The organism is Scytonema hofmannii PCC 7110, from assembly GCF_000346485.2.
Classification (GTDB): domain Bacteria; phylum Cyanobacteriota; class Cyanobacteriia; order Cyanobacteriales; family Nostocaceae; genus Scytonema; species Scytonema hofmannii.
Window position 1 is genome coordinate 6,106,479 of record NZ_KQ976354.1, and the last position, 57,671, is coordinate 6,164,149.

General features: G+C 41.4%; 52 protein-coding genes and 4 pseudogenes (1 of these 56 only partly in view). 25 read left to right on the top strand and 31 right to left on the bottom strand.

Annotation, left to right across the window (positions count from 1 at the left end):
* The 7 genes and pseudogenes from WA1_RS25420 to nuoB all read right to left on the bottom strand — a co-directional run.
* A partial coding sequence (locus tag WA1_RS25420) for a pentapeptide repeat-containing protein (RefSeq protein ID WP_066613018.1) occupies positions 1-1,137 on the bottom strand: 1,137 nt, incomplete at its 3' end.
* A 149-nt stretch (positions 1,138-1,286) separates the two neighbouring features.
* Complete coding sequence (locus WA1_RS25425; protein ID WP_066613019.1) at positions 1,287-2,567, bottom strand: glycosyltransferase family 4 protein; 1,281 nt, start codon at positions 2,565-2,567, stop codon at positions 1,287-1,289.
* A gap of 192 nt (positions 2,568-2,759) precedes the next feature.
* Entirely contained in the window at positions 2,760-3,905 is a 1,146-nt protein-coding gene (locus WA1_RS25430) for a calcium-binding protein (RefSeq protein ID WP_026134294.1), read from the bottom strand.
* 290 nt (positions 3,906-4,195) lie between these two features.
* Entirely contained in the window at positions 4,196-5,284 is a 1,089-nt protein-coding gene (locus WA1_RS25435; RefSeq protein WP_033334383.1) for a calcium-binding protein, read from the bottom strand.
* Positions 5,285-6,709: 1,425 nt separating this feature from the next.
* Positions 6,710-6,946, bottom strand: a pseudogene (locus tag WA1_RS53225) (cytochrome P450); the annotation flags it as partial.
* A 68-nt stretch (positions 6,947-7,014) separates the two neighbouring features.
* Positions 7,015-7,617 carry a Coq4 family protein gene (locus WA1_RS25440; protein WP_017739701.1) on the bottom strand — a complete coding sequence of 201 codons (603 nt, stop codon included), beginning with the start codon at positions 7,615-7,617 and terminating at the stop codon, positions 7,015-7,017.
* Between the two features lie 147 nt (positions 7,618-7,764).
* Positions 7,765-8,460, bottom strand: coding sequence for an NADH-quinone oxidoreductase subunit NuoB (gene nuoB, locus WA1_RS25445; RefSeq protein WP_017739700.1), 696 nt, complete (start codon positions 8,458-8,460; stop codon positions 7,765-7,767).
* Positions 8,461-8,768: 308 nt separating this feature from the next.
* Here nuoB and WA1_RS55365 point away from each other — a divergent pair, with 308 nt between their 5' ends.
* The gene (locus WA1_RS55365) at positions 8,769-9,020 is read left to right on the top strand and encodes a hypothetical protein (RefSeq protein ID WP_148662766.1); all 252 of its coding nucleotides are present in this window, start codon (positions 8,769-8,771) and stop codon (positions 9,018-9,020) included.
* Positions 9,021-9,029: 9 nt separating this feature from the next.
* Here WA1_RS55365 and WA1_RS25450 read toward each other — a convergent pair whose 3' ends face one another.
* Positions 9,030-9,437, bottom strand: coding sequence for a GFA family protein (locus WA1_RS25450; protein ID WP_017739699.1), 408 nt, complete (start codon positions 9,435-9,437; stop codon positions 9,030-9,032).
* A gap of 408 nt (positions 9,438-9,845) precedes the next feature.
* Between WA1_RS25450 and WA1_RS25455 the strand changes: the two genes are divergently transcribed.
* Complete coding sequence (locus tag WA1_RS25455) at positions 9,846-13,619, top strand: WD40 repeat domain-containing protein (RefSeq protein ID WP_017739698.1); 3,774 nt, start codon at positions 9,846-9,848, stop codon at positions 13,617-13,619.
* A 104-nt stretch (positions 13,620-13,723) separates the two neighbouring features.
* On the opposite strand, the gene WA1_RS25460 is transcribed toward WA1_RS25455, so the two are convergent.
* Positions 13,724-13,990: a hypothetical protein gene (locus WA1_RS25460; RefSeq protein WP_026134292.1), complete on the bottom strand. Its 267-nt coding sequence runs from the start codon at positions 13,988-13,990 to the stop codon at positions 13,724-13,726.
* Positions 13,991-14,455: 465 nt separating this feature from the next.
* Between WA1_RS25460 and WA1_RS25465 the strand changes: the two genes are divergently transcribed.
* Positions 14,456-14,668 (top strand): hypothetical protein, encoded by a 213-nt coding sequence (locus tag WA1_RS25465; RefSeq protein WP_017739696.1) that lies wholly within the window; start codon positions 14,456-14,458, stop codon positions 14,666-14,668.
* 279 nt (positions 14,669-14,947) lie between these two features.
* Here WA1_RS25465 and WA1_RS25470 read toward each other — a convergent pair whose 3' ends face one another.
* The 3 genes from WA1_RS25470 to WA1_RS25480 form a co-directional block, all read right to left on the bottom strand.
* A complete protein-coding gene (locus WA1_RS25470) occupies positions 14,948-16,219 on the bottom strand; it encodes an EndoU domain-containing protein (RefSeq protein WP_017739695.1) in 1,272 nt (423 codons plus the stop codon).
* Positions 16,220-16,857: 638 nt separating this feature from the next.
* Complete coding sequence (locus WA1_RS25475) at positions 16,858-17,199, bottom strand: DUF5615 family PIN-like protein (RefSeq protein ID WP_017739694.1); 342 nt, start codon at positions 17,197-17,199, stop codon at positions 16,858-16,860.
* Between the two features lie 3 nt (positions 17,200-17,202).
* The gene (locus WA1_RS25480; protein ID WP_017739693.1) at positions 17,203-17,529 is read right to left on the bottom strand and encodes a DUF433 domain-containing protein; all 327 of its coding nucleotides are present in this window, start codon (positions 17,527-17,529) and stop codon (positions 17,203-17,205) included.
* A gap of 683 nt (positions 17,530-18,212) precedes the next feature.
* Here WA1_RS25480 and WA1_RS25485 point away from each other — a divergent pair.
* Positions 18,213-18,560, top strand: coding sequence for a hypothetical protein (locus WA1_RS25485; RefSeq protein WP_017739691.1), 348 nt, complete (start codon positions 18,213-18,215; stop codon positions 18,558-18,560).
* 216 nt (positions 18,561-18,776) lie between these two features.
* Here the strand turns inward: WA1_RS25485 and WA1_RS25490 are convergent, their stop codons facing one another.
* Together WA1_RS25490 and WA1_RS25495 are read right to left on the bottom strand one after the other, a co-directional pair.
* Positions 18,777-19,214 carry a DUF6036 family nucleotidyltransferase gene (locus tag WA1_RS25490; protein ID WP_026134291.1) on the bottom strand — a complete coding sequence of 146 codons (438 nt, stop codon included), beginning with the start codon at positions 19,212-19,214 and terminating at the stop codon, positions 18,777-18,779.
* Positions 19,168-19,350 (bottom strand): hypothetical protein, encoded by a 183-nt coding sequence (locus WA1_RS25495; RefSeq protein ID WP_017739689.1) that lies wholly within the window; start codon positions 19,348-19,350, stop codon positions 19,168-19,170. Before WA1_RS25495 ends, WA1_RS25490 begins: the two co-directional genes overlap by 47 nt.
* Positions 19,351-20,038: 688 nt before the next feature.
* Between WA1_RS25495 and WA1_RS25500 the strand changes: the two genes are divergently transcribed.
* Positions 20,039-20,449 carry a hypothetical protein gene (locus WA1_RS25500; RefSeq protein ID WP_017739687.1) on the top strand — a complete coding sequence of 137 codons (411 nt, stop codon included), beginning with the start codon at positions 20,039-20,041 and terminating at the stop codon, positions 20,447-20,449.
* Positions 20,450-20,862: 413 nt separating this feature from the next.
* On the opposite strand, the gene WA1_RS25505 is transcribed toward WA1_RS25500, so the two are convergent.
* Both WA1_RS25505 and WA1_RS25510 read right to left on the bottom strand, forming a co-directional pair.
* Positions 20,863-21,261: a hypothetical protein gene (locus WA1_RS25505; protein WP_272819225.1), complete on the bottom strand. Its 399-nt coding sequence runs from the start codon at positions 21,259-21,261 to the stop codon at positions 20,863-20,865.
* A 60-nt stretch (positions 21,262-21,321) separates the two neighbouring features.
* Positions 21,322-22,203, bottom strand: coding sequence for a cation diffusion facilitator family transporter (locus WA1_RS25510; protein WP_272819226.1), 882 nt, complete (start codon positions 22,201-22,203; stop codon positions 21,322-21,324).
* Between the two features lie 264 nt (positions 22,204-22,467).
* On the opposite strand from WA1_RS25510, the gene WA1_RS25515 reads away from it, so the two are divergent.
* Positions 22,468-23,514, top strand: a complete 1,047-nt coding sequence (locus WA1_RS25515; RefSeq protein WP_017739684.1) for a glycosyltransferase family 2 protein — start codon at positions 22,468-22,470, stop codon at positions 23,512-23,514.
* Between the two features lie 103 nt (positions 23,515-23,617).
* On the opposite strand, the gene WA1_RS58215 is transcribed toward WA1_RS25515, so the two are convergent.
* On the bottom strand, positions 23,618-23,782 hold the full coding sequence (locus WA1_RS58215; RefSeq protein ID WP_169886877.1) for a hypothetical protein: 165 nt from the start codon (positions 23,780-23,782) through the stop codon (positions 23,618-23,620).
* Between WA1_RS58215 and rpsB the strand changes: the two genes are divergently transcribed.
* From rpsB to WA1_RS25540, 6 genes are all read left to right on the top strand, one after another.
* Positions 23,707-24,504 carry a 30S ribosomal protein S2 gene (gene rpsB / locus WA1_RS25520; RefSeq protein WP_017739683.1) on the top strand — a complete coding sequence of 266 codons (798 nt, stop codon included), beginning with the start codon at positions 23,707-23,709 and terminating at the stop codon, positions 24,502-24,504. The genes WA1_RS58215 and rpsB overlap by 76 nt on opposite strands.
* A 121-nt stretch (positions 24,505-24,625) precedes the next feature.
* Positions 24,626-25,570 carry a translation elongation factor Ts gene (gene tsf, locus WA1_RS25525; protein ID WP_017739682.1) on the top strand — a complete coding sequence of 315 codons (945 nt, stop codon included), beginning with the start codon at positions 24,626-24,628 and terminating at the stop codon, positions 25,568-25,570.
* A gap of 217 nt (positions 25,571-25,787) precedes the next feature.
* Positions 25,788-26,816, top strand: a complete 1,029-nt coding sequence (locus tag WA1_RS58220) for a hypothetical protein (RefSeq protein WP_017739681.1) — start codon at positions 25,788-25,790, stop codon at positions 26,814-26,816.
* 66 nt (positions 26,817-26,882) lie between these two features.
* On the top strand, positions 26,883-29,597 hold the full coding sequence (gene recG / locus WA1_RS25535) for an ATP-dependent DNA helicase RecG (RefSeq protein ID WP_017739680.1): 2,715 nt from the start codon (positions 26,883-26,885) through the stop codon (positions 29,595-29,597).
* Positions 29,598-29,808: 211 nt separating this feature from the next.
* On the top strand, positions 29,809-29,970 hold the full coding sequence (locus tag WA1_RS58225) for a hypothetical protein (protein WP_017739679.1): 162 nt from the start codon (positions 29,809-29,811) through the stop codon (positions 29,968-29,970).
* Positions 29,971-30,131: 161 nt separating this feature from the next.
* Positions 30,132-30,935 carry a DUF4058 family protein gene (locus WA1_RS25540; protein WP_017739678.1) on the top strand — a complete coding sequence of 268 codons (804 nt, stop codon included), beginning with the start codon at positions 30,132-30,134 and terminating at the stop codon, positions 30,933-30,935.
* A 9-nt stretch (positions 30,936-30,944) separates the two neighbouring features.
* Here the strand turns inward: WA1_RS25540 and WA1_RS25545 are convergent, their stop codons facing one another.
* Positions 30,945-31,637, bottom strand: coding sequence for a hypothetical protein (locus WA1_RS25545; protein ID WP_017739677.1), 693 nt, complete (start codon positions 31,635-31,637; stop codon positions 30,945-30,947).
* A 149-nt stretch (positions 31,638-31,786) separates the two neighbouring features.
* Here WA1_RS25545 and WA1_RS25550 point away from each other — a divergent pair, with 149 nt between their 5' ends.
* From WA1_RS25550 to WA1_RS25575, 7 genes are all read left to right on the top strand, one after another.
* Complete coding sequence (locus WA1_RS25550; RefSeq protein WP_017739675.1) at positions 31,787-32,428, top strand: DUF4058 family protein; 642 nt, start codon at positions 31,787-31,789, stop codon at positions 32,426-32,428.
* A gap of 112 nt (positions 32,429-32,540) precedes the next feature.
* On the top strand, positions 32,541-37,904 hold the full coding sequence (locus tag WA1_RS25555) for a trifunctional serine/threonine-protein kinase/ATP-binding protein/sensor histidine kinase (RefSeq protein ID WP_017739674.1): 5,364 nt from the start codon (positions 32,541-32,543) through the stop codon (positions 37,902-37,904).
* Between the two features lie 287 nt (positions 37,905-38,191).
* A complete protein-coding gene (locus tag WA1_RS25560; RefSeq protein ID WP_017739673.1) occupies positions 38,192-39,430 on the top strand; it encodes a patatin-like phospholipase family protein in 1,239 nt (412 codons plus the stop codon).
* 258 nt (positions 39,431-39,688) lie between these two features.
* A complete protein-coding gene (locus WA1_RS60230; RefSeq protein ID WP_272819227.1) occupies positions 39,689-39,811 on the top strand; it encodes a hypothetical protein in 123 nt (40 codons plus the stop codon).
* A gap of 397 nt (positions 39,812-40,208) precedes the next feature.
* Positions 40,209-42,722, top strand: a complete 2,514-nt coding sequence (locus WA1_RS25565; RefSeq protein WP_066613021.1) for a serine protease — start codon at positions 40,209-40,211, stop codon at positions 42,720-42,722.
* Entirely contained in the window at positions 42,719-43,441 is a 723-nt protein-coding gene (locus WA1_RS25570; protein WP_017739669.1) for a flagellar hook assembly protein FlgD, read from the top strand. The genes WA1_RS25565 and WA1_RS25570 overlap by 4 nt, the downstream gene beginning before the upstream one ends.
* Positions 43,442-43,444: 3 nt before the next feature.
* Positions 43,445-44,725: a hypothetical protein gene (locus WA1_RS25575; protein WP_066613023.1), complete on the top strand. Its 1,281-nt coding sequence runs from the start codon at positions 43,445-43,447 to the stop codon at positions 44,723-44,725.
* Positions 44,726-45,119: 394 nt separating this feature from the next.
* On the opposite strand, the gene purU is transcribed toward WA1_RS25575, so the two are convergent.
* On the bottom strand, positions 45,120-45,974 hold the full coding sequence (gene purU / locus WA1_RS25585) for a formyltetrahydrofolate deformylase (protein WP_017739666.1): 855 nt from the start codon (positions 45,972-45,974) through the stop codon (positions 45,120-45,122).
* Between the two features lie 162 nt (positions 45,975-46,136).
* On the opposite strand from purU, the gene WA1_RS25590 reads away from it, so the two are divergent.
* Positions 46,137-46,409, top strand: a complete 273-nt coding sequence (locus WA1_RS25590; protein WP_017739665.1) for a hypothetical protein — start codon at positions 46,137-46,139, stop codon at positions 46,407-46,409.
* Positions 46,410-46,473: 64 nt separating this feature from the next.
* Here the strand turns inward: WA1_RS25590 and WA1_RS25595 are convergent, their stop codons facing one another.
* Together WA1_RS25595 and psaK (WA1_RS25600) are read right to left on the bottom strand one after the other, a co-directional pair.
* A complete protein-coding gene (locus WA1_RS25595; protein ID WP_017739664.1) occupies positions 46,474-47,667 on the bottom strand; it encodes a site-2 protease family protein in 1,194 nt (397 codons plus the stop codon).
* 301 nt (positions 47,668-47,968) lie between these two features.
* The gene (gene psaK / locus WA1_RS25600) at positions 47,969-48,247 is read right to left on the bottom strand and encodes a photosystem I reaction center subunit PsaK (protein WP_026134290.1); all 279 of its coding nucleotides are present in this window, start codon (positions 48,245-48,247) and stop codon (positions 47,969-47,971) included.
* Positions 48,248-48,322: 75 nt separating this feature from the next.
* Between psaK (WA1_RS25600) and WA1_RS55380 the strand changes: the two genes are divergently transcribed.
* Positions 48,323-48,547 (top strand): hypothetical protein, encoded by a 225-nt coding sequence (locus tag WA1_RS55380; RefSeq protein WP_148662769.1) that lies wholly within the window; start codon positions 48,323-48,325, stop codon positions 48,545-48,547.
* 27 nt (positions 48,548-48,574) lie between these two features.
* On the opposite strand, the gene psaK (WA1_RS25605) is transcribed toward WA1_RS55380, so the two are convergent.
* Complete coding sequence (psaK, locus tag WA1_RS25605) at positions 48,575-48,829, bottom strand: photosystem I reaction center subunit PsaK (RefSeq protein ID WP_017739662.1); 255 nt, start codon at positions 48,827-48,829, stop codon at positions 48,575-48,577.
* A gap of 12 nt (positions 48,830-48,841) precedes the next feature.
* Entirely contained in the window at positions 48,842-49,033 is a 192-nt protein-coding gene (locus WA1_RS57265) for a hypothetical protein (RefSeq protein ID WP_158516697.1), read from the bottom strand.
* 89 nt (positions 49,034-49,122) lie between these two features.
* On the opposite strand from WA1_RS57265, the gene WA1_RS25610 reads away from it, so the two are divergent.
* Positions 49,123-49,755, top strand: coding sequence for a phosphoribosylanthranilate isomerase (locus WA1_RS25610; RefSeq protein ID WP_017739661.1), 633 nt, complete (start codon positions 49,123-49,125; stop codon positions 49,753-49,755).
* Positions 49,756-49,823: 68 nt separating this feature from the next.
* On the opposite strand, the gene folE is transcribed toward WA1_RS25610, so the two are convergent.
* The 5 genes from folE to WA1_RS25635 all read right to left on the bottom strand — a co-directional run bounded on the left by folE (position 49,824) and on the right by WA1_RS25635 (position 54,692).
* Complete coding sequence (gene folE / locus WA1_RS25615; RefSeq protein ID WP_017739660.1) at positions 49,824-50,531, bottom strand: GTP cyclohydrolase I FolE; 708 nt, start codon at positions 50,529-50,531, stop codon at positions 49,824-49,826.
* 82 nt (positions 50,532-50,613) lie between these two features.
* Entirely contained in the window at positions 50,614-51,339 is a 726-nt protein-coding gene (locus WA1_RS25620) for an SDR family oxidoreductase (protein WP_017739659.1), read from the bottom strand.
* 388 nt (positions 51,340-51,727) lie between these two features.
* A complete protein-coding gene (locus WA1_RS25625; RefSeq protein ID WP_017739658.1) occupies positions 51,728-52,708 on the bottom strand; it encodes an acetyl-CoA carboxylase carboxyltransferase subunit alpha in 981 nt (326 codons plus the stop codon).
* 119 nt (positions 52,709-52,827) lie between these two features.
* Positions 52,828-53,847, bottom strand: coding sequence for a long-chain acyl-[acyl-carrier-protein] reductase (locus tag WA1_RS25630; protein ID WP_017739657.1), 1,020 nt, complete (start codon positions 53,845-53,847; stop codon positions 52,828-52,830).
* Between the two features lie 149 nt (positions 53,848-53,996).
* The gene (locus WA1_RS25635; protein ID WP_017739656.1) at positions 53,997-54,692 is read right to left on the bottom strand and encodes an aldehyde oxygenase (deformylating); all 696 of its coding nucleotides are present in this window, start codon (positions 54,690-54,692) and stop codon (positions 53,997-53,999) included.
* Between the two features lie 230 nt (positions 54,693-54,922).
* Between WA1_RS25635 and WA1_RS53230 the strand changes: the two are divergent.
* From WA1_RS53230 to WA1_RS60240, 3 genes and pseudogenes are all read left to right on the top strand, one after another.
* Positions 54,923-55,242: pseudogene (locus WA1_RS53230) on the top strand (ABC transporter permease family protein); the annotation flags it as partial.
* A 64-nt stretch (positions 55,243-55,306) separates the two neighbouring features.
* Positions 55,307-55,699: a transposase family protein gene (locus WA1_RS60235; protein WP_017739655.1), complete on the top strand. Its 393-nt coding sequence runs from the start codon at positions 55,307-55,309 to the stop codon at positions 55,697-55,699.
* A 278-nt stretch (positions 55,700-55,977) separates the two neighbouring features.
* Positions 55,978-56,094, top strand: a pseudogene (locus WA1_RS60240) (hypothetical protein); the annotation flags it as partial.
* A 116-nt stretch (positions 56,095-56,210) separates the two neighbouring features.
* On the opposite strand, the pseudogene WA1_RS60245 reads toward WA1_RS60240, so the two are convergent.
* The 3 genes and pseudogenes from WA1_RS60245 to WA1_RS25650 form a co-directional block, all read right to left on the bottom strand.
* Positions 56,211-56,972, bottom strand: a pseudogene (locus WA1_RS60245) (ABC transporter substrate-binding protein); the annotation flags it as partial.
* Between the two features lie 285 nt (positions 56,973-57,257).
* Positions 57,258-57,533 carry a hypothetical protein gene (locus tag WA1_RS25645; RefSeq protein ID WP_017739652.1) on the bottom strand — a complete coding sequence of 92 codons (276 nt, stop codon included), beginning with the start codon at positions 57,531-57,533 and terminating at the stop codon, positions 57,258-57,260.
* 17 nt (positions 57,534-57,550) lie between these two features.
* Positions 57,551-57,671 carry the 3' end of a hypothetical protein gene (locus tag WA1_RS25650; protein WP_158516698.1) on the bottom strand. Its footprint extends 209 nt past the window's final position, so the window shows 121 of its 330 coding nt (coding positions 210-330); the start codon falls outside the window, past its right edge — the gene reads right to left on this strand; it ends in the stop codon at positions 57,551-57,553.

A 57,671-nucleotide genomic window follows, 5' to 3' on the forward strand; every position in this document is an offset into this window, starting at 1 on the left:
AAAGAGAGTATCATTCCCGCCAGCACCGACCAGAGAGTCGCTGCCTATACCTCCATCAAGAAAATCATTGCCAGCACTACCACTGAGGGTATCATTCCCATCATTGCCAAAGAGGTTATCGTTGTTGTCTGTTCCATTGAGGGTGTTGTCATTGACATCTCCAAGGTACAAACCAATAGCATCAACGGCGATCGCACCCGTGAGATCCGCTCCTACAAAAGTGGCGTTTGTGAAGTCGCCTTTAGACAGATCGGCATTTCTCAGGTTGGCATTGGTAAAATTCGCACCAATAGCAGTTCCGTTGAAGAAGAGACCTTCGGCATGAGCTTGAGTAAAGTTAGCTCCACTCAAGTCGGTGTCGTCAAATTTGGCCCCACTGAGATTTGTAACTGTAATACTGCCATTAGTCGCGACAAAGGGACTAAAATCAGCACCCTTTAAAACAGCATCATCTGCAAGAAAGTTGCTTAAATTAGCGCCACGAAATCTGACATTACCCGGTTGGCTGGGATCGAGTGGAGCATCACTGAGAGAGACATTACTGAGATTAGCTAGGTCAAAAATAGAGTTTTGCAGGGTAATATCCGTAAGTTTTGCTAGTCGGAAGTCAGCACCTGTGGCATTGACATTTATGAAAAGAGTTGCTTCAAAGTTCGTCTCTTCGAGCGTGGCATTGACTAGTGTGGCACCCGTTAAGTCAGCGGCTTTGAGATTCGCTTTGTCTAGATTGGCTCCTGTAAAATTCGCCCCTCTAAGGTTGGGTCGTTCAGATTGTTCGCCACTGAGATTGGCTTCTTGCAAGTTAGCATTAGTTAGATCGGCATTTGACAGGTTAATGAATTTGGTGGTAATCAACGACAAATTAGCTTGTCTCAGGTTGGCTCCACTGAGATTAACATTCTCCAATTTTGCTTTGAAGAATGTCGCTGGTTGCGGAAAGTTATTGTTAGGGGCAAAAATGGCATGAGATGCATCCACGTTGAGCAGCTCCGCTTCTTCAAAGTTAGTACCTCTGAGCTGTGTTCTCACAAATTGAACGCCGTTCAACTTGGCTTTGAAAAACGTCGAGCCATTCAGGTTTTGGTTGCTAAAGTGATTTCCTACCAGAGTTTGTTCGCTATAGTTGAAAGCTGGCATATGCAATCCCTCTAAAAAATGTAAAAGTTCCCTAATTTGTCAAAAAACTGTAGGTGCAATCTGAAGCGAAAATGAGTCGCGCTTCTTACAGAAACTTGATTTGCGAATTTTGATAACAGTTACCTTAAGTGACTGCTTTCACTAAACTGTTAAGAGACGCGATCGCGTGAAATAAGACTTGTCGTCTTCGCTTTATCAGCCCAAGTCAGTACTTTGTTGCTCTCTTCTTGCTGCTGTATCCATTGCAGGTGCTGCGGTAACAATTGCGACAAGTCATAGTGCTCTAGAATTGTTTGCCGTGCTCGTTCGCGAATAGCTGCCATTTTTTCTGGATGCTGGAGTGCTTCTTCGATGCGAGCGCAGATTTCACGAGCTGAAAAAAAGTCAACTAACAAACCATTGACACCATCTCGGATGACCTCGGTGACGGGTGCAGTGTTGGAAGCTACTAGCAAGCAACCTGCTGATAAGACTTCTAGCATTGACCAAGACAAGACAAAGGGACGAGTGAGATAAACGTGTACAGAGGATGCTTGCAGAACTTGCAAGTATTCTGAATAAGGCAACCAACCTGTAAAATGAACTCTGTTGAGGTCGAGGTCATATTTTTCCAACATCGCCTGTTTGTATGTTTTGCCTTCTGGCAATGATTTCCCGTAGGCGACCCGGTTTTCTCCCACAATGACCACGTGACACTGGGGTCGCCGCTCCTGAAGTAAAGCCACCGCCTCCATAAACTGCGGAAAACCACGATACGGTTCCATACCCCTGGCGACATAAGTCACCAGTTCTTCTGCGTGGGACAGGTCTAAATTGATGCGCGGTAATACTAATTTTGCTCCTGGCTTGGGGCAAAAGAAATTTGTATCAATCCCATCATGACATACAGTAACTTTACTGTGATATTCTTTGGGAAATTGTTGCTTTTGCCAATTGGTAGGAGAAAGACCGCGATCGCAACTGTATAAATCCATTAAGATCGGCGCATTTTTCAGCCGAATGCGTGCTTCATCGTCAGCATTCAGGGGTTCATTGGGGTCAAAATCGGCATCGGTGCCATGAGCGTGGTAAAACCATTCAAAATAACAAAGTAATTGCGCTTTTGGGAAAATATCTTTAATTAACAGAGTTGGACCCCAACCGGAATGACCGTAGACAACATCCGGAACAAACCCACGAGAAGAAAGTTGTTCCGCCATGCGATAAACAGCCTGACCTTGAAGCACAGCATTTTCTAACGGTCTGACGTAGTGATGGGTTTCAGGTCGCGCTTCTCGTTTTGAGGTATAGATGACCTTATGAACACCAGGGATACTACCCTCACGACGGGTGGTGCCAAAAACCACTTGGTGTCGTTTGTCTTGAGCTAAAGCCGCAGCCACGTGACGAAACTGGGCTGGAAAATTGGGGTGCAGGAATAAAATTCGCATGATTGGTTGAGTGAAATGAACTCGGAAATATAAAGTTCAGAATTCCGAATTCTTTTTGTGATTTTAATCCCACTGTCCCTTTGGTAAGAGACAGCAGGAGAGACTAAGATGAAGACAGTGAATTTGTTCAGGGTAACTCAAGAGGCGTGTGGCTCAGAGCTATCTAAGTTCACCCGCCTGGTTGCCCATTTCCTAAGCGATAAAATCTGCTGCAGTAAAGTTTTCGGAAGATACGTTAATGACGTTCGCTAAAACTTCGCCAGTTTCAGTAATTGATATCCGAGTACTCGCTTGACCATTAATAATGACATCGGTTAAAGTAAGGTCTTCAAACGGTACATCGACCTCAAAGAAATCTACGCCAACCTCAAAGTCATTGATTCTGTCACCTGCTGGACGAGGTTCGCCAGGCTCAAAATCAACAGATGATAAGACAAAGAAGTCACTGCCCGCTCCACCAGTCAAGTTGTCAGTGACTCCGTCTGCTTCACCGCCAGTGAGGGTGTCATTGCCAGATTCGCCTATAACCCTGTCGGCACCAGCACCGCCATCAAGGAAGTCATCACCAGCACCACCGTTAACGACGTCATCGCCACCAAGCGTATCCTCTCCATCACCGTAAAGAGTGTCATTGCCACCTCCACCTAAAACTCTGTCAGCGCCATCTCCACCCTCAAGGTAATCACTTTCAGCGCCACCCTGGAGAGTGTCATTGCCACCCTCTCCATACAAGGTGTTAGTGCCAGCCTCACCGTTGAGACTGTCGTCACCACCTCCACCGTAGAGAGTATCGCTACCACCTCCGCCTAAGAGGACGTCATTACCACCTTCAATCAATCCTTCTGTGTCATCGCCGTAAAGCAAGTCATCAGAGCTGCTACCAATCACCGTGTCTGCATCGTCACCACCAAGTACAGTATCTTCAAAACCACCAAAGAGATAGTCATTGCCCGCACCCCCATCTAATAAATCTTTGTCATCACTAAGAGCTTGTCCGCCATTGAGGGTGTCATTGCCTTCTTCACCATACAGTTCGTCCTCGCCTGCACCCCCAAGTAAGCTGTCAGCACCATCTCCACCAAACAGAACGTCTTTATCTAGCCCACCATTGAGGATATCATTACCAGCCTCACCATACAGTTCATCTTCACCATCATCCCCAAATAATCTATCAGCACCAGCTCCACCAAACAGAGTGTCTTTATCGAGTCCACCTTGAAGGAGGTCATTACCGCCTAAGCCAATTAAAAGGTCTTCACCAGCCTGACCGCGCAGCGTGTCGGCTTGATTACTACCTTGAAGGGTATCTGATTCCAGTGTTCCGTTTCTAACTACCATAAATTTATCCTTTCAAAAAGAATTAAGAATTGTGTTGTGTCACTTGAACGGACTTAATGCACGGTATCAAGTCCTGTTAGTTTGTTTTTGCAACTCTCACCACTCCCCTCTTTCAAACTTGATATCGGGTGCCAAAGGCATGGTGAGAAGTTGCACGATCGATCGCTCCACAATTGAGAGTCTACAGACTGTCTGTTTGCGATACTTATACCAAGTTGGATTCCAACATAGTCTTTCATTACTACCTATCAGCAATCAGCTGATAGCTGATGGTTGACTACTACTTGGTATTAGATGACAACAATATCATTTCTCGCGATCGCCGGATTGTTAGACAGTCCGACTAGCTCTATTTGTGAAGCGCTACCTGTACCATCGACATCAAAGTACAGGATACCTATGCTTCTGTCGTAAATAAACCTATCTAAGGCATCACTTGCTAGTGAACCCAAGTGAAATCGATTTGCTGTGAGTACGCCTGGCTGTAGCCCACCACCAAACTCATCAGCCGACACATAGATAGTGTCATTAACGACAGAAAAATCTGTAATGTTATCAAATCCTTCATCGGGGTTATTGAAGAGAAAGCTGTCAGTACCCGCACCGCCAATCAGCGTGTCGTTACCAACGCCACCAATGAGGGTATCATTGCCGTCTCCGCCATTGAGAATGTCATTTCCGCCATTGAGTGGATCATCGCCACCCTCACCATAGAGGACGTCGTTACCTGCTCCACCATTGAGAGTATCACTGCCTATGTCACCCTTGAGGAAGTCTGTATCATTCCCACCATTCAGAGTGTCATCTCCCACGCCACCATCAAGGGTATCAGCATTTTCTCCACCCTCAATCAAGTCACTGCTATCTCCACCTAGGAGGGAGTCAAAACCATTTCCGCCTAAAATGGTGTCATTTCCATCCCAACCATCAATAGTGTCATTACCGTCTCCGCCACTCAGGGAATCATTGCCAGACTCACCTTCGATATTGCCTGCTTCGTCAAATATAACCCCACCAAGAAAATCATCTCCAGCAGAGCCTAAAAGAGTGTCTTCACCCTCCTGACCAAAGAGCGTGTCATTCTGATTACCGCCATTGAGGAAGTCATTCCCATTTTCACCATTCAGGAAATCGTTGCCATTTCCGCCATTGAGAAAGTCATCAGCATCATCGCCATAAAGAAAGTCTGTACCATCGCCACCGTCAAGAGAGTCAGTTCCATCGTTACCCAACAGGGTATCAGAACCCGCTCCACCCAAGAGAGTATCATCGCCATCGTCACCATCGGCGAAGTCATTCCCTCCTAGAGCACGAATCAAATCGTTTGCGTCGATACCGAAGAGGGTGTCATTCCCCCCAGTACCAGTAATAGTACTCATAGCCATCTCCTTTTCTTGATTATTTAACTTGCCAAAACCCTGGTATTCCAAAGGAAATAGGCTATGGTTTTCATTTTTCCAGACCAAACTCTTGCATTCTTCTTGACAGGAGACGATACACGTTTGCGTCAGCATTCCGCAGAAAACAAGTTATAAAACCTGTCCACAGAGTATGCGTGGCATTGTAAAAATATCTCTGTTGAATAAAAAAGAGTAGATCGAAAAAAATCAAAAGCTAGAACACCAATTCAGTGATAGTCACTCGGTAGATTGCTGGCGGTAGATGACAGGCTTGAGAGTGCCGAAACGGTAAGCTTTTCACCGTCAATCGGAATTACTGAATCGATGTTTTAGTATTCAGGATACACAATATTCCACGAATTGCTCTACAAGGTAGAACCAGAATAGTATTTCTTGTTCCTCCACGAACAAACAAAGGAAGCAGTGCAATACGGGACTCCTCCAGTTTAAATAACTGTTTCGTCGCGACTTAATTTAACATTCACTCGCACACAATTTATGCAAATTCCAGACTCGAAAATTGCTGAATTCTCCTCGTTCATTGAGTTGTTAACTTACAAAAAAGTATTGGGGCTTAGAAAATTTCTTTTGGATAGAGAAGCACAAAGGATATCGCAACAGGGATTTCTTTTACTTCTCACCAAAATTTAATAAGAACACTTTTTTCTTACAAATCAATGCTAACTTATTTAATTCTCAATCAGATGCACCCAATACAATCTGTACAACCAATAAGCATTAGATTATGTTTTGTGTTCTTTATTTTTTTTGTTTTGATCTCGTTCTTTTTATATCACAACGAATCTAAGCTCGTCAATGAGTTATACCAAAATTAGTAGAACAGCATTTTGTCCTAATTCTGTTTGATATAAGTGATAAAAATATGATTAGTTGGATGTTATCTATTGGCTTGCCTACACAATCGTCAGAATCTACTGCAAATACCTGCTCAACGGTATCTACTTTTATGTCAGCATTTAACAATAATCCAGCAAGAGATATTACGCACCATGCATCACAGCAAAATTAATTTCTAAAGTGCAAAAAGTGAATTAATTTTGTCAATATTGTTGCAACAGAAAAATCAAGTAGGAAAAGTTGGATAAAATATAACATTTCAAACGTACTACAATGTTTAGAAGATTTCCAACCAAGCTCCAATGCTTCTTTTTACAATGCTATACATCAGATGGAGAATAGGTAGGAGTTTTTCTCCCACTAATTATAAGTATGGACTGGCGGCATTTTAATAATAAGAGTAGCGCCTGCGTTTTCAGCTTTTTGTACTGCTACGGTAAGTGTTGTCCATACATTTCCTTGAAAGTTTCGCTCTACCTACGTATATTTCTAACGAAGCAAAAAATTAGAACGCTTGGTTGTTGGCAAACATTATTTTCGTTCCTTTCATACCAATCGTACACCTACCTTTGGTACAAATGTTAGACCGCGACGGACAGGTAGTAAAGGTTGCTTTTCAGCAAGAGTGAATGAGTTATGTGATAATATAGCAGCCAGTACTAATTTTATTTCAAACATGGCAAACGCCATGCCAAGACAGTGCCGATTTCCTCTACCAAAAGGGAAATATTCATAGGGATAAAACTGCCGTTCTAAAAATATTTCTGGCTTAAATTGCTTTGGTTAGAGGTTAGTAGGGGCGCAGATCCTTGCGTCTGTGCAGTGGTTATACCAATTCTATATCAATACGTTTAGGGTAGTAAACCCAATCGCTCTCTCAATTCACTGATTTGTTCTCCCCAGTGTTCTTCAAAACGAAATCCTAAGAGAAATTCTGCTTTTTTGCCAAGTTCAAAGCCTTTGTTTACATTATCAGAGATGTCTTGGCGTTGTTGAGGAGCTAAGAGAGGATAAAGCAATTTTGCAAACCACAGACTAATTTTTAAAGATTTGCTATAATTTTGAGCAGAGGCAAAAGCATATATGCCTATTTCTCCTGCATAACTAGTGTCAAAGCCCAGCAAGAGATGAAAAATATCGTGAGTAACAACATACCTCAGAGCAAAGACATTGCGTTTGGCAACCTCCTCTAGTTCAGAACTAACATTAAACGGCTTCAAATTATTTGCCTGCATATAATCTGCATATTCTCGTCCAAAAGTTCCTTTGGGATATTTGCTCAATTCTTCCAAGTTAATATAAGAGTGGTACCCCACAACTTGTTGCAATTTAGATACTACTATCGGGTCGGCTTTTGCACCTAATAAATCTGCTTTTAAAATAGCAAAATCACCAAGATTATCAGATTTTCTATAAGCTTCAAGCGCTTTAATTTTTTGAAGTTTAGCAAACATATTTTATCCGCGTTCATCTACTACAGGCTGCGATTAAATATTACTCTAAATCACGAACAATCGCCGCTCACAGGTGGAATACCATAGGGAGTGGGGAGTAGGGAATGGTTCTCTTGTCCCCAACCTAGGATTTTTATTTGCGCCGATTTACAAATCACGAGAGTTTGTAGCAGGTTGAAGAGCTAAAGGAAATTCCAACCCTGTAGCTGCAGCAATTTCTTGTGGTGGTGCAACTCGTGTTGAGCTTTTCAAGTATTGCCCATCATTAATAGGGCTGACAACTTTCATTTTATGGGTAGTGCTGTAGTAGCGGTGAGATTGCTGAATTTGATGCCTATCTTGTATGCTCTCGTTGGCAATCTTTTTCCGCAATTTGATGATGGCATCAATCACAGCCTCTGGTCTAGGAGGACATCCCGGTATGTAAACATCAACTGGAATTAACTTATCTACGCCTCGAACAGCAGAAGGAGAATCGGTACAGAACATACCACCAGTGATTGTGCATGCTCCCATGGCGATGACATATTTTGGTTCTGGCATTTGTTCGTAAAGCCGCACCAAGTTTGGCGCATACTTCATGGTAATTGTACCTGCGGTAATCAGCAAATCTGCTTGTCGGGGAGTTGCACGGGGAATCATGCCAAATCTTTCCATATCAAATCGGGAAGCATAAGCAGCCATAAATTCCATAAAGCAGCAGGCTGTCCCAAACATCAAGGGATATAAACTAGACATCTTTGCCCAGTTGTACAGGTCGTCTACAGTGGTGAGAATAAGATTTTCAGAAAGTTGTTGCGTTATTTGTGGATGCTCAATAGGATTAATGACAGAGTTAGTCATGGGTAAGTCCCCCAAAAAATTTGAATAAGTTCTTGAAAAATGCGTTTAATGCATATTTTGGTATAAAAGTCAACTATGACACCAAACGCTACTCACGAAAACAACCTTTCTAAAAGAAGCTCTCGATCGCAACTTCTTTTGGCTTGTTGATAACTACATCAGCAATAACTACAGTTTCCGATAACGTCTCGACTTGCACTAGTAAAGATAAAGGTTTTAAGACGCTAACTTAACAACTAGTCCCTTTCCGCCAGAAGATTAGGGACTTCCAAATAAAAAAATATCCAACTTTCTCTTGTGGTGCGGGATTGACGCCCGCCACTGATATAGAACGGGCGAGGACGCCCGTCCCACAATCACCGGATAATTTATTTCTTGGACATCCCTTACCTATTAAAAAACCGCTCCTGAGCCAAGGACGCCAAGAAAAAGAAAGAACAGGAGCGGTCATCTTACACCGGGAAGGGAGTAGTGCAGTGCGGCTGCGGATCGAATGTCTGTTTCCCGCAGATGAGACGACTAAAAGAAACTGGAAGAAAGACATAATCAAGTACCGATGATACACAGGACTACACCCATTCACGTAGGTCAACAACTTCGGGGTACTGAGGCAAAGTATCAGCAATCTCAAACCACGGAACTTTTGATTTCACGTACAAATGAACTACAGGTTTTGTTTCAGGATCGTCATCCAGTGTTGCTAGAGGAATCCGCACGTAATTTATTTCAGCAAAGACGCTGGGCATATTGGAGCCACAAATCTGGCAGAAATTCCGCACATTTCCTTCTGATGATCGATACCCGATCAGTGATTCTTCTCCTTGAATCCACTGAAATGCTTCTGCTTTGGCATGACCGAAAGTACCGAAGGCAGCCCCATGAACTTTTCGACAAGTCGAACAGTGACAATAGTTAGCAATTAGAAACTTGTCTTTTAGTTCGTATTGGATATTACCACAAGCGCAGCTTCCTTTCATGCGATCGCTCCTTATTCTACTAAAACTACTAGTCGCCATAACTACCAACTTAATTTATGACTGACTATATAGTCAATAAAAATTTCAAACTTGATATCATAGCAATCCTATTTGATTTGTGAGAAAATTCGTAGGAATATTGTACAAACTCAATGTCAAATTTAATTCAGCCTTAGAGATTAGAAATCGCGGCTATACAGACAAAAGGGTTGCTAAGCAGGTTATTCTAGTAAAGCCCACGTAGGTGAATTTTGTTTATCTAGTCGCGAACTTTACTGGTTAAAGGGGTCGTGAATTTCTTATGAGTGATTTAGGATTGCTATAATCGTAAGTTGTATAAAATCTGAAAAAATTCAACATACTGCTTTATAGCTTTTAAAATAGAAGGTTGATCGAGCCTCCTCCGCTATGGAAAAGCACAAGCAAAAACGCAGGCGTGGTGTGATCCTCAGCCTTGCAGGATTGAATAAGCTACAAGAAGCCAGGTATCAGGCGGAATTCCAGGACAATGACGGCGCAAGGTTCACCCTGGAGGAACTAAGCTATCGGACTCAGTTAGCTCCTTTTACAGTTTCTAAGGTGCTAGCACGGGAAGAAGGAGTTGATAAGCAAACTCTTGAGTATTTTTTTAGAGCTTTTAGCTTGGAGTTAGCTACAAGTGACTATCAAAGAGTGGGGAGTGGTAGAGACGAGCCATGGCGCGTCTGTACAGGAGTCGGGAGTGGTGAAGAAATTCCCCCTACTCCCCACTCCCCATTCCCCACTCCCCACTTTGATTGGGGAGAAGCTGTTGATGTTTCGATATTTTTTGGGCGCACAGAGGAACTGACTCAGTTAGAACATTGGATTTTGAATGACCGTTGTCGGCTCATTGTTCTGCTGGGAATGGGAGGAATTGGCAAATCTTCCCTATCGGTAAAACTAGCAACTCAAATTCAAACACAATTTGAGTTTGTGGTTTGGCGCAGTCTTCGTAACAGTCCGTCTCTTTTAGATTTATTGACAAGTTTGCTGAAGTTGTTTGCAAACGGTCAAGCAATAAACTTATCTCCAAATTGTAGCGATGTCTCGCAAGAAGATGCTACGCGTGTACGCATTGCACAACTTATGGAACACTTGCGATCGCATCGCTGCTTAATCGTATTAGATAATGTAGAATCCATATTAGCCAGTCAGGAGAACTCCGGACATTATCAACCGGGCTATGAAAACTATAAAGAACTTCTCAAGCAAGTAGGAGAAACATCTCACCAAAGCTGTGTTGTGCTGACCAGTCGAGAAAAGCCTCAAGAAATTACAATTTTAGAAGGTGAAACTTTACCCGTTCGATCTTTACATTTACCAGGCTTAAGTACTGGTGCAGCGCTAGAGTTAGTGAGAACCAAAAGCTTTTTCTGTGGATCGGATGTAGAGTGGCAAAACTTAATACAGCATTACGCAGGGAATCCTCTGGCGCTGAAAATTATTGCTACCACAATTCAGGAATTGTTTGACGGTGATATTAAAGAGTTTCAGACTCAAGGAGCTACAGTATTTGGTAGTATTTATGACTTATTAGAACAGCAATTTCACCGTGTTTCGTTACTAGAGAAAGATTTAATGTACTGGTTAGCCATTAATCGGGAACCAGTGACAATAGCAGAGTTGCGTGAAGATTTAGTCCTACCTATATCTTCCATGAAACTTCTGGAAGCATTGGATTCTCTTAGCAGGCGAAATTTAATTGAAAAAAAATCAGCCCCACAAACTTCCGTACAATTTACTCTCCAACCTGTGGTGATGGAGTATGTCACAAGAAATATAGTTCAACAGGTATGTATTGAAATTCAGAAGTGGGGAAAAGGAGACAAAGGAGAATTTTCCTCAGCACCTACTCTCTTGTTCCAAAGCCATGCTTTAATGAAAGCAACTTCCAAAGATAACATTAGGATTGCTCAAACTAAGTTGATTCTCCAGCCTGTTGTTGAGCAATTACTGTTAAACTTACGCACCAAGTCAGCAATTGAAAATCTGCTGTCTCACGTTTTGTACGAACTACGAAACACATCAATTCAAAATTCAAAATTCAAAATCCAAAATCTGGTTCCTCTCCCCACTCCTTCACTCCCTCACTCCCTCACTCCCCCACTTCCCTCACTAGAGCCAGGATATGCAGGTGGTAATATTCTTAACTTACTGTGTCACATACAAACTGACTTGACTGGTCATAATTTCTCTTATCTTACAATTTGGCAAGCATATCTCCAAGAAACTTCTTTAAAACGAGTTAACTTTGCTCTTAGCGATTTATCTAAGTCTGTCTTTGCCAAAACTTTCTCTAGCACTGTATCTGCGGTGTTTAGTCCTGATGGCAAAATCCTTGCGACATCTCATACAGAAGGTCAAATTTGCTTGTGGAACGCTGTCACTGGTCAGCAGATCGTGCGCTTTCAAGGGCATACTGGTTCTGCTTGGTGTGTTGCTTTTAGCCTAGATGGTAGCATACTTGCTAGTAGTTCGCAAAACGACAGCATTAAATTATGGGAGACTACAACTGGACAATGTTTAAGAACTCTGCAAGGTCATGCAGGAGGAGCTTTTGTCATTGTTTTTTCTTCTTGTGGTAGTTTACTCATTAGCGGAGGTGCAGACTCTGATATTCGAGTTTGGAATCTTAGCACTGGAGAATGTACTCAAATTTTACAGGGACATGAGAGCGCAATCTTTTCTCTGGCATTGAGTCCGGATGGCAACATTCTTGCTAGTGGTGGTGATGATAAAACCATCAAACTCTGGGAATTCACGACGGGTATCTGTATCAAAAACTTGCCAGGTCATACTGAGTGCATTCGCTCTGTGACATTCAGCCCTTCAGGAATGCTTGCAAGTGGAGCTTTAGATCCAATTATTAGGCTTTGGGATGTGGATAAGGGCTTATGTATTGGAACTTTAGAAGGACACAGCAATGGAGTTCCTAAAGTAATTTTTTTGGATAACGGAAATGCTCTTGCCAGCTCTAGTATAGACACAACAATCCGAATTTGGGATGTTTCTAGTAAGCGATGCATTAAAACTTTGCAAGGACATAACAATTCTGTTTATGCGATCGCAATCAACCCCCAAGAAACTCTGCTTGCTAGTGGTGGTGACGACTTTTCCGTAAGGCTATGGGATATTACTAGTGGAGAATGTATCCGAATATTCCAAGGAATGCATAATTGGGTAGCTGACTTAGCTTTTGCTCCTATAGGTTCCGAAGGAGAAACAGAACAAGAAAAAACCATTGTGAGTGGTGGTTACGATCGCATTATCAGACTGTGGAATTTGGATGGTGAATACCGTCGTTTTACCGGACACACTGATTTTTTATTTTCGGTAGTCTTTAGTCCTGATGGACGTACCATAGCAAGCAGTAGTGCTGACCAAACAATTCGATTGTGGGATGTTTCGACAGGACAGTGCTTAAAAGTTTTGAAAGGACATACAGGTACAGTCACAAGAGCCATCTTTAGTCCTGATGGTCATCTCCTAGCAAGTAGTAGCTATGACCGCACCATTAAACTATGGGATGTAGCAACGGGTCAACCCGTGCAAACTCTACCAGCAGGCGTGACATTATCGCTTTCCTTTAGCCCAGATGGCAAAAAACTCGCAGCAGGTGGTTTTGACGAAGCTGCAAGAGTTTGGGATTTAGAAACATGGCAGTGCAATCAAATAATTAAAGGACACAGCAGTTGGGTTTGGTGGGTTGCTATCAGCCCTAAAGGAAATATCCTTGCCACTGGTAGCGCTGATGGTACTGTGGGATTGTGGGATATAACAACAGGTCAATGCCTTCATCTATTGCACGCCCACGCTCATTGGGTATGGACAATAGCTTTCAATCCTGAGGGCAATATTCTTGCCACTGGTAGCAGCGATGGTACTATCAAACTCTGGGATGTAGCGACAGGTTGTTGCATGGTAACCTTAACCGACCATGATTTCTGGATTATGTCTGTTGCTTTCAGTCCTGAAGGGAAGTTTTTCGCGAGTGGAGATGGCGATGCTCATCTGAAAATCTGGGATATGGAGACAAAACAGTGCATTAAGACTTTGAGAATTGAACGTCTTTATGAAGCCACAAACATTTACGGAGTTACGGGTTTAACAGAAGCACAAAAATCAAACTTGCTTGCTCTTGGAGCAGTTGAGGAAAGGTAGAGTTTAAATGCACCTTAAGCAGTTAGGGACTTCCAAATAAAAAATCCCAACCAATGATGAATTAGTTGGGACATTAATTAGCAGAGACGAAACGTGAAATTATTCTAGCGATCGGGTAGATGCACGCTCACCCGTTTATACTTTCCTAAAAACGAGTTTAAATGTTTGTAGCGCTTGTGCTTTGCTAACCACTCAGAGCAAACTTCATTGACAAGTTCTATCTCTCCATGAGTCAAATCTTCATCAGGTTTTCCAGAAGCTAAAATTTTAGCCGCAATAGCTGCTTTATCGTATTCAACACCCTGTTTAAATAACTCTGAGTAGTACATTCCCTCCTTATCTTCAACCGTCGTATGAAATTTACCTTGCATCAGTTAAACCATCCAAGAGAAATAAAAACAGTTATTAGTACTAGAATGTGTAAATTTTGAGTGTGATGACAGCTACCTAAAGGAAGATTATGGTTTACACCTTTAGGTAGATGCGTTAGATGAATAATCCCTTTAAACGCGTGATTATCTCAAAAATCCTGTTTTTATCTATGTGATAGTTGACAGTTAAAAAACTGGATTAATATCCCGTAAAGCCTCTTTGGTCTTAGTGAAATAAAGTAAATCTTTTGAGGGTCAAAAGTCTCGGAAAAGCCACAAATTTAGTGATTTTCAACGGGAAGATTATTTGATAGCTCTCTAGGATATAACTCAAGGTTTTTTTTCCTTATAAATTGATGAAAGCCTTGAAATTAAATAATCATTAAGAGATTATAGGAATGGGATAAGAAAAGACATTTATCAAATCCCAAAGAAAAATAACCAACACTTGGAGTCAATTTTACCATGGCTAAGATTACAATTTCTCAACTGCCTAATGCCTCTGTTCAAGAGTTAACAAATGCTGAGATTAATGCAACAAAAGGTGGAATAACATTAGAAGTAGCTCCTAAAATTAATCTGACGAACACTGCTATCGGTGGTCAAGCTAGCACTAGTGATTCTACCAATACTGTGGGCAATAATCTTCTACAAAACTTATTTGGCTTAGTTCTATAAGCGTTTTGAATTCAAGTTCATACGTGAAGCTAAAACCCGTTTCACAGGTTAAAATATTAATCCACTAAGCTTTAGGGAACTATAGATTCAGCCTGGAATAACTTTCGGGCTGAATTTTATTATTAAGCGGAAATTAGAACCCCGGTTTCTTCAAGAAACCGGGGTTCTGATACCTTAATTATCGAGGAGTATGCAAAAAGCATTTTTTAACCACGTTCAGGTCTATGCCAACGCTCGTAGGCATAGACGCGAAGAGCACAAAGAGAAAAGCAGAGGTTATTACTGACTACAGAGAGAATTGTTAGCCGGAGTTGCATCAGGATAGAAAGTACGAACACCGCCTTCCCTTCTCACAAAAATAGCAGTAAAGTTTCTACCATCATCAGTAACGCTCAAATTACAAACCTGGTTTGTGGAACTAGTGTTAGGGTTGTTCTTATAAGCTAAAGATGCGATGGACAGAATTTCTTCAGCATTGAGGGTGTAGGGATATCCCTTGATGGTAGACGTAGCAGTACCACTGCCTACCTTCATGACAACACCCATGGTGTAAACGGTGTTAGGAATTACTTCTTCTCTGAATGTGTTATTGTCCAAACGTCCAGCTAAACCCGCGTTCTGAAGCTCCACATAGCGACCAACAAAGTGCAACCCACCAATAGAACCTCCTTGAACGGGTTCTCCACAGAACACGTGGTCAAAGCCCTCTACATTAAACCAAACATCTGTCAAGTCTTCCAAGAACTGTGTATCGGAAGTACGACCAAATTCCAAAAATCCACCTACATATGCCTTAATGTTTGCTAAGACAGTGGGGTTATTTTGCATTGTGGACTGGAAGCTAGAACGACTGACAACTGTACCCGGTGCGCCACAAAGATTAACGATCGCTGTGTCAAAGCTATTCAACGCAGGAGCGCTCGGAGTGACATCTGCTGGGCTACCATAAGCTAAGCCAGACACGGAGTTGTTAATACTATCAAAGAAAGGTACAGAACCGGATGGTAGGGAGGGAGAACCGGAAGAACCATAATCGGTAATGACGATGTCATCAATGTTAGTTCTGTTTGTAGTTCCATCAGTCTTGCGAACTTCACAGCGAACTGTACCAGAGATATTGGGAGTAAACTCTGCTGTTTGAAGTGTTGTTGAGGTGGTTGCGATCGCAGAACCAATTTGCGTCCAGGAAGAGCCGCTATTGGTTGAACACCAAACTCCCCAAGTCGTATTACCATCAGACCCAAACTTAGCGTGTTTAATGGTGATAGTGCCAGCACCTGTGGTACGGTCAAATTTCATGGTCACTCTACCGCTATTGCGAATGCGAGCAGATTTTGCCCCACTCTTGCGATCGGTTGCCAAATCGCCTAGCAGAGAATCATTCAAGTTCCAAACGCCTGTACTAAGACTGACATCGGCTGCTGCATAACTGCCTTTAGAGCCAGTCTCAAACCCTTCAGAAATTGTAGCGCTATTCGCACTAGACACGGAAAAGGTAAGCAGTAGGACAGTTCCTCCTGCTACATTCAAAAGTAAATTTAATTTGGACATACTGAACTGGGTAAGATGTTTGACGAAACAATTCATTGAAATAGAAGTTGATAATGACACTCAATAGTTGAGCGATTACATTTAACTAATTCATTTCAAAATGAACTCATTAAAATGGCGAATGGAATTCGCGTCTATACAAGCAAAACCCACCTACGTGGGTTTCAAAATACTAGTCCGCATAGGCAGACGAGCGTTTGTATAGTAGCTCATTATGTTGAGGCCAGGACTTTTAAAACATCCTCTTAGACTGCACTCAAAATATTGGTGAACAACCGCTTCTAATTTCTCATTCTTTAATTAAGTTTTGATTAATAAATTATTAATATTTGAAATCAGCTAATTCACCTCCAAATCGCATAACGTGGGCGCAATACTACAAGGGATAGCAAAAATTAGAACCCCGGTAAATAAGTGCGAAACCGGGGTTCTGACACCTCAATGATCGTATTGAACGTAGGCGGGCAAGATGCTCACCCCACAAAACTACATCTCAATGCAATGTGTAAGTTAAATGTCTGACAGCTTATTTATTCAATAAAAAATTACTCCAGTGACACTCAATGGAAAAATATTTTTTGTAGCTCTTGAATAAAAAATACGCACACTTTATGTTTCAAGCAGGTATCAAAACTTTTTTAAGTGACTGGACGTACCACACGAATTAACTTACTCGCTAACGGTTCTTCGACTATAATTGCTTCGTTAATGCGAGTTGCCATTTGAAGCCTATTGGTATCATTTGTGCAAACAATAATACCTGCGTGCTTGGGGTTAGCTTTATGCAATCGAATAAAATCTTGGCGATTGAGAGTAATAACAGTCCTATTCTCCCCAACTGCAAACGCCAACACCTCATTATCTGGTATACCGAAATTTGCGTTACCAGCTTCTTGTACAGTTAAAACATCGTGTCCCATTGTCCGAAGCAGTTCGCTGACTTTCCGTGGAAACTGCTCGTCTGCGTACAAACGTGCCATCAATTAGGCAACCTCATTAGCATGGATAGCTGCTTCGATTTCTTCTGAGTAAGCATCTGCGTAAGCCCAGGCATTAACTAAATCAGCAGCAGTAATGTGAGGATAATCTTGCAAAAGTTGAGCTTCAGTTATGCCAATCTGACGTGCTTCCACCAGTAACCAAACCGCAATACGAGTTCCAGCAATACAAGCTTCACCACCGCAGACACCCAGTGTTTTGGTGATCCCCTTAGCACCAGTGCTGATAATTTTAGTTAGGCTTTGGAGAATTTCTGCTTTTTCAGTTGTAGATAGTGCGAGAATCTGATTTTCTAGTTCTTTAAGAGTCATAAAAAGTTAAGACTAATTGAGGCTTAGTTTGATTATAGTCAATGCGCTCTCTTTTTCTTTTTGGGATAGACGGCTCAAGGATAACTCACCCAATACTGCAAGGGCTGAGAAAATTGTCGAGTGAGACAAGCAGGGGGCGCAGGGGAGGAAAAAAAGGCTTAACCAACAAGTATTAGGATAACTCACCCAGTAAACCTATTTCTTCCAAGGTAGCTTTGTACCCATTTCAGTCAGCGCAGAAAAAACCAGGTAGAGAATAACCGCACTCGCACTAATAAGAAATATAACAACTTCTTTATCCATGTTTATTCATTCCAATAAAATATACTCTGTCTGCGTCCATCTGCGGTTCCTGAACTCTTTGATGTACTTCTGCAAGCAGACTGACCACGATTAGCAAGCCTAGTATAGTACTGATATTGTACCATTTCTATTCCAAAAGTGCATAAGTTGATTTTGCTTACATCTACCAAGAATACAGAAGGAGAGCTAATTGAGGCTTAACTTGGATTCCGCGAATCAACTAAGACTTCATCCACATCATCAAATTTCTGTGAGTGCGTAAGTCCTGGCGGTTACCTAGCAAGTCCTTCCCTAGTTAACTTGATTTGTGCCGACCTATTTAACAATGATTTTGGTCTAGTTAAATTAACATCATCTTTTAAAGCTGACAAAAGGATATTATGAAAGATTTACTCAACAAGCCTGCATCCTTTACTACTTATAGTCAGCAAATTAATAGTGCAATCATCGGTCTGGTGACAAATATAGTCGATCTATACGGAAATCGACTTATACAGATACGCTGCTTTGATTTAGGGAATAATTATGAAATCTGGGGACGCATATGTTTATGTATTGACATACCGCAAATTGGTGATAAAGTATTAGTCACTTTTATCAACGGTCAGATTGAATTTCCTTATGTAATTGGAAAAGTGGAAACACCCCAATTCTCTAAAAGTAAAGTCAGAAATATTATTCGCGATTTATGGCACTTTATTTGGAATCGGAATCGGAGCGGGGCTTGAGAGTTTGACAACCCGAATGCCTTTGCAAATCAAGTCAAAATTAAACGCACTCTCGACTCATGACTAATCGTCCGTTGCCCCAATACCCACCCTTGCCGTTGAATTCAGGATTGTCTTGGCTAAAATTTGGCACACTTTGCCCAAAAAGCAATCGCTTGACTTTTAATACAGTCGCTATAAGAACGGTTATATCAACGGTAAGTTACGAAGATCGCACTAATTCAAATTTTCTAAATCAGCTAAATCTTGCAGTCTTCCTGATGCTTCTTTATTTTTTCTTAGATTTTCTAAGTCAATAAAATTAACAACAATATTATCAATTATAACTTCTAACCTTAAAGGATAACAATTTTCAAAACTCACCCCGTCAATAGTTGTTAATAAATCAATTCTATTAGGAGGATAACCAAGCTGAATAATTTGGTCAGGGGTTAGAAAATCTTCCAGATGTAATCCTAAAGAACTAAACCCAAATTGTTCTAAAGCTTGAAGGAGATTATTCGCGTTTTCTGGACTCATTTCTATCCAAATATCAATATCTTTGGTATAACGAGGATGACCATGTATCGCTACTGCATAACCACCGACAATCAGATAGCGCACATGATTATCGTTGAGAAATTGTATAAACTCTTTGAAGTCTTGATTCAGCACTATTATCTTTCCACTTATGATATTCTTGACGAATTTGTTCTAAGGCTTCTAGTCGGGATTGATAAGATTGAGTTTGCCAATAAGCAAAATCGCTTTTTTGCTGTTTAAGTTTAACTTTATGACAAATTATTTCCATTGTTTTAAACTTAATATAGGTTTCTATTTTTAGTCTAGCATCATCCCTGCTAACCGTCTGATTGCATTATTTTCCCACATTCCGCACCCAGAACTCTCACACTCCAACGAAACTGATAGATATAGTACACAGGAACTATTTACAAGAAGAATTTACTATAGCTAAATAAGAATTCTTACTATTAAGCTGGATAGACAGCTAATTGAAATAATAATTATTCTTATACAGAGGGGAAGAGAGAGATTGTGGCAGATCCGTTCCTCTCCCCTTTTTAGAATTCGATGTTGTATTTTTTCTTGCCAATCCACTTAATTTGAGCTATCGCAAACTGATGCAGTGGGACTAGAAAATGGTGTAGCTTTGGGTGCAGAGGCAACTAACACAATCTTGCGTTTGGTTGCTGAAATTGCTCTGGAAGACGTTCGTTAGGCACATTCACGAAACTATCAAGAATCCATATCTTTGGCACGGATGGTAATGTTGCCAGCGTTGCCTTGGCTTCTACCGGACGTAGTCGTTACACTTATGCAAATGTTTTTTTTAAAATTTGGTAGGGATTTGCGCTCAACATACAAAGTACAAAATTCATGCACCAAAAATTCAGTTTCTTGGAGTTAAGCCCAATGAGATATTAGTCTTTGCACGAGAAAAACACCTAGTTTTTTACTATACTTGGAGAAATTAGATTATGGCATTCATCTACGAATATTGTAGAGATTGTGGGGAGGAAGTAAAAGTACGTGTTGGTCAATTTGTCTTCAACAAAGAACTTCTTTGGCATAAATCTTATGCTTGCCCTCATTGTAAAATTCAGAGTGAAGAAGATGGAATTGGTACTTTGCCCGAGCGCGAGAGGCAAGCAATTTTAGCAATGGAAGGAACTTGGAGTCTGATTGTACGAGAAACTGGCGCTCGCGCAACGGTTGCAACAACAATCCTGCGTGCAGCTATGGATTTAACATTAGCTGAAGCTCTAAAACTTAAAAAAATGATGCCTGGTTCAGTTGTCACTGGAACTAAAGCAGAAACTGATAGACTAAAGCAGCTTTTAGCCTCTAAGGACTTGCAGGTTTCGATAAGCGCAGTCATAGAGCCTTAGCCAAGGAAATTCTGCAAATCTTTGTATATACGGTACAGGAAAAGCGATCGCACATTGAAGAATTTATCGTACTTTTTTACCCTGATAAGTAGTGCAATCTAAAAAAATATAAACTGTTCGTAGTTGCGCTAAGCGCGTTCGCCGTTAGGCACGCTGCAGGCCAGACAGCGCAACTACGAACTAAAAAGTCAACTTAGGCTTATAAACTATTTCAGACTTATAAGTAAGTAAGCACGATAAAAACAATGTATGTTGAGTTTTGTAAAGACCCTAGAACGATGTATTCATAAGCTCTTTGCAGATTTTACATTTCGTTACATAGATGGATTTTTTAACGCCCACTTACTTATATATACCGTAGGCTAAACAAGGGAGACAGGAACCTCTCAAAGTCCCCCTTTTTAATTGCTGTATCAGTGCTCTGGGAAAGTGAGTCCGAGCCGTGCTTCGTTAAACTCCCCTTTCTCAAAGTTGTCTGGTATCAAGTTGACTTTGCGACCTAGAACATCCTCAAAAGAGGTGAGTAAGTCAAAGGAGCGATGGACAAAACCATCCTGGTTGAGCTTGAATAATTTACCTCGGCAAATTTCATCTGCTGATAAGGACTCTGGGCTATTTTCTATCAACGCATCGGGTCTCATGTCATCATCTGAACTCACCATTAAATGTCCGAGGGTGTACATTAGAGTGAAGTTTCGATTTCCACCATAACTAGGGCGAAACAAGTTTCTGACGAGGGACTCAAGCTTCTTATCACGAAGTCTCTGATTTAATTTATAAGTTATAGATAACTGTGCGGTGGGGTGGTTCATAATCCTCTACTATTAAGTATGGGGATGAACTGGTCACTGGTCACTGGTCACTGGTCACTGTTAAAGCATCGAGATTAAATCCTGCTTGAATAAAGGATGAATGGAAGTTGCTGCCAACGATTTGCGGTTGGTAAGCTCTAAAGTGACTTCGTGAATGCCAAAAGTTTGCTGGAGATGCGATCGCAACTTTACGAGTAAGCCATTGCTTTCCTCAAAAGTTGTACAATCCACGGTAATGTGAGCGCAAAGCATAACTTGCTCCCTGCTAATTCTCCAAACACGGAGTTTTTCGACCTCTAATACTTGGGAAAAAGATTTTAAAGAAATTTCTACCTCAACCGGATCGATAGATGGCGGTGCATATTCCAAAAGAATCAAAAGACTTTCTTGAAGGAGCGGTAAAGCACTCAAACCCGTAAAACCTGCAACTAGTAGACTAATAGCTGCATCTGCCCACAACCAATTCCAAAGATGGATCGCCACAGCTGCAAGAATGACACCCAAGGAACTAGCAGTATCTGCCATGACATGAAGCAAAGCCCCTCGAAGATTCAAGTCATTATGAGAGTGAGGATGAAGTAAAGTGATGTTCAGCAAGTTGACGATTAAACCTATCATTGCCACCACCAACATTGGTAAGCCTGAAATCCCTTCAGGGCTGTGAAAGCGATGAATTGCCTCCCAACAGATAAAAATAGCAATGACAAGCAAACTCAAACCATTTGCCAAAGCTGCTAAAATTTCAATTCGGCGATGACCAAAAGTTGCTTGACCACTAGCAGGTTTCTGGGCTAACCAACTAGCAAATAACGATATTCCCAAAGCTGCTACATCAGAGAGTATGTGTTCTGCGTCTGCCTGTAAAGATAAGCTTTTGCTCCACAATCCCACACTCCACTCTGTCACAAAAAATCCTGCAAGCAAACAGACAATGATTGACAAAAGTCTGGTTTTGTGGTTATCTATCGTGACTTTATCTTTGCACGCGCATTCGCACTTCTGAACTGAGAGCATAACTTAAGAACTTGTGTATTAATACATTTCTAACATGGCAATACCCACCTTAGTATTGAATGAAACCACCGATTGGAAGTTCCATACTGGTTCCACTAACCATGTACGGGCGCAAGGCCGCCGCGCCCCTAGCAACCACTAACCACTAACAATGAGGAACAGTGTGAGAGCCTTCTCTGTCCTATCCTGAAGATGGGCAATATCGTTGTGGGTGAGGTTGTGTTTTTTAGCGTTGTTATTCCGACTTACAATCGCAAGCCAATTTTAGAAAAGTGCCTGCGAGCTATGGAAACTCAGAAACTGACAAATGGTAACCTAGAGACAAGATGTGGCACGTGTGTCGATGGTTACGAAATTGTTTTGGTAGATGATGGCTCGACGGATGGCACACTGGAGTGGTTGGAAACACACAAAAGCGAGTTTCCCCACGTGCGAACATTTTCTCAAGATCATAAAGGACCAGCTACAGCTCGAAATTTGGGCGTAGAGAAGGCACTGGGTGATACTATAGTTTTCATTGACAGCGATCTAGTTGTAACAGAGAATTTTCTACAGGCTCATGCCGATGCACTAGCCCAAGGAAAAGAGAAATTGGGATGCGGTAAGCCGGGTACGGCTTGCGCCAAGGGCGATGCTGCAAAGCAGCCGCTTCGCGAACGCATTTTCACCTATGGGTCTGTCATCAATACCTGTAACTTTGATAATCCCACATCAGAACCATACAAAATCACAGATTTTTCTGCAGCTTTTTTTGCCACAGGAAATGTAGCGATCGCAAAACATTGGCTAGAAGAAGCAGGGCTTTTCGACATCAGCTTTCAACTTTATGGATGGGAAGATTTAGAATTAGGTGTTCGCCTAAAGAAACTAGGTTTAAAACTTATTAAATGTCCCGATGCAGTTGGCTTCCACTGGCATCCACCCTTTAATTTAGAGCAAATTCCTCGCTTAATAGACAAAGAAATCCAACGCGGACGCATGGGCGTTTTATTTTATCAAAAGCATCCCACTTGGGAAGTGCGAATGATGATTCAAATGACTTGGATTCATCGCTTGCTCTGGGGAATACTCTCCCTCAATGGATTTCTTAACGAACGGACAATGGCTCCATTTCTACAGTGGTTGATCCAACTAGGCAAACCGCAGTTAGCATTAGAAATCGCCCGAATTTTTTTAAACTGGTATAACGTTAAAGGCGTGTATGAAGCGTATGGACAGGGAGTAGGGAGTAGGGAATAGGGAGTAGGGAATTTTGTACTTTACGTTTCGTATTTTCTCACCACTCACCACTCCCGACTCACCACTCCCCATTTCCCAAAATGTGCTAACCTTGTATGGTTCACTAATCTCGCACATCCAAGAGTTCGGGTGTTTCCTGATATTGGGAAATCCACTTGGATGGAGGTTTAACCCGAATAGGAGTTAAAAAATATGCCAGTTGTTTCATTGGCTCAGATGATGGAGTCAGGGGTTCACTTTGGGCATCAGACCCGCAGGTGGAATCCAAAAATGTCTCCTTATATATATACGTCTCGCAACGGAGTCCATATCATCGACTTGGTGCAAACAGCCCAGTTGATGGAAGACGCATATACTTATATGCGAGGGCAAGCCGAGGCGGGTAAAAAATTCTTGTTTGTTGGAACAAAGCGTCAAGCAGCAGGGATTATTGCCCAAGAAGCAACTCGTTGTGGTGCTCACTACATCAACCAGCGTTGGTTGGGAGGAATGCTCACCAACTGGACGACCATCAAAACTCGCGTAGATCGTTTGAAAGACTTGGAACGCCGAGAAGAAAATGGTGCTCTCGATTTACTGCCAAAGAAAGAAGCAGCAATGCTACGTCGGGAAATGACAAAGCTTCAGAAGTATTTGGGTGGTATTAAAACCATGCGGAAAGTTCCCGATGTGGTAGTGATTGTAGATCAGCGCCGAGAGTACAACGCAGTTCAGGAATGCCAAAAACTAAGTATTCCCATTGTTTCCATGTTAGACACCAACTGCGATCCGGATGTAGTCGATATTCCAATTCCGGCAAATGATGACGCTATCCGGTCAATTAAGTTGATCGTGGGCAAACTAGCAGATGCTATATACGAAGGTCGTCACGGTCAATTGGATGTAGAAGAAGAATTTGAGGATTACGAAGGCGGTGAAGAAGACTTCGACTACGAAGAAAGTGAAACAGATTATTCTGACGCTTTTCCTGAAGACGAAGACGAAGAATAATAGATCTGGAATGCTAATGGCTAATAGCTAATAGCTAATGGCTAATGGTTAATGGAAATTAGCAACTAACAACTAACAACTAGCAACTAACAATTAACCATTAAGTAGGAATTGAGGCAACATGGCGGAAATATCTGCAAAAATTGTCCAAGAGCTACGCCAGAAAACTGGTGCTGGCATGATGGACTGCAAAAAAGCACTGCAACAAACTGACGGTGATATAGAAAAAGCCATTGAGTGGCTGCGGCAAAAAGGGATCGCAAAAGCTGAGAAGGGCGCAGGACGGATTGCGGCAGAAGGTCTAGTGGACAACTATATTCAACCTGGTGGGCAGGTTGGTGTAATTCTAGAAGTTAACTGCCAAACTGATTTTGTTGCCCGTAATGATGCTTTCAAAGCCCTAGTTCAAAACCTGGCAAAACAAGCAGCGACCCTTGAAAGTGTTGAGTCTTTGTTGGCTCAACCTTATATAGAAGATGAAAGCATTAAGGTCGAAGATGTTCTCAAGCAAAGTATTGCCCAGTTAGGTGAAAACATTCAGGTTCGCCGATTTACCAAATTTGCTCTTGCAGAAGACACACAAGGAGTTGTAGACAGTTACATTCACACTGGCGGTCGAGTCGGTGTGTTGGTTGAACTGACAACCCAAACTGAAGCAGGGGCTGGAAATGAGCAACTCCAAACTCTCGCACGCAATGTTGCCATGCAAATAGCAGCTTGCCCCAACGTTGAGTATGTCAACGTAGATGAAATTCCTGCTGATGTTGTTCAAAAGGAAAAAGACATCGAAATGGGGCGGGATGACTTGGGTAACAAGCCACAAAACATCAAGGAAAAGATTGTTCAGGGACGAATTGAAAAACGCCTCAAAGAAATGACTTTGGTGGATCAACCTTACATTCGCGATCAAAGTATCACCGTGGAGGAATTGATCAAGCAAAGCGCAGGACAAGTAGGCGGAAGTGTCCAAGTCCGTCGCTTTACTCGCTACATACTAGGTGAGGGGATTGAGAAGCAGGAAAGCAATTTTGCTGAAGAAGTGGCTGCCCAAATGGGGACTAAGTAAATTAATCAATAGTTAACAGTCAGTCGTTTGGTCAGAGTTATTGACTGTTGACTACTGTTGACAACAGTTCATTGCGTTAATTATTAGGGACTGCAAGATCCCCGACTTCTTAAAGAAGTCGGGGATCTGAGCAAACTTACCGTCCTTAAACAAAACGATCCTATAATAATTAAGTACATTTGTTCCATATACGGTTCAGGTGAACAGTAGAAAAGATATGGCAAGAGCAATTGAACGAATAGAACGGGATATTCAGGCATTAGAAGAGGCGATTCGGGCGATCGCTAAAGAACTTCAAAATGCTTACACCAATTATTTAACGACCTTGGGACAAACTGTACGGCAGCAGTTAAATCAAGCAACTTACCACTTATGTACCCAAGGATATCCTGAAAGTTTCTTGAGTTTGTCCTTAAATCAGCGCCAGCAATTGCAACAATCCGTCCGTAAATTTGGTCAGCAAACAGCAGAACAGTTGCAAGTTTTAATGAAAAGCGAGCAGCAGGAAGCTCTTAAAGATGAGGAGATTAAGGGAGAGCCGGAAGATGAAGACGATGAGCAAGATGAAGACGATGAGCAAGATGAAGACGATGAGCAAGATGAGGACGATGAGCAAGATGGACAAAATGAGGAGATGAGGAGCATGGGAGCAAGTGAGCCAGAAAACCACAAGGGAGAAAATAGCTCATTGTTTGCCTCACCTCCGTTTTCCCCTCCATCCCCTATATCCGCCTTCTTCTCCTTGTCCCCGCGATCGCCAGTACCCTTACCCCCATTTCCAAACTCCTCTAACCCCATAGAAATACTTAAGTGGCAGCATGGTTTGGAAAGAGCAATGCAAGATAAGCTGAAATTGGTTTCACGTGACGCTAATCTTCTGTTACAGAGATCGGGGATACTGCCTAAAAAATTACCAGAACCTATATTAGAAGCAGCCGCAGCTGCAGCTTCAGAAGCTTCTGCTGAAGTTGTTATGCCAGGACCACCTAACTTACTCAGCTTAGTGATTGAAATTGACAACGAGCAGCAGTCAGAAGAACCCAACTTGACGCAGATTATGGCTCTTAACCTGCGACTTGGAGAAATTGAGTTTAATGATGTAACGCTGTCATCCTGTCGCAAACAGATTCGGAGTATCCTCGTTCAACTGAACAAGCTAGGGCAGGAGTATCAAAAGAAACGGCGAGAACGGTCAATTGCTCAAGCAGAAGCAGCTTGGCGTGCTATTTGGTCTGATGAATTTTAGATTTTGGATTTTCGATTTTAGATTGAATCCAAAATCCCAAATCCCAAATCCAAAATCTTAAATCCCATGATTAATGACAAGCCCGATTGGATACGATTACAGAAAGCCCTAGCTATAGAGGCAGAACAGGGTTTCACCGATTTAATGGGTAAGCAATACCGCTTCAGTGAGTTTTTTACCCTAACTTTCGGCAAATTTCCCATGGGCTTACCAACTAATGAACGTCGTCGTTGGCAAGAGTTATCGGCTGAATTTGCTAATTATTCCAATCTGGGCTTGCAAGATAGACAACATTTAATCTCAGAAACTCGCAAGTATCTTTATCAATTACAGCAAACTGTCGAGAAGGAAACAACACCCTCTTCTTCATCCTCATTGACTTCATCACCATCTTCATCCCCCTCATCCGCTCCATCTTCTTCATCACCATCTTCATTCACCTACTCTCGAGTTCTGTCTTCCCAATCCCCAACCCCCAGCGCCCAGTCCCCCAATTCCCAATTTCCAATCCCCAATTCCTCAATCCAAAATCCCAAATCCAGACTCCCAAATCCAGACTCCCCAATCCAAAATCCCCAATCCAAAATCCCCAATCCAAAATCCCCACTCCCAAATACCCAATCCCAAATCCAAAATCCACAATCCAAAATTCTCTCTGAGGTGAGTCGAAGACTGGCTCCCAAAATTGACCAAAAGCTCAGGGAATTACCAGAAATAGGATTCAAAAAAGCTGGAAGTTTAGAGCGTCTTGGCTTAGAGACTGTGCGCGATTTACTTTTTTACTATCCCCGCGACCACATTGATTATAGTCGTCAAGCTCATATCCGCGAGTTGGAGGCGGGAGAAACCGTGACGATAGTCGCAACAGTCAAAAGTTGCAACTGCTTTACTAGCCCTAAAAATCAAAAGTTAACAATCTTAGAATTATCTCTGCGAGATAACACTGGACGCATTAAAATTAATCGCTTTTTCGCCGGTACGCGCTATAGTAGTCGTGCTTGGCAAGAAAGTTTAAAGCGTCGCTATCCACAGGGTAGCATTGTAGCGGCGTGTGGATTGGTGAAAGGAAGTAAGTACGGATTGACACTGGAAGACCCAGAAATAGAAGTTTTAGCACATCCGGGAGATACGATAGAATCACTGAGTATCAATCGAGTTTTGCCAGTTTATACCCTAACAGAGGGTGTGGGTGCAGATCTCGTGCGTCAAGCGGTGACTGCTGTTCTACCTTGTGCTTCTTCTCTCAAAGATCCATTACCAAGCGGGTTGCGAGGTAAGTATGAATTGATGGAATTGAAGGAAGCGGTTGCTAACATTCACTTTCCTTCAGACAGTATTACCCTACAAGCTGCCCGTCGTCGTCTTGTTTTTGACGAATTCTTTTACTTGCAACTCAGTTTACTTCAACGGCAACACTATGCAAGAGCAAGTCAAACCAGTGCTATCCTTGCTCCTAAAGGTCAGTTACTGGAACAATTCTACGAGATATTGCCGTTTAAACTAACTAACGCACAGCAACGAGTTGTTAATGAAATTCTTAACGATCTACAAACATCTGTGCCGATGAATCGTTTAGTCCAAGGGGATGTTGGTTCTGGGAAAACGATTGTTGCTGTGATTGCTATCCTTGCTGCTATTCAATCAGGGTATCAAGCAGCACTAATGGCTCCTACTGAAGTTTTGGCAGAACAGCATTATCGTAAGTTAGTGAGTTGGTTTAATCTTTTGCATTTACCAGTGGAATTACTGACAGGTTCTACAAAAATGGCAAAAAGAAGACAAATTCACGCTCAGCTAGAAACGGGTGAATTGCCTCTGTTAGTAGGAACTCACGCATTGATTCAAGATCCTGTTAATTTTCAACGTTTGGGTTTGGTTGTGATTGATGAACAGCATCGCTTTGGGGTGGAACAACGGGCAAAGTTGCAGCAAAAAGGCGAGCAACCTCATGTCTTAACTATGACAGCAACTCCCATTCCTCGAACACTGGCGCTGACAATACATGGGGATTTGGATGTGAGTCAAATTGATGAGCTACCACCCGGACGGCAAAAAATCCAGACGAGTATACTCACAAGTCAGCAGCGCATGCAAGCTTATGACCTCATCCGTAGAGAGATTGCTAAGGGACAACAAGTTTACGTGGTTTTGCCATTGGTGGAAGAATCAGAAAAATTAGATGTGCGATCGGCAGTGGAAGAGCATCAAAAGTTACAAGAAAGTATTTTTCCTGAGTTTCAGGTGGGGTTACTGCACGGTCGCATGAGTTCGGCTGATAAGGACGAAGCTATCAGTAAATTTCGGACCAATCAAACTCAAATTTTAGTTTCTACCACTGTTGTGGAAGTAGGTGTGGACGTACCAAACGCAACAGTCATGCTCATAGAAAATGCGGAACGATTTGGTTTATCGCAATTGCACCAATTACGAGGGCGTGTTGGACGAGGTGCGGCGCAATCTTACTGTTTGTTGATGAGCAGTTCTAGAAGTCCAGATGCACAGCAACGCCTGCGAGTCTTGGAACAGTCACAAGATGGGTTTTTTATCTCTGAAATGGATATGCGTTTTCGCGGTCCAGGACAAGTTTTAGGAACTCGTCAATCTGGGATACCGGACTTTACTTTGGCAAGTTTGGTAGAGGATGAGGAAGTGTTAGTTTTGGCGCGACAAGCAGCAGAAAAGGTGATAGAGATAGACGCTAGTTTAGAGCGTTGGTATTTGATGAAAGAAGAATTGAAGTATCGATATGAGCGGTTAATGGGTGGAGCAATTTTGACGTGATTGACTCTAGTGTGTACAGTATATTAAAGTGTTTGGGAACCGCAGATGGACGCAGATGGACGCAGATAACTTTTTACAGATAGGCGTTGATAGGGCTTAGTTCGCCGTAGCGATGCAAAAATTCAGAAAATGACGTAGAATTTGACTTATTAACTGATTATAAAAGCTTTGCTATCGAAGCGTTTGCGTCCTTGTTAGCAGTACATTTTTTATGTTTACCTTTCATCTTAACACTGGTGAAGTAGTTCAAGTAGCTTTAGAGAACGTAGAGCAGTTTGTTAAAGAAAATCGAGACAACATTGTAGTCCGCCAGAAGAAAAGACGTGGCGAACTGAGAATAGGGGGTTTGGAAGCTCAAAATGTCAGTGTTTAACAGTCAATGATGACCGTTTGGTTCTCTGCGCTACCTAAATAGGGCTTGCTGAATAAAAGTAAATGACAAAAGACGGCACTAAGCAACCAGTGCGATCGCTACACTCAAATGTAGAGTTTATATGATGGAAGTGTAAAACTTGTGAAAACTGAAGCTGTTGTATGCCGTCTCCATTACCGGGAATGAATCCTTATCTTGAAAATCCCGAATTGTGGCCAGAAGTACATCATCGACTGATTAGTGCGATCGCCAATGCAATTGAGTCAAACCTGAGCCAAGACTACCGGGTGGCAATTGAGAAACGGGTTTATACCAGCCTACCAGAGGATGCGGTATTGGTTGGGATTCCAGATACATCAGTAGTATCTCAATCTCGGAATCGTCAATCTTTTACCACCCTAACAGTCCCTGCATCTGATTCATCTATGACTGTCATGCTACCTATTCCCGAGGAAATTCGAGAAAGTTGCCTAGAAATTCGGGATATTGCAACAGGAGCAGCGATCGCAGCGATTGAGGTTTTATCACCAATAAACAAGCGTCCCGGTAAAGGACGAGATACTTATGAAAAAAAGCGTAATGCCGTTTTAGAGAGCGCAACCCATTTGGTGGAGATAGACTTGTTGAGGGAAGGAACGCCAATGGTGATGGTGGGTAACATTCCTCAGTCACATTACCGGATTTTAGTTAGTCGCGCCCCACAACGTCCGAGAGCGCAACTTTATGCGTTTAATCTTCAGCAAGCGATTCCTTTGTTTCCACTTCCATTGAAGCCAAAAGATGCCGAACTTTCAATAGATTTGCAAAGCCTGGTCTTGCAAGTTTACAACCAGGCGCGGTACGATTTGGCGATCGATTATCACCAAGACCCTATTCCACCTTTACAGGAAGCAGATCGCATTTGGGTGGATGCGCTTTTGCAAGCAAAGGGGGTTGCGATAGCTTGTTATTTACGGGGTTCATAAACCCACGCCCTACTCCCTAATCCCCACTCCCTGTGTTTCCAGAACGCGAGTACACTCTGCAACTGAAGCCCGTTGTCGCATGACATCGACAAGAGCTTGGTACGCCGACCAATGTTCTTGCAACAAAGTTTTTGCTTGAAGCAGACAAAAGCGCTGTTTGAGATGGTACTGGTTCGGTGAAAGTCCCACACTTTTCAACACTCCTGCTAGCTTGCTTTTATCGTCAGCACCCCCCTCAGTATCGTTATAAACTAGCGTTTCCGCAGCAATACCCGCCATCCAAGTTGTGCAATAACGATCCAGCATTTGAGCAGTTATCTTACCTTGTTCCAATTGAGATGCTAATTTTTCATCATCAAAACTCACACCGCCTTGTCCTGGTTGTTTTTGTTTGACTGCTTCCCAAGCGCTGAGAGTATAACCAACAACTGGAATTCCCAATAAGTAAGCGACAAGAAAGTGTCCCGCTTCGTGGTGTAGAATACGTTCTCTGTGTTCAGGTGAAAAACTAGCCATCCAATCTAAAAGAAGATTACCGCCCTTTCCTTGCAAACTGAAAGAATCGAGCGTGACGATTCCTAAAACTGTAAAGGTTGCCACTGCTGGAATTGTAGGCGATAGGTGAACGAGCGGTCCTAGCAAGCTGGACATAGTCATGGCAAAGACAGATATTGCTATGAGATTCAGGGCTGTTTTGCTCATACTAAAGATTGAGTTCTGTAATGTAATATTTCTTAATATCTTTCTAAGATTATGCCTCAATCTGGATTAAGAAGATATACTCAGCTAAAAATTTCTCCCCAAAGGAGAGTAGAAATGTCAAGATGGATGTTAAGTTCTGAGGTTGTGCCATGCCTTCACCATTTCCTGGGGTCGATCCTTATCTTGAAAATCCCGAACTATGGTCTGAAGTCCACAGTCGCTTGATTATGGCGATCGCGATCGCTCTAGCGCCCAGCCTCCGTCCGAAGTATCATGTAGCCGTAGAAAAGCGTACATATCTTAGTAAAAAATATTTAGAAATTCGAGAGATGGGAAAGAACTATGCAGTTACAGTTGTAGAGATTCTTTCTCCAAAAAACAAACGGGCGGGAGAAGGAAGAGACGCATACGAACGCAAGCGACGACAAGTGCTAGCAAGTATTACCAATTTAGTGGAAATTGACTTGCTTAGAGGTGGAAAGTCTATGCCAATTTTGGGAAGCTTACCCAATACTGATTATTGTATCCTTATTAGTCGTGGCGATCGCCGTCCCGAATCCGATTTGTATGGTTTTAGTTTGCGACAATCAATTCCTTCATTTCCTTTACCGCTAGTTCCGCTCGACGTTGAACCAGTCGTAGATTTACAAACCTTACTGAACGAAGTTTATGACCAAGCGGGATTTGACATGAGAATAGATTATTCTCTACCTTGCGTGTTACCGCTTAAAGAAGGAGATGCAGCTTGGGCTAATGCTTTGTTGCAAGAAAAAGGATTACTTGCTTCATAAACCGGGTTTTTGGGATTACTGAACTGGCGCTCGAGGAAAGAGAATTGTGTCATTTATTTGGGAACACTAAATTTAGAAATTCTTAAGATTTAGTGGTAGGATCGCGATCGCAATGAATATTGCCGGATATCATCTCAGCGAACAACTTTACAATGGTTCCAGAACCCTGGTTTATCGAGGGTATCGACAGGCTGATTCATTACCTGTAGTCGTTAAACTGCTGAAAAATCCTTATCCCAGCTTCAGCGAACTGGTGCAATTTCACAATCAGTACACCATCGCCAAAAAGCTCAACTCACCCCTAATCATCCAAACCTATAGCCTAGAACCCCACCAAAATGGTTATGCGTTGGTTATGGAAGATTTCGGGGGAATTTCTTTAAAGGATTATTTCACCTGTGTAGAAACATTACAGACAAAGTCTCTGGAAGAATTTTTGCTTTTAGCGATCGCTATGAGCAAAGCCTTAGATCTGCTCTATCGAAATAACATTATTCATAAAGATATTAAACCCAGCAATATTTTAATTAATCCTGAAACACAACAGGTTAAATTAATTGACTTTAGTATAGCATCTTTGCTGCCACGAGAAACACAAACACTCATCAGTACCAATATATTAGAAGGCACACTTGCTTACATATCTCCAGAACAAACGGGAAGGATGAATCGCTTAATTGACTACCGGAGTGACTTTTATTCTTTAGGTGTTACTTTCTACGAATTACTCACAGGTGAATTACCCTTTGATTCAAACGACCCAATGGAGTTAGTACATTGTCATATTGCTAGATCGCCTCGTTTAGTTCATGAAATTAACCCACAAATCCCGTCAGTAATTTCAGAGATTGTCAGCAAATTGATGGCGAAGAATGCTGAAGACCGCTATCAGAGTGCATTGGGATTAAAGTATGATTTAGAAACTTGTTGGCAGCAGATCAAAGAATCAGATATAGTTAGATATTTCCCAATTGCCCAACGAGATGTGTGCGATCGCTTCATCATTCCTGATAAACTTTATGGCAGGGAAACCGAAATAGAAACCTTACTCCAAGCATTTGAAAGAGTCAGCTTAGGTGCAACTGAAATAATGCTAGTAGAAGGTTTTTCGGGGATTGGTAAAACTGCAGTTGTTAACGAAGTTCATAAACCGATTGTGCAACAACGGGGTTATTTAGTCAAAGGAAAATTTGACCAATTTCAGCGAAATATACCTTTCAGTGCTTTTGTGCAAGCATTCCGAGATTTAATGGGACAATTGTTAACAGAAAGCGATCCTCAAATCCAGCACTGGAAAAGCAAGATATTGGATGCTGTTGGGGAAAATGGACAGGTAATCATTGAAGTCATACCCGAATTAGAAAAAATTATTGGTGAACAACCACCAGTCCCAGAATTAATAGGAACTACATCACAAAATAGATTTAATTTATTGTTTCCAAAATTTACCCAAGTCTTTACCAGTGCCGATCATCCATTAGTCATATTTTTAGATGATTTACAATGGGCAGATTCAGCATCGTTAAAGTTAATGCAATTATTAATGGCTGATACTAGCCATCTTTTCTTAATTGGTGCTTATCGTAATAACGAAGTCAACCCGACACATCCATTAATATTAACTTTAAATGAAATCGAAAAAACGAGAGCAAAAATCAACACTATTACTTTAGCACCATTGAATCAAATGCAAGTCAATCAGTTAATTGCTGACACATTTAAATGTCCAGAAAGTCTAGCTTGGAATTTTTCTTTACTGGTCTATCGTAAAACTGCAGGTAATCCGTTTTTCACTACACAGTTTCTAAAAGCATTACATCAAGATCGTTTTATCCAATTTAACTTTGAATTAGGTTGTTGGCAGTGTGACATTGCACAAGTGAATCAGCAAGCACTGACGGATGATGTTGTTGTTTTTATGAGTGTTCAACTACGAAAACTACCTCCCTTAACTCAACACATATTGCAGTTAGCCGCTTGTATTGGCAATCAGTTTGATTTAGCAACTTTGGCAATGATTTCGGAAGCGCCAGAAATCGAAACAGCTGCTGATTTATGGAAAGCTTTGGAAGAAGGATTGATTTTACCGATTAGTGATGTTTATAAGTTTTATGTCAGCCAAGAAAGCCAAGCAATGACTCAAGAAATTTCTCAGACTGTTACATATAAATTTTTGCACGATCGCATCCAACAAGCTGCCTATTGTTTGATACCAGAAGATAAAAAACAGTCCACTCACCTAAAAATTGGGCAACTACTTTTGAGTAATATTTCTAAAGAGGATCAAGAAGGAAGAATTTTTGAGATTGTTAATCAGCTCAATATTGGAGTGGATTTGCTCCCCAATCAGTTAGAAAAAAATGAATTGGCTAAACTCAATCTTATAGCAGGTCAGAAAGCAAAATTCTCCACAGCTTATGAAACAGCTATTAAGTATCTAAATACTGGGTTAGATTTGCTAGCTAATGATAGTTGGCTGTCTCAATATGATTTAACCCTCAAAATGTATATTGAAACTGTAGAAGCAGAATATTTAAATATTAACTTTGAACGTTCGATGTATCTCAATGAACTTGCTTTGCACAATACAAAAAATATCCTCGACAAAGTTAAATTATATGAAGCTAAAATGCAGATTTATATAGCTCAGTTAGAAATGATGAAAGCTATTGAAATAGGGCTGCAAGTTTTAGAAAACTTAGATATTTCTCTTGTTAATTTAGTAGATGATAATAGCTTACTAGTTAAGTTACCAAATCTGGATGACCTAGCAAAACTTTTAGTGATGACCGATCCATATAAACTATCAGCCATGCAGATTCTCAAAATTCTCTGTGCTCCAGTTTTTATGGCTAAACCTGAAATTTTTCCCCAGGTCATCATTACAATGGTCAATCTTTGTATCGAACATGGTAATTCTGCATTGTCTGCATTTGCCTATGGTTTTTATGGATTGTTAATGTCTGGAATTGGCAAGTTAAATGAAGGATATCATGCTGGTAATATTGCTTTAAAGCTTTTGAATAAATTTGATGCTAAAGAGCTAAAAGCTAAAGTCTATAATTTGTTTAATTCTAATATTAGGAACTGGAAAGAACATACTAAAAATAGCATTATTCCGCTAAAGGAAGGAGTGCAAAGTGGTTTAGAAACAGGAGATATTGAGTGGGGAGGTTATTGTGCTGCCAATCTATGTAGTTACCTATTTTTCTCTATAAATAACTTAGAAGATACCGTTCAGCAACAAGCAACATACATAGACATTTGCGTAAAAATCCAACAAGAAATCCCTACCCATTTTTCTCAAATATGGCGGCAACTAGGTTTGAATTTACTAGGTTTAGCTCAAGACAAATACTTGTTGATTGGAGATAGCTTTGATGAATCTGAAAAACTCCCTTGTTTGATTGCAGCTAAAAGTGGTACAGTCCTATTTATTTTTCACGTAGCTAAAACAATTTTAATTTATCAATTTGGGGATTATACCCAGGCTTTAAAACTGGTAGATTTAGCTTATCAACAGGCAGGCTCTGCATTTGGTTTTATGCAGGTTGTCATCCTCAACTTCTATCATTCTCTAGCTCTTAGTGCCAACTATTTACAAGCTGAACTCAGCGAACAACAAAAGTATTTAGAGCAAATTGAAGCCAATCAGGAAAAAATGCGATTCTGGGCATACCATGCTCCTATGAATAATCAGCATCGCTACGATCTAGTTGAGGCAGAAAAGGCACACATACTTGGGCAATATTGGGAAGCGGCTGACTTGTACGATCGCGCTATTTCTCTTGCCAAAGCCAACGGCTACATCCAAGAAGAAGCACTTAGCAATGAACTAGCAGCCAAATTCTACCTCAACTGGAGCAAAGAAAAGATAGCTCAAGCATATATGCAAGAAGCTTACTACTGCTACGCTCGCTGGGGAGCAAAAGCCAAAGTGAATCACCTAGAAAAAAGCTATCCCCAACTACTCCAACTCATCCTGCAACAGCAACTCATCAACCTCAACCCCCAAGAAACTATTGCCTTTCGTGGGACTTTCTCATCTACTCGCACCTCTACTACTGGCAGCACCAGTATTTCCGATATTCTAGATTTTACCTCTGTCCTCAAAGCAGCTCAAGCTATTTCCAGTTCTCTGGAATTAGATCGACTTATTGCCAGTCTCACTCGCATTATCCTCGAAAACTCTGGCGCGAAAAAATCTGTACTCATTCTTCCCCAAGAAGATACGTGGCAAGTTAGAGCAATTACCTTTATTAATCATGAGGACATACAAACTCTCCTCAGCCCACAATCACTCTTCAATTGTCAAGATATTCCTGTAAAAATTATCAATTACGTCAAAAATACCCAACAAACAGTTGTTATAGACAATTGCACAACAGATATTCCTGGTTTAATTGGGGAATATATGCTGCAACATCAACCCCAGAGTGTATTATGTACGCCCATTATTCATCAAGGGCATTTGGTGGGAATTCTCTACCTAGAAAATAGCTTAACTCAAGGGGTTTTTACTAGCGATCGCCTCAGCGTTATTAAGCTATTGTCTTCCCAAGCTGCAATCTCCCTGGAAAATGCCAGACTTTACCAACAAGCACAACAAGCATTACAAGATTTACAACAAGCTCAATTACAAATTGTCCAAAGTGAAAAAATGTCTGCCTTGGGTAATTTAGTTGCTGGTGTAGCTCATGAAATGAATAATCCTTTGGGTTTTATCTCTGCTAGTCTCAAACAAGCAAAACCCACGATAGCTGATATTTTTAAACACTTGAAGCTATATCAAGAAACTGTACCATCACCGGGTGAGGAAATAATTGACCATGCCGATGAAATCGATCTAGATTATAGTTTAGAAGATTTACCCAAAGTCATTGATGCGATGGTGATAGCGTGCGATCGCCTCAAAAATATCAGCACTAGTTTACGGACTTTCTCCCGTGCTGATCGAGACTATAAAGTGCCGTTTAATATCCACGAAGGCATTGATAGTACAATTTTGATTCTCAAACATCGCCTCAAAGCCAACGAACAACGCCCCGCCATTGATGTGATAACTGAATATGGTGATTTGCCTAAAATTGAATGTTTTCCAGGTCAATTAAATCAGGTATTCATGAATATTTTAGCGAATGCCATTGATGCATTAGAAGACTCGAACAATGCACGCAGTTTTGAGGAAATTCAAGCAAAGTCCAACCGCATTATCATTAAAACGACAGTCAAAAATCGTCAAATTCAAGTTGCAATTGCTGATAATGGTATCGGGATGAGTGAACAAGTCAAACAAAAAATATTTGACCATTTATTTACTACTAAAGCTGTTGGGAAAGGAACGGGTTTAGGTTTGGCGATCGCCAAGCAAATTATAGTAGAAAAACACAATGGTTCACTAGTGGTGAATTCTACACTCGGTGACGGAACTGAATTTGTCATTACCTTACCAATTCAGGCTCAGGCTCTGGGTTAAGGGATTTCCAAGAAATAAATTATCCATCTTGTAAATTATCCATCTTGTAAATTATCCATCTTGTAAATTATCCATCTTGTAAATTATCCATCTTGTAAATTATCCATCTTGTAAATTATCCATCTTGTGGGACGGGCGTCCCCGCCCGTCCTGTATGAGTGGCGGGCGGGGACGCCCGCACCACAAGAAATTTTGTGTTTTCTTTGGAAGTTGCTTAATTTATGACCAATAGCTGGGAACTATATAGCTGTAAGCGCTAATGATTGTCTGATTGACTAGGAGTAGACATGACATTCAAAATTCTCAGCTTAGATGGTGGTGGAATTCGTGGTGTGGTTTCAGTACAAATGCTACAAGAGGTGGAACGCGAAATAAAGGAAACTTACGGCTTAGAGTTACACCAATACTTTGACATGATTGCTGGTACCTCCACAGGTTCGATTATTGCTGCAGGACTAGCGAAAGGCTTAAACACAACACAATTGCTTGACCTATATCAAAACAATGCTGAGCAAATCTTCCCATACTCCAAGACAATAGTTGGAAAAGCTTGGCGAAGTATCAGAAATATATTTTCCCCCAAATATTCCCACGATGGACTAGAAAAAGCGCTTTCAAAACCAGATGCTTTGGGTGACATAAAAATCAGTCAAATTTCCCATCCTCTGTTGTTGATTCTTGCCTATGATATGCGTTACCGCAACACAACTTTTTTTACCAATTTCCATCCCGATTTGGGTTTACGCTGGTATGATGGACTTCCACTAAAAGATATATGTATTAGTTCCGCATCAGCACCAACTTTCTTTCCACCACGTGAGTTAAAACCATTTGATGAAAACAAATTTGGTCAATGGTCATTTCCCCACATTGATGGTGGAGTTTGTGCTAATAATCCATCTTTGGCTGCAATTAGCCACGCTTTAAAGGTAAGCCGCTATCCTCACCTCTCTTCAGAAGAGAAGAAAAAATATAACTTAGAGAATCTCAAATTAGAGAATATCTCTGTACTTTCTATTGGTACAGGTAGGAGCGCAAATCCCTATGAATACAAAAAACTCAAAAAATGGACTGCATTGAGTTGGGTAGCACGGCTTGTGGATGTGTTTATGGAGCCAACAGGTGAAATCAATGCTACCATTTGTCAAAACATTATCGGAGGTTTTGAGTCAGGACATTACCTCAGACTGGACTTTGATTTGAATGAGAGATATCAAGTCCTAGCAAACGAGGATCATAAAACGGCTCGTACTCTCATAGAAAAAAAAGAGCAACGGAAAAATAAGTATTTAGTTGAAGCTAAGCATTTAGTTGAAACTGTCAATGAAGAGATGGATAATTCTACCCCGAAGAATATCAATACTTTGATAGCAGCGGCTAAAGCTTATATTAACTCTGGACTGATTTATGATTCCAGAGTATACGGCAAAGGACCTAAAGTCAAAGACGCTATTGCAAACTTTATCAGCAACAATCCCGTTGATTGCGATATTACAAATCAGACAAAGGAACTGTCAACTATTTAGTCATTAATAAAATTGAAGGAAAATTTTACCCTTCAAATCTCTCTTGTGGTATGGGCGTCTCGCCCGTCACTAGTATAGAACGGGCGGGGACGCCCGTCCCACAAGATTGGGTAATTTATTTCAATGAATTTTTTTGAGGTAAAGTTGGGATTTGGGGATTAGCAAGCGGAGTGGGTTCTCTTGGTTGAGTGTCGCCAACGAGAAAGTTTTCCAAGCCAGGAGCACAGACAAAACCTAGGAGCATTAGCATAGTACGGCGTGCTAAAACGTACTGCTCGATTAATTGTTGGTGTCTTTGTTGTCGAGTTGGCGATCGCGAAGCGCAAGCCGTACCCGGCTTATCGCATTACGTGTTTTCCCAAAAATCAGACTCTCCGCTAACAGTAATAATACGGGGTTTGCGGGGAATGATATATCTAAATTTTACATAAATATATTGATAAGAAAGCAAGTCTATATATCAAATGAAATTAGATTTTTTCATTTGATTGTCAGTATATAGGAGTCAAAATTAAAACTTATAAGTGCAATTCGCAAAAACAAGGGACTTGAGCGATCGCTCTGGCGGCTTTGTTATATTCCGTAATATACCCAAAAAGATGCATCTTCATACAGAATTGGTAATTAGATCCCCGACTTCTTGCAAGAAGTCGGGGATCTGGTATAGATTACGATCGCGAAAAACTTATGAAACATTATGAGTAAGAATTTCGACAGAATAAATGTAGGACAATGAGTATCAAAATATTAAGAATTAATTAAATTACTTGAGTAAACTGTGCGAAAGAGTATAGTCATCAGCTTATTTATAACTTTATCTCTGGCTGTGTTTCCTCAGCTAGTGACGGCTCAATCTATAGATTTACTTTACCAGCAAGGCATTAGTGCTCAAAATGAAGGCAAGCACTCAGATGCAGAGTCAGTTTGGCGTCAAGTGCTAGAACTTACTCCCAAAGATGCTACTGCATATTTTTATTTGGGCAAAGCGCTGTATTCTCAAAAAAAATTGGAAGATGCAATTGCTGCTTACCAAAAAGCCATCCAACTCAACCCTAATGATGTTCGTGCTTATAACAATTTAGGGGTGATTTTAACAGAAAACAAGAAGTTGGATGAAGCGATCGCAGTTTACCGCAAAGCAATTCAAATCGACCCTCAATTTGCTCTCGCTTACAAAAATCTGGGTTTATTACTGTACGACCAGAAGAAAATAGATGAGGCGATCGCAGTTTTCCGTGAAGCAACTCCATTAAACCCTAAAAATACAGGCGATCCCAGCAACGTAGAAAATTCGCTAACAGATCGAAAAAAACTTGATGCCGGAGCTTACAACAATCTCGGCAATGCGCTATATGACCAGGAAAAACTGGATGCGGCGATCACAGCCTATAACAAAGCCATCCAACTCAACCCCAACTATGCCAATGCTTACTACAATCTCGGCAATGCGCTATCTGACCAGAAAAAACTGGATGCGGCGATCGTAGCCTATAACAAAGCCATCCAACTCAACCCCAACTATGCCGTAGCTTACAACAATCTCGGCAATGCGCTATCTGACCAGAAAAAACTGGATGCGGCGATCGCTGCCTATCACAAAGCCATCCAACTCAACCCCAACTATGCCGTAGCTTACAACAATCTCGGCAATGCGCTATCTGACCAGAAAAAACTGGATGCGGCGATCGTAGCCTATAACAAAGCCATCCAACTCAACCCCAACTATGCCGTAGCTTACAACAATCTCGGCATTGCGCTATATGACCAGAAAAAACTGGATGCGGCGATCGTAGCCTTTAACAAAGCCATCCAACTCAACCCCAACGATGCCGTAGCTTACTACAATCTCGGCAATGCGCTATCTGACCAGAAAAAACTGGATGCGGCGATCGCTGCCTATAACAAAGCCATCCAACTCAACCCCAACTATGCCGTAGCTTACAACAATCTCGGCAATGCGCTCAGAAACCAGAAAAAACTGGATGCGGCGATCGCTGCCCATAACAAAGCCATCCAACTCAACCCCAACTATGCCGTAGCTTACAACAATCTCGGCAATGCGCTATCTGACCAGAAAAAACTGGATGCGGCGATTGCTGCCTATAACAAAGCCATCCAACTCAACCCCAACGATGCCGTAGCTTACAACAATCTTGGCATTGCGCTATATGACCAGAAAAAACTGGATGCGGCGATCGTAGCCTTTAACAAAGCCATCCAACTCAACCCCAACTATGCCGTAGCTTACTACAATCTCGGCATTGCGCTATATGACCAGAAAAAACTGGATGCGGCGATCGCTGCCTATAACAAAGCCATCCAACTCAACCCCAACTATGCCGTAGCTTACAACAATCTCGGCATTGCGCTCAGAAACCAGAAAAAACTGGATGCGGCGATCGCAGCTTACCAGAAAGCACTAAAGTTGCCGGAAGATAAATCCATTACTCCAGCTAGCGCTCATACTTTAGCTCGCAATGGTTTAGGCTTGGTATTCCAAGAACAAGGCAAATTAAAAGAAGCGATCGCAGAGTATGAGCGAGCTGTAGCCCTTGACCCCAATTTGATTTATCCCAGAAACAACCTTAAAGAAGCACAGCGGTTATTAACTGAAAAGAGCAAGACTCAAGTTGAAACCGCAGACGATAGAGAATGGTTACCAAAGAATGAGCCATCTCTACCAATTTTGCGTCCTGTGGTATTTGTCACTGCTGAGTTTAACACCCGCGAGAGACTGGGTAATGAAACTGGTACAGGTATAGTCATTAAGCGAGAGGGCGATCGAGCATTGATTATTACCAATCGCCATGTGATTTTTGATAAAGATTCTGGTCAACAGGGTAAAAATATTAAGGTTGAATTTTATAGTCAACCACCTTCTGGTAAAGTCAGAATGCGGCGAAGTGCCAAGCTTTTGACAATGACTGAACCAAACGATCCCATTGATTTAGCAGTTTTGGAAATCACTGACAACTTACCGGAGGATATTCAACCCTTGTCCACTTCTGTCGATCCCATCCATCGAGGAATGCCCATCCGTGCTATTGGTCATCCTTATGACAATTTGCCTTGGGCGCTGCACACAGGAGAAATTACTACTCATAACAGTGCAGAAATTTTAATATCCAAGATTCCAATTAAACAAGGATATTCCGGTGGTCCTGTTATCAACTCAAAAAATAATCAGCTTTTAGGCATGATTGTTGAACGTGACTCCAGTGGACAAACTTTTGCTCATCCTATTTCTATTATCAAGGAAAAACTACGTAAAATGGGTTTACAAGCACTATGAACTACAAAATTTTTTTGACAAGCTTATTATTCCTTCTAAATCTCAACCATCTTCCTGCTCAAGCTTCTTGTCGTGAAGGCAATCCTCGCTCTACAGAATATATTCGTCGTAATCAACCAACTCGTTGCGAAGGTATTCAGAGGGAACCCATTAGTGGGAACAGCCTGCGTTTGATTTCCATTGCCATCCGAAATATTCCCAGCTATGGCGAAACTTTGACTTTGCAAATACCCCGCATTAATGGTGGTAGCAACCCACAGGTGAAGCTGCAATCTTTAGAAAAGAATTATCAATTAGATAACCCTTCTCTATCTCCTAATGGTTCTGGTTTTAGCTTCAGCTGGGAGACTTACGTCCTTAAAAGAGAGAACATACCCGCAGATAGCCTCCGTGCTCTAGCATATTTTCAATTAGGTTCTGAACCAGTACACATCCCAGTGATTTTAGGAAACTCTTCTGGGAAGTATGAATTTGTTTTCTTTACCCCCAGTCGGGCTAAGTTTTCTACCTTTGAAATTTTACGAGATGGAAAACAAGTTTACAGCAGTCCTCGCACTAATTTCCGTAGCGGTGAAATTGTCTTTACCTGGGATGGGCGTAATGCTCCTGCTGGACGCTACGAGATCCATTTTATTGCTAATATCGAGCCAACAAATCAACCCGCGCAAGAGTTAGAGCGGAGACTGGTTTTTGAACACAATCCAAACTGGCTGAAATAGATTATGGCGCATCGACCACCAAAGACTAAGCAAAAACTTCTCTCTTTCTCAATCTGGGTATTGCGGGGAATTTGGAAAGCCATAACTACTATTATGGCGTGGGTAGTGTCGGTTATAAAAACTATTTCAGCATTAGTTGTTAACAAAGGGAGTCAGGTAGGAAACTATTTATTTGCTAAAAAAGCAGTTCTTTTTGTTTTGTTTCTCCTTGTAGTTTTTGGTCTTCTTTGCCTTGCTGCCATTATTCCGAAAACTCATATATTTGAAGGTAACCTGACTGTTGAAGAGCTTAGTTTTACTTATAATGGTGGACAAGAAAAACTTTTTCTCAATTCTATAAGGGGTATGCAAACTCTTGACGTTGAGGGCATCATTAATAATGAAATCACTTTTATAGGTAAATTTCAAAGTACTTCTTTTTCGGAACTTAATAATTTCAATAAACCCTTAAAAATTCAGCTTAAAAATAGTGATAGTAAGTTAGTTATAGAACCAAATGACAGCAAAAAGCGTAGTCAAATAGATATTGAAGAACTGCGTATTTTGCCAAATACCAAAGTGTCTGAGTTAACATATCAACTTTTGAAAAAGCAACATAGACTTAATTTTAAGCTAGAACAAAATTCTAGTCAAACACAATCAAATGAATTAAAGGTTTACTTAGGAGAAAACCCTATTAAAGTTATTCTAGAAAATTATGATATTTCTGGAATAAATGCTAGTCAGTTAGATAAGCAACAACCCTTAGAATTTATATTGACTCCACAAAGTAAAGAATTAAATTTAGAGATTAAGAAAAATAATAAGATTTATCTGAGTGCAGAGGAATCTTCTCCCAACGATCCCAATCAGTGGTTTCAAGAAAAATTTGATACTAAAGATGTGTACTTTCAACGTAGAAATAGGACTGGTGACATTAGTGATGATGTCACTGTTTCTACAATAGTAGAAGGTAAAATCCGCATGGTAGAACAAGAACGAGAAATTAAAGCCAATCAGTTTCTTATGGGGGAGAAACCTGATATATCTCTGGATATACAACGTATACGTAACTTGCGAATCGATCCCAAAAAGGGTATAGAAGTTCGGATTTCTGGGAAAACTAAACAAATTCAAATCGGTTTAGATAAAGATTTTCCAGTTTCTCGCATTCAAGGTAGTTGGTTAGACGGTATTTTACCTCGTGATGCCATTATTGCTTTGTTCTCTTTTGGTGCGGCTACACTGACTTATCTGTTAGGTTTTTTAATTGAAAATTCTTCTAAATCAGATTCAAAACCCTAACTTGCCTTTGCGATTAGAAATCGCGGCTATACAGGCAAAACCCACCTACGTGGGTTTCAAAACATTGATTTTCAGTAAGTCCGCGCAGGCGGACTTTGTTTGTGTAGTAGCGAATTATATTCGCCCAAATCTTTTAAAACTGTCCGCATTTTGGTCTGTCCTAAACCCTCTGACCATTCCAGCGCTTCCAGGTCTTGTCTATTGCTTGACACAAGTATTAAATGATCTTATTGCAGAATTTTGGTACTTGAGTGATATGAAACCGCAGATGAACGCAGACAAACGCAGATGTTTAGAAAAGTATTTTTTGTATAGTCCTTACCTTGCGGTGAGTCCAGTGCTGCACAAATGACAAATGACAAATGACTATTTCATTTTAATTGTGACGAGCTACTCACTCAAATACAACTGTCCGATTCCCATAAACTAAAACTCGATTTTGTAAATGCGATCGCACTGCCCTAGCTAGCACAATTCGCTCTAAATCTTTGCCTTTTCTAATTAAATCTTCAACTTCATCTCGATGACTGACGCGGACAACATCTTGCTCAATAATTGGTCCTGCGTCTAGATCGGCAGTGACATAATGTGCTGTGGCTCCAATAATTTTGACCCCTCTTTCAAAAGCTTTATGATAGGGATTGGCACCAACAAAAGCTGGTAAAAATGAGTGATGAATATTAATCACGTGGGGAAACTGAACTATAAATTCTTGGCTCAGAATTTGCATATATTTTGCCAAGACAACCAGGTCAATTTTATTCTGTTGTAGGATTTCTAGCTGTTTGGCTTCCTGTTCTTGTTTATTATCCTTGTTAATTGGGATGTAGTGGTAGTCAATGCCAAACTGCTCGGCAATAATTTTTAAATCGGGATGATTGCTAAGAACGAGGGGAATTTCAGCAGTAAATTCTTTTGCCCGTTGTCGCCAAATCAAATCAAACAGGCAATGGTCTTGTTTGCTCACCCAAATGGCAATACGGGGAACAGTATCAGAAAAGTGGAGTTCCCATTTGGCTTCTAAAGGTTGGGCTATGGCGTTAAATGCAGGTGCAATTAGGTCGCGAGGCAAATTAAACCCCTTTAATTGCCATTCAATGCGGGTGAGAAATAACCCAGATGCAAAATCTGTATGTTGATCCGCGTGGATTATATTGCCACCATAAGTGTATATGAAGTTGGCAATTTTCGCCACCAGTCCCCGTCGGTCGGGGCAAGATATAAGCAACGTTGCTGTGGGAGTAGTCATGATGACTCATGCTACGACATAATTGAGGTGGCAGGCAAGAAAAAAACGATGATTAAGTATTTTTAAGGTTTCTTAATTAATGACTCTGAAGATAATATGTATATTGCGTACTTGTAAAACAACAAGACTGCTACACTCAGTTTTCGTTATATTGAAATTATTATGATGTCAATAATTCTTCTTTATGCAACTATTATATTTTACTTCATAATGGCTTTTTCCTTCTTCCAAAAATGGCTGGATTTTTTTATAGCAGATGCAGAAATGAGTTCTGAAGAAAGGGTTTTCTCTATGATTATTTTGGTCATAGCTACCGTTTTCTGGCCAGTCATAGTGCCTTTGGCATATCTGGAGGTTTTAAAGTTTCATCAAAAACATAAGGAAGTTATTGATTCGTTGCTCATTTCTTCAAGATCTAGGTTGCAGGATAAGTAGGTAAAATTTCACTGTACGGGCGCAATGCCTGCGCCCCTACTAACCACTCACCAAGATTACAAGCTCATTGTATGGATTTGGCAATAACGCCCAATTGAAAACCTGGAGGAAAACTTCCTTCCTCTTTGATACGCTTAATCTCGGCTTCTGTGACCCGCAAATTTAACTTTTGAGCTAAAGCCCGGACGAGATCTCCTCGATCGATGACACCAGAGACAGCACCTGCAGGAGAAAGTACGGTAATGCGCGGTAACTGCTCATTTTCTAGCTTGTTAATCACATCAACAACAGGAGTTAACTCAGTGACGCTGGGAATTTCTGTGAGAGGATGCACGATGCTTTGTACAGTTAGGGTTTCCCACTGGCTTCTTTCTACCAAACGCAAATCCTCTACAGAAACCATACCACGGTAGCGTCCATCAGATTCAGCATAATAAACTTCTGAAGGATTGCCATCTAACAAGTAGACATCGGCAAAAGAACGTAAAGTTTGATTGGCGTCTACAACACGAAAGTCACGTGTCATGGTATTGGAAGCCACCAAACTCAGTAAGGTTTCTTGTAAGACAGTGACGCGATCGTAACTGCTGGCGTTGCGGATGCCAAACCAACCTAATAAGGCTATCCACAAGCCTGTAACTAACTCTCCTGTAAAGTAATCGACTGCCATGCCAAGAGCGATCGCACCATAACCTAAAATTTGCCCTGCTCTTGCTGCTAACTTCACAGCTTGAAAGCGATTGCCTGTTGCTTTCCACAGTGCGGCTTTCAACACTTGTCCCCCATCTAAAGGCAAACCTGGAATCAGGTTGAAAAGTGCCAGAACTAGATTGATTCTCGATAAATCCCCAATCATCACGCTAGCAGGACTATTTTCTGGCAAAACAGTTACCAACAACTGTAAGAGAAAAAACAACCCAATACTTACCACTGGTCCAGCAATTGCGACTTGAAACGCTTTTCCTGGGGTTTTGGATTCTTCTTCGATAGCAGCAATTCCACCGAATAAAAACAAGGTGATGGAATTGACTTTTATACCTTGCGATCGCGCTACCAAGCTGTGTCCCAATTCATGCAGCAAAACCGAACCAAATAACAGTAGTGCCATGACAATTCCAGCACTCCAAGCCAGAACAGGACCCCATTTTTGGTAGGCTACCCCAAAGTTAAGGGTTGCCAGCCCCAATATGACAAACCATAAAGGGTCTAAAAAGAGTGGAATTCCAAATAAAGACCCGATTTTCCAATTTGTTTGCATCATATTTTCCCAAAATCTAGACGTTTACAGCTAAGCGAAAACATATATTATGTGTGATTTTTTTTACTTATATAGTTTTGTCCCACCAATAATTCCAGATTGAGATTGGAAAAATCGGCAATTGCACTTTTGTGATGCTCTATCTCTAGAATAAACAATTACTGCTAGCGAACAAATCTCAAATAGGGCTGAGCATTTTAAGAATTAAAAACAAAAGGTGGTAGGTCTTCTTACCTTATGGATTAATCCGCAAGTAAAAAGACCTACCAACTTTATTAATAACTATTGAAATTGTGAAAATCTAAATACGACCAAGATTGGTCAAGCCTAAAACTGCACCAATACCAATAAGGTGACCTGTACTCATTGCTGCGAGGAATGTACCAACACTGGGATTATTAAACAAGGAAGGGAAGGGAAGGGGCATTTTGGGACCTACTTGGGGATAGCGAACTACTCTAGGAATAATGAACAGAGCTAATAGACTGCTGACAACAATAATTATTGTTTCGCTAAAGTTCAAACCAACACCAGTGTTGGGAGTTGTAGATTGAACGGCTAATAACAAAGATGAAATCACTACTCGTCCTCCGGCAAAATGTAAAGTTCCTGGTGTAGAGGCGCAATACAACTTTGCTCCGTATGAAGCTCAAGTATGCCATATAAACGCGTCTCTACAACCTTTGTTTATGCTCCTTCTGACGACGTAATGAATCTTCCATCTAGGGAGAGGAATGAATTTCCCCCTTTAGCTAGAGTACTTAACCTGCAAGATCCCCGACTTCTTGAAGAAGTCGGGGATCTGAGCAAACTTGCTCCGCAAAGTTGGTGTAGTGGACCACTCGTTACCGATCGCTGGTCACCAGTCCATAGTCGCTAATTACTGGTCACTGGTCACTGGTCACTGTTAAATAGCGCCAATGTTGGTCAAACCTAGTACGATGCCAACCCCGATAATATGACCAAAACACATAGCACCGATGAATGCTGGAATACTTAGGGGTAGTATAGGCAGCTTCAAACCAACTTGAGGCTTTTCAATCCTCGTTGCTAGTAAAACAGATACTAAACAGCTGACGCTGATGATTGTTGCCACAGTAGTATTGATTTCCGGTGTTGCGGGAACTGTTGCGGCGGCTGCTAGTAAAGTTAATAAAGTCAAGCGTTTTCTCCTTCAGACAACGAACAAGCATATCAGCCAACAGCCATTAGCAATCAACCAAGGTCGCTCGCTAATGGTCGTACCAATTTGGACAAAGAATGCTAGAGATAGATTAGATAAGAGCAAGCCTAGGTGAGGCTTTCTCAATCCAAAATCTAAAATCCAAAATGGTATTAGATGGCGATCGCTTTTTATGTAACCCACAAGAATTATAAAATCATAAAGGGGAAAACTGTAATTTTTTTATACAATTTCTTTTTTGTATTAATTACTACTAGTATCTACAAAATGCCATGCGAATTAAGATTTGCGGAATTACTCAACCACAACAAGGCAAAACAATTGTCTCCTTGGGTGCTACAGCGTTGGGATTTATTTGTGTCCCATCTTCACCCCGTTATATCAAAGTAGAACAAATTCGGGCGATCGTAGAACAACTGCCAGAAAAAGTAGATAAAATAGGAGTCTTTGCCAATGCTACCCTAGAAGAAATTAAGCAGACAGCGATCGATTCTGGATTAACTGGCGCTCAACTGCATGGAGATGAATCTCCAGAATTTGCTTTACAGTTACGCGAATTGTTGCCAGATATAGAGATTTTAAAAGCTTTGAGAATACGCAATACTGAAGACATAGACAAAGTACTTCATTATACAGCATATATAGATACTATACTATTAGACGCGTACCATCCACAACAACTAGGCGGTACGGGTAAAACTTTAGACTGGGATATACTGGAGCAATTTAGTCCTGCTTGCCCTTGGTTTTTAGCAGGAGGATTAACTCCAGACAACATTCTTGACGCTTTGAATCAAGTTCATCCCAATGGCATTGACCTCTCTAGTGGAGTAGAACGCGCTCCTGGGGATAAAGATTTAGATAAAGTAGCGAAGTTGTTTGAGAGATTGGGGAATGGGGAATAGGGAGTAGGGAGTAGGAAAATACAAATCCAAAATATCTCATCCACTCCCCACTCCCCACTCCCTACTCCCTAAAAAAACGATGCTTGATGGCGAATCAGATTGAAATACTCTTCACGAGTTTTCTGTTCTTCTTGGAACACACCTAGCAATGCACTTGTGACAGTCCAAGAGCCAGGTTTTTGTACGCCCCGCATGACCATGCACATATGAGAAGCTTCAATGACAACAGCCACTCCTTGGGGTTCTAGAATCTGTTGAACTGCTTCGGCAATTTGGCGAGTTAGCCTTTCCTGAACCTGGAGGCGACGGGAGTACATCTCAACAATACGGGCAAGTTTACTCAGTCCCACGACTTTCTGGTTGGGAATGTAGGCAACGTGCGCTCTTCCCATAAACGGCAGCATATGGTGTTCGCACAGACTAAATAAATTGATATCGCGTACAAGTACCATCTCGTTGTGACCTTCGTCAAAAATAGCGCCGTTTACGAGGTCTTCTAACGATTGGTTGTAACCGCTAGTCAGAAACCGCATTGCCTCTGCTACCCGTTTGGGTGTTTTCAGCAATCCCTCACGTTCTGGATCTTCCCCAACACCCACCAGTAAAGTTCTCACGGCTTCCATCATCTCCTCCATCTGCTCCTCTGTTTGGGGATGCAAATCAGCTTGCCGCCCGTTGTGAGTATTGCGATCTGGTCTTGGGGTAATGGACTCCGTTAAATCAGGAATAAGAGGAGATTGAGAGCGATTGGTACCGTTGGAACGAGCAATAGTCATGATGTCACAGTCTATGTAAAGGTTTGAAAGTTGGTTATTGGTCAAAAGGTCACTGGTCACTGGTCACTGGTCACTGGACAAATCACAAAACACCAGCACTAGGCATAAGAATTAATTCGTCAATAACTGCTTGCTGTGGTAGTAAGGCAGTATGAAGAATTGATTGAGCCACAATTTCTGGGGTTAACATTTTTGATCGGTCAAAGTTAGCATTGACGGTTTCTCGATCCCATAGTTCTGTGTTGACTGCACCAGGATGGATAACAGTCACGCGAATACCACGGGCACGTTCTTCTTGTGCCAGAGTTTGGGAAAGAGCTATCAAACCTGCTTTGCTAACACTGTAAGCACCCCAATTGGCAAATGCTTGTTTGCCAGCTATTGAACAAACATTGATAATTGTGCCTGTGCCACGATCTCGCATTCCTGGTAAAATTCCCATAATGCACTGAAAAACACTGGTTAAATTTAAATTTAAAACCAGATTCCAGTCGGATAGGGAAGTTTCACTCAAAGAGCCGGTGTAACCTATACCAGCACAATTTACCAAGATATCTATATCCCCAAAATCACTGGCTATTTCCTGCATCTTTTGTTGCACTAGAGAGATACAAGACAAATCCAAAGGATATGCGTTTGCTTCTACTCCAGAGTGCTTTGCTGCTTGACAAACCGTTGCTAATTTCTCTATGGAACGGCTCACTAGGGCTACATCTATACCTGCTCGTGCAAACGCCAAAGCAGTTTCTCTGCCAATGCCACTGCTTGCCCCAGTAATCAAAGCACGTGGTTTCTGCTCAACACTCATGCGATCTCCCCAATTTGTTGCGGTTACTAAACCGCCTTGCCACCTAGATGATGAAAAATTTTCGGTTCAAATAAATTAAACAAAGCTAAAAATCCACTGAATTTTTTATGGTAGTTGCTAGACTCCATATATCTCAATCTTCCTGTCTCGCGTTTTCTGAGTAACGACAGCAAACTTTCGCTTAGAAAACGCTATCTCACCCTGGGAGTTCACCGTTAGCCCACAGTCAAGAGCCTAACGTCAAAAGAGTGTTTACTACTATTGACCGTTGACTATCCACTATTGGCTAAAAATGTCAATGCCTGTGACCTAAAAGATTGTTAAAAATCTTTAAGTAACACAGGCAATTATAGCATTGCTGCTAAGTTAGTAAATCATCTGAGTCCTATCAGTGAGCAACTTCAGTGAAAACACCAATCTTGCGGAACTTTTCGTAACGCAGTTGACGTCTTTCTTGAGGGGTAAAGCGGTTGAGGTTCTCCAAGTTGTCCAACAAAGCTTGCTTGAGTGTATTGGCAGCTTGTAAAGGGTCGGAATGAGCGCCACCAACAGGTTCGGGCAATATCTGGTCGATAATTCCCAAGTTCTTGAGGTCGTGTGAAATAATTTTTAAGGCAACTGCTGCTTGGGGTGCTTTACTGGCATCTTTCCATAAAATGGCAGCACAAGCTTCAGGGGTAGCAACAGTATAAACGGAATGTTCAAACATTAAGAGGCGATCGCCTACACCGATACCCAGCGCACCACCAGAACCGCCTTCACCAATGACAGTGCAAATAATGGGGACATCAAAGCAAAACATCTCCCGTAAATTGTAAGCGATCGCTTCTCCTTGACCTTGATGTTCGGCTTCAATTCCCGCCCAAGCCCCTGGCGTGTCGATAAAAGTTAAAATCGGCATACCAAACTTGTTGGCGTGTTCCATTAATCGCAGGGCTTTGCGATAGCCCCCTGGAGATGCCATACCAAAATTACGGGCAACATTGTCCTTAGTATCGCGACCTTTCTGATGACCCAACATAACGATAGGGTTTCCACCCAAACGACCTACACCCCCGACTAATGCAGGGTCATCAGAACCACTGCGATCGCCATGCAACTCCATCCATTCATCACTTATGGATTGGATGTAATCAAGAGTACTGGGACGGCGTGGGTGACGAGCGACTTGCAATCGCTGCGACGGCGACAGACTACTGAATATTTCTTCCCGCAGTTGCATGGCGCGTGCTTCTAGTTGACGAATTTGACTGGTCACATCGACGCCATTTTCTTCCGCTAGTTGCCGAATTTGGTCAATTCTAGTAGCAAGTTCGGCTAACGGCTTTTCAAAATCTAACAGTAGCTGTTTACGCTCAGTAGTTGCCATTTTCACAGTGGTTGGTGGTTAGTAGTTGGTGGTTAGTAGTTGGTGGTTGGTGGTTAGTAGTTGGTAGTTAGTAGAAATTTCTAGCAACTAACAACTAACAACTAACAACTAACCACTAACTAAACAAGCAATGGTCTAAATCCGTGTTTTACCGACACCTGACCTATCTGCTCCATTTTCTCTACGGTAATCCGATTTCGCCCCCAAGAGAAGTTAGTATATAACTTCTCAAATTCCAACAACATTGATTCAGCAAAACAAGCAAACAACTGACGTGCAGGCACATCCATATTGACAATTTGCATGATTTTCCAGTCAATATCAAGAGAGTGCTCGACAATACCCCCGTTGAGGACATACACATCAGGATGCTGAATCTTACTTGCTAGATTTTTTGGATAACCGCCATCAATAAGCAGACAAGGTCGCTTCAGAACAGTGGAGTCAATTTCCACGCCTTTGGGCATACTGGCAACCCAAACGACAATATCAGCTTGGGGCAATGCTTCTTCCAGGGACATGATTTTTCCACGACCCAGTTCTTCTTGCAGGTTTTGCAATCTCTCGCGATCGCGAGCAATTAGCAGAAGTTCTCGAACACCGGTTTTTTTATCTAACCACCGACAAACAGCACTGCCAATATCTCCTGTCGCCCCACACACAGCAACAGTCGCCTTCGATAGTTCAATCCCCAAGCGTAAAGATGCTTGTTCTACCTGTCGGCAAATAATGTACGCTGTGTGAGTATTGCCCGTAGTGAAACGTTCAAACTCCAATTTAATATTGCGGACTTGTCCAAATTGCTCTAAGTTAAAGTTTTCAAAAATAATTGAGGAAAACCCTCCTAAAGCTGTGATGTTTATGCCGTGCTTTTGAGCGTGAGCCATAGCATTGAGGATTTTGCGTGTCGCTGCCTTGATCCGCCGCGATGCCAGCATCTCCGGCAAAAAACAGGATTCTACATACCGCCCTTCAATTTTTTGACCGGTAACACTAGTCACAGTGATATTATCAACGATTTGGGGCGGAGCACTGCACCAAAAATCTAAATCTTGCTCTGCGTATTCAGGGTAGCCTAAGTTTCTAGCTACCGCTTGCGCGTGTTCCAAACTAGTAAGGTGTCCGATTAGACCAAACATGAACTATTGTGTTAGGCGTATCCTTTGTATGGGGAGTTGGGAGTAAGGAGTTGGGAGTAGGGAGTAGGGAGTAGGGAGTAGGGAATAGGAAGTAGGAATAGTTTAAAGCTATTCAATATGTAATTGCCCATTGCCCACTGCCCCATTCCCTATGCCCCGGCGATACCGTAAACTGACAGACGCATAATGTCACGGGTTGTAAAACCAATATTACTAAGTGCTCCTCCGTATTGGATCATGAAGTCTTCTACCAAAGCTTCCTTTTCCATTGCTAGGACACGAGCATCATCTTCTACTTGGTTGAGCATTTTCCAAACAATAGGTAGGTTTTGGCGGTTAGCTGCTTCTAATTCTGCTTTTGATTGTTCAAAATGTTCTTTTAACCAAACTTCCCCAAAGTTAAGGTGACTGTACTCATCTTTGACGACGCCCTCAGTGATTTTACGAGCAAATGGATCGGCAACTGGAATGTAAATGTTGTAAGCTGCGATCGCAAAGCATTCAATAATCAAAGACTGAATGAGCAAGCAAGTTACAACTTTCCCCTCAGCAGCTGCTGTTTGGAAATTGGAATGCAATCGGGCAAAAAACTCCTTAGCAAATTGCAAATCGGGCGTTACCTGAAGATTGCGTCCACAAGATTCAAAACCTTTCTTGTGACGGCTTTCCATTTTGGATAGACGAATAAGTTCATCTTTTTGTTCTGGCAGCAGTTCAGCGAGTGCCAAGTAATTTTCGTGGGCTTCTTGTTCCCCTTCAATTACGATCGCATTAATCCGGCTATATGCGTCCTTGTACACTTCGCTGTGAAAATCAATTTCCGATTGAGCTGCAAGCTGCTGCATGGTACTGTTCACTCCTGTGCTGTGAATCATTTGATACCAACTTCACCAAAGGCTCGGAGAACATATAATTTTCAGTTAACTTTGGCTGAAAACTCATCACCGATAGCTAATAGCTTTTTGGTAACTGTGGTTTAATTTAACTTAACAAGTCTATATGTTAATAGATTAACCTTTGCTGGCAGCATTATCTCAAGCTCGTCCATAGGAGAAGTCAGGAATTCAGGAGGAAGGTGGTTTTTCTCACATCCTTTACGTCTTCTGGCTCTGGGCTTTGGTTTTTACCCAACACAAACAATTCCTTGGCAAATTACCAAGAAGCTTGGCGACGAGGTAAATTTTTACTGGCATTCGTTAATTCTACTCTAGTCGCGATGGTGTAACAGACGAACAAAGTGCTACATCAGCACTGGCTGGTTACGCGTTAGCGAGGTTGAAGTTTCAAGGGAAGCAAACCCTGTTACTCATTGTCCTGGCAACTTTGGCGATCCCCTTCCAATTGTTAGTGGTTCCTGTCTTTCTCGTTTTGAAGTGGGGACACCTCATAAATACGGCTCTTGCGTACTTAACGTGCTAAAATATTAGAATATTCATTCAGCATTTAAGTAAAATTAATTATGAAAAGAGTCCTTACTCAACTATTAAATTTGTCTGATGTAGTGGTAGAATCAAGTCTACAAGAGGGTTCGAGCTTATTTTTATCAGTAAGTAAAAAGACGAAAAGCGCAATATGTCCGCAGTGCGGTAAGAAGTCAGAACATTTACACCAAAATCAAAGTTACTTAGTAAAAGATTTACCGATGGGGGATAAAGAAGTAATATTAAATGTAAATAGACGAAGATTTAAATGTAAAAAGTCCCGAAAAACGTTTAACGAAAATCTTGATTTTGTAGGAGCGAGAAAGACATATACGCATCGATACGCGGAAAATATTGTTAAACAACTTATTAGTAGTAATGTCAGTAATGTGGCGGAAAATAATGGATTAACCGATGAAGAGTCAAGGTGAATGCTTGAAGATGTAGCTAAAAATATATTACCAATAAACCTAAACAATTTGAGAAGGTTAGGAATCGATGAAATAAGTTTAGTAAAAGGGCAAGGAAAATTTATTGTTGTACTCTGAGTTGCAGATTCAGGGAGATTAATAGGGTTAGTAAAAGAAAGATAGATAAAGTAATATGAAAAAGTGGGGAGAAGAAGTTTTAGAACGGATAGAAGAAGAAAGGTCTGGATCTGACCGGAAATTATAAAAATTTAATTAATAAGATTTGCCCAAACGCTGTCATTACGGTCGATAGGTTCCATCTTCGCAAAATAATACATGAAGAATTAAACCAAGCTAGAATAACAGAAAAGAAAACAGCATTAGAGTTAAACGTTGAGGATAGGGAAAAAATTTTTGATAGCTTAAAAGGTAATAAATTTACAATTTTAAAAGCAGAAGATAAGTTGACGACGCATTGTCCCCTCAAAAAAGACGGAACCCTCAAGCCCCTTGTTTTAAAAACAAAGAAAATCACAACTTTGTTTAAACCAAGAGATTTTCTAGTGTATTCTGCTAGCTTTTTTCCAGAGGCTGCATCAGAAGGAATAGTCCGAAAGAAAACACTGCTACTTAAAAATGGATTGGTACTGGTGGGAGAAATTACGGCTAGTTTAGCTTGTTCGTATTCAGGTAATGCCGCGTTGGTAACATCACTAGAGGTATGTCCAATAACTCCTAACACAGAGGAGTTCTTAACCAGTTCCCGCGCTATTTGTTTAGCTTTATCGGGCTTGTTATCATCGTTAGCCAGAACGATTTCTAGTAATCGACCATTTGATCCCCCTATTTCATTGAACTGATTTTGTGCCTGCGCCACTCCTCGCAATATTTCTTGAGCTTGATCTATATTGTTTGCTGGCACAACTACTGCTAATCTTAAAGAAGAGTTTTGCTGCTGACGAGCTCGCGCATTATTGTAGTAAATTAGCACTTCTGGATCGGAGCGATTTGCTGCTACGGCTGTTTTAAAGAGTTTAGCAGCTTCAGAGTATTTACCTTGTTGAAAAGCTTTAATACCTTCCTCGCGAGCAGTGTTTTGAATACTAGGAAAGAAGGTTCGCTCACCGTGACTTATCTTTGTTTGATCTAATGCACAGCGAGTAACAAATGACTTCACTTGACCTACTGGACAAGGGACTGACAACCAAGAATAAACACCAAAACTAACAAGGGTAGCTCCTAATATCACTCCCATACTGGCAAACACAATTCGCCTCCGCCAAGATGGAGTCATAGAAGTGATACTTGCAGCTTGGGTACTTTGGTTAGCTAATACTTGACCAGTACCACGGTTTATTTCTAATCTTGAGTAAGCTAATACTTGATCGGCACCAGAGTTTATTTCTAATCTTTCAACCTCTGTCAGTTTCTCCCGTGCTTGAGTGTTACTTGGGTCAATTTCCAAAATCTGACGAAACTGTACCTTTGCCCGTGTTAATTCTTGTTGAGAGAACAATATTTGTCCGTAAGTTTGCCTGGTATACAACAGTTCGTCTTTGGAACGGACTGGATCGAACTGCTAAGCTCGTGCGAATAATTCTATGGCTTGGTCGTATTGGTTTGCGATCGCATATCGTTTTGCCAAAGCCCTTAACGTACTAAAATGATTGGGGTTAATTTGTAAAATCTGCTCGTAAGTAATCACAGTGTTCTGTATGTCACCTTGTTGCTGAAATTCCTCTGCTTGTTGTAACAGAGGCAAAACTTTTTGTGGTTCTAGTTTCTCCAATTCCCGTATCGCTTCCCGTAGTGGATGCTTTTTCAGCAACCAACGACGAACTAATTCAACTTTCACCCTACGTCCGGTGTCATCTAAAAACTTATTTTCATTTCTGGGTTTTCACGTAGTGCAGCATCATAGTCGTCTACTAGCAGCACTAAGTATTTATCTTTTTTCCCAAGCAATCGCAGTATCTGACGCAAATTATCCTTC

Bases quoted from the DNA above. Each gene is read 5' to 3' on its own strand.
- nuoB (WP_017739700.1), bottom strand. From the start codon at position 8,460: ATGACTAACTCTGTCATTAATCCTATTGAGCATCCACAAATAACGCAA.
- WA1_RS25485 (WP_017739691.1), top strand. From the start codon at position 18,213: ATGAAAGATTTACTCAACAAGCCTGCATCCTTTACTACTTATAGTCAG.
- WA1_RS25610 (WP_017739661.1), top strand. From the start codon at position 49,123: ATGCGAATTAAGATTTGCGGAATTACTCAACCACAACAAGGCAAAACA.
- folE (WP_017739660.1), bottom strand. From the start codon at position 50,531: ATGACTATTGCTCGTTCCAACGGTACCAATCGCTCTCAATCTCCTCTT.
- purU (WP_017739666.1), bottom strand. From the start codon at position 45,974: ATGACTACTCCCACAGCAACGTTGCTTATATCTTGCCCCGACCGACGG.
- rpsB (WP_017739683.1), top strand. From the start codon at position 23,707: ATGCCAGTTGTTTCATTGGCTCAGATGATGGAGTCAGGGGTTCACTTT.
- recG (WP_017739680.1), top strand. From the start codon at position 26,883: ATGATTAATGACAAGCCCGATTGGATACGATTACAGAAAGCCCTAGCT.
- WA1_RS25590 (WP_017739665.1), top strand. From the start codon at position 46,137: ATGATGTCAATAATTCTTCTTTATGCAACTATTATATTTTACTTCATA.
- WA1_RS25505 (WP_272819225.1), bottom strand. From the start codon at position 21,261: ATGAACCACCCCACCGCACAGTTATCTATAACTTATAAATTAAATCAG.
- WA1_RS25440 (WP_017739701.1), bottom strand. From the start codon at position 7,617: ATGTTTGCTAAACTTCAAAAAATTAAAGCGCTTGAAGCTTATAGAAAA.
- WA1_RS25550 (WP_017739675.1), top strand. From the start codon at position 31,787: ATGCCTTCACCATTTCCTGGGGTCGATCCTTATCTTGAAAATCCCGAA.
- WA1_RS25465 (WP_017739696.1), top strand. From the start codon at position 14,456: ATGGCTAAGATTACAATTTCTCAACTGCCTAATGCCTCTGTTCAAGAG.
- WA1_RS25575 (WP_066613023.1), top strand. From the start codon at position 43,445: ATGGCGCATCGACCACCAAAGACTAAGCAAAAACTTCTCTCTTTCTCA.
- WA1_RS25500 (WP_017739687.1), top strand. From the start codon at position 20,039: ATGGCATTCATCTACGAATATTGTAGAGATTGTGGGGAGGAAGTAAAA.
- WA1_RS25540 (WP_017739678.1), top strand. From the start codon at position 30,132: ATGCCGTCTCCATTACCGGGAATGAATCCTTATCTTGAAAATCCCGAA.
- WA1_RS25430 (WP_026134294.1), bottom strand. From the start codon at position 3,905: ATGGTAGTTAGAAACGGAACACTGGAATCAGATACCCTTCAAGGTAGT.
- WA1_RS60235 (WP_017739655.1), top strand. From the start codon at position 55,307: ATGAAAAGAGTCCTTACTCAACTATTAAATTTGTCTGATGTAGTGGTA.
- WA1_RS25545 (WP_017739677.1), bottom strand. From the start codon at position 31,637: ATGAGCAAAACAGCCCTGAATCTCATAGCAATATCTGTCTTTGCCATG.
- WA1_RS58225 (WP_017739679.1), top strand. From the start codon at position 29,809: ATGTTTACCTTTCATCTTAACACTGGTGAAGTAGTTCAAGTAGCTTTA.
- WA1_RS25595 (WP_017739664.1), bottom strand. From the start codon at position 47,667: ATGCAAACAAATTGGAAAATCGGGTCTTTATTTGGAATTCCACTCTTT.
- WA1_RS25455 (WP_017739698.1), top strand. From the start codon at position 9,846: ATGGAAAAGCACAAGCAAAAACGCAGGCGTGGTGTGATCCTCAGCCTT.
- WA1_RS25435 (WP_033334383.1), bottom strand. From the start codon at position 5,284: ATGAGTACTATTACTGGTACTGGGGGGAATGACACCCTCTTCGGTATC.
- WA1_RS25555 (WP_017739674.1), top strand. From the start codon at position 32,541: ATGAATATTGCCGGATATCATCTCAGCGAACAACTTTACAATGGTTCC.
- WA1_RS25560 (WP_017739673.1), top strand. From the start codon at position 38,192: ATGACATTCAAAATTCTCAGCTTAGATGGTGGTGGAATTCGTGGTGTG.
- WA1_RS25515 (WP_017739684.1), top strand. From the start codon at position 22,468: ATGGGCAATATCGTTGTGGGTGAGGTTGTGTTTTTTAGCGTTGTTATT.
- WA1_RS58220 (WP_017739681.1), top strand. From the start codon at position 25,788: ATGGCAAGAGCAATTGAACGAATAGAACGGGATATTCAGGCATTAGAA.
- WA1_RS25460 (WP_026134292.1), bottom strand. From the start codon at position 13,990: ATGCAAGGTAAATTTCATACGACGGTTGAAGATAAGGAGGGAATGTAC.
- WA1_RS25570 (WP_017739669.1), top strand. From the start codon at position 42,719: ATGAACTACAAAATTTTTTTGACAAGCTTATTATTCCTTCTAAATCTC.
- WA1_RS25450 (WP_017739699.1), bottom strand. From the start codon at position 9,437: ATGAAAGGAAGCTGCGCTTGTGGTAATATCCAATACGAACTAAAAGAC.
- WA1_RS25425 (WP_066613019.1), bottom strand. From the start codon at position 2,567: ATGCGAATTTTATTCCTGCACCCCAATTTTCCAGCCCAGTTTCGTCAC.
- WA1_RS25480 (WP_017739693.1), bottom strand. From the start codon at position 17,529: ATGACTCTTAAAGAACTAGAAAATCAGATTCTCGCACTATCTACAACT.
- WA1_RS25630 (WP_017739657.1), bottom strand. From the start codon at position 53,847: ATGTTTGGTCTAATCGGACACCTTACTAGTTTGGAACACGCGCAAGCG.
- WA1_RS25475 (WP_017739694.1), bottom strand. From the start codon at position 17,199: ATGGCACGTTTGTACGCAGACGAGCAGTTTCCACGGAAAGTCAGCGAA.
- tsf (WP_017739682.1), top strand. From the start codon at position 24,626: ATGGCGGAAATATCTGCAAAAATTGTCCAAGAGCTACGCCAGAAAACT.
- WA1_RS25620 (WP_017739659.1), bottom strand. From the start codon at position 51,339: ATGAGTGTTGAGCAGAAACCACGTGCTTTGATTACTGGGGCAAGCAGT.
- WA1_RS25635 (WP_017739656.1), bottom strand. From the start codon at position 54,692: ATGCAGCAGCTTGCAGCTCAATCGGAAATTGATTTTCACAGCGAAGTG.
- WA1_RS25495 (WP_017739689.1), bottom strand. From the start codon at position 19,350: ATGGAAATAATTTGTCATAAAGTTAAACTTAAACAGCAAAAAAGCGAT.
- WA1_RS25470 (WP_017739695.1), bottom strand. From the start codon at position 16,219: ATGTCCAAATTAAATTTACTTTTGAATGTAGCAGGAGGAACTGTCCTA.
- WA1_RS25625 (WP_017739658.1), bottom strand. From the start codon at position 52,708: ATGGCAACTACTGAGCGTAAACAGCTACTGTTAGATTTTGAAAAGCCG.
- WA1_RS55380 (WP_148662769.1), top strand. From the start codon at position 48,323: ATGCCATATAAACGCGTCTCTACAACCTTTGTTTATGCTCCTTCTGAC.